Below are 51,309 nucleotides of genomic sequence, written 5' to 3'. Positions count from 1 at the left end.
GGGCATGACATGCATCCTCTCACCAGGCCCTCACGGACCTGAGATGTCAGTGTCAACCAAACCCGGGGCAGTCCCCTCGACCGTCACTGCCTGCGCAGCGCCCTGCTGATCGCCGCCGATCTGCGAGGCGCAACCTTCGACCGGACCGATCTGCTGGGCGCAGACCTGCGCGACGCCAACCGGTCGGGGGCCGACCTGCGTGGCGCGATCTTCCTCACTCAGCAACAGGTGGATGCGGCCCGCGGCAACGGCAGCACCCGCCTGCCCTCCGCCCTGCACACGCCCTCACACTGGAACTGACCGATAGCAGCGCCGGTCTGGACAAGATCGTGGTAGGCAACTGGGCCGGGCCCGGCGAGCGGCCCAACTCGGTCGTCAGCGCCGAGCAACCGGCAGATATTGGTGCCCGACGTTCAGGACGCCCGTTGCAACAGGCGGTCGACATCTGCCCGGTCCAGGCGCAGCATCCGTGGGCCAAGACGGTACGCCGGAAGTCTCCCGTCAGAGATCATCCGACGCACCGTCTTGGGACACACCCCCAGCCGCCGCGCAGCCGACTGCACAGTCTCGACCTCAATCTCTCGCCGTGGATGCTCCATGCCCGCCCAAGCCGTCACGCACTCTCACGTGATCGACACCTACTCGGCCGCGCCATCGCCACCGCGGGCCAGCTCGGCCAATCGCTCTGCTAGGAGTTGTTCGCGCTGCCGGCTGGCGTGCTGGTAGCGCATCGCCATCTGGGCCGTCGTGTGCCCCATGCGCGCCATCAACTCGGCGGTCGTGGCGCCATTCTGCGCGGCCATCGTGGCGGCAGTGTGCCGCAGGTCATGGAACGTAAGATCGTGCCGGTCCATCACGTCGCGTGCCTGGTCGAAGGCATACCGCAGCGCCTTCTCACTCATCGGCAGCTCACTGCGACCAGGGAAGAAGTACGCAGAGCGCGCCCTCCGCTCCCCCAGACCTGCACGCCACTCGCGAAGCGCCGGCAGCAGATGCGGCGGGATACCAACATCCCGGATCGCCGCAGGTGTCTTGGGCGGACCCACGATCACCTGCCCCTTGATCCGCGTCACGCCCTGACGAACGTGGATCCATCCGGTCGCGGTGTCGACGTCCCCCACCCGGAGCGCGCGCACCTCCCCAGAACGAAGCCCACACCACGCGGCCAACAGCACGGGAAGCGCCTGCCCCGGTGGCAACCGATCGGCCACACGGGTGAGCTCGGCCACCGTCGCCGGCTGCATCGCCCTGGTGGTCTTGCGCCGGCCCGCCGAACGGATACGGCAGGGATTGGCGACAATCAACTCCTCGTCCACACACACCGCCAGCAAGGACTTGAGCAGCGCGTAGGCGTGGCTTCGTTGCGTGGCCCGTTCCGGCCCCATCCGGTCGAACCACGCGCGAACCTGTTTCGGCGTGATCGACGCCACCGCCTGATCGCCAAACTCGGGAAGGATCAGCCGATCCAACAGACTCTCGTACAGAGCCCTCGTCCTCGGTGTCAGATCACGTCGGGCCACCTCGTCGCGGGCCAGGTCTCGGAACACCATCTCGACCGGAGCTTCCTCCTTCACCAGCTCGGGCTGGGGAGCCACGGGGGGCTGCCACTCGCCCCGACTGATCGAGCGCTCGATGTCGACGAGCCAACCTTCGGCGTCGATCTTGGCCACGAACGTGTGATCTGCCGAGTGCACCTGACCATCTGGGCCCAGATACCGGGCACGCCACTTCCCGGAGGGAAGCTTGTCCAAACGTCCAAAGCCCCGTTTGGAGCGCCCGCGGCGCTTGGAGCGTTCCCCTTGGGGAGAACGCAAGTCACTGGCGTTTCCCCCATTGCTGGTCGGTGATGAGGTTGTCCGCTTCGTCGTCATGTCGAGCCTCTCGTCGTGGGAGATACGTGGGAGATGAATGTCCCCACAAGTCCCTCGGAGGCCCCTTGGTGCTCATCGGACCGAAACATGGAACAAGGCGTTCCCCCTAGTCAACTAGGAGAAACGCCTTGTCAGATGAAGCTCTTCAATTGGTCGGGGCGACAGGACTCGAACCTGCGGTCTCCTGCTCCCAAAGATTGTCCAAAGGTTCGATTCACTACGCCTTATGCCCTACATGTAACACCGTGGATGTAACACATGGCCTCGGACAGTGTCAGAAATCCTCGTCGGGAACCAGTGACACATGCTCCTGTGCTGCCGCGAACCGTGACGCTGAATCGGGGTCGAGGATGGCGTCGAAGTCAAGCGCCACCTTCGCCAGTGCGCTGCCCACCGCCGCGTCCGTGACAGCCCCGTAGACAGCCGCCGTCACCGCTGTGCTGGCGTGACCAAGCGCGCGAGAGACGACGGGCAAGTTGCCGTGGGTGCGCTCCAGCATCGCAGCAGCAGCCGCGTGACGAAGTTGATGTGGGGAGATGCGCCGTCCAATCGCTCGCTCGCTCGCATCACGCACGATGACACCGATTTTTTCCCGGGTGAATGCAGTCCCAGTCGAGGTCTGGAAGAGCAGCTCATCCGGTCCTCGCTCCCCCACCAGTCCATGCAGCCGAGCCATGACTGACGCCGGAACAGTCAACCGGCGTCGAGATGTGGAGGTCTTGGTTCCGGGGACAAGGAGGGTGTTTTTCTCCACGTGGCGGCACCTCAGCGCGGCTGCCTCCGACACTCGCAGCCCGAGCACCCCCATCACGAGAATGAGTGCGTGGTAGGTGTCCGCGTTGGCCCGCTCCTGCTTGGGTCCGTGCTTGCTTGGTGTCGGCGTGCGCGAAGTTCGGGCAATGGCAGCGACATCCTGCAAACTCAACGGCTCGTGCAGCGGTGCAGGTGCTCGAACTGCGACGCCTACCGAAGGGTCCGGCATGCCCATGAGTCGAAAAGTCGCGCGCAGCAGGGTGAGCCTCTTTCCTGCCGAGCTGGGTGAGCAGGTCAGGTCCGATACCCACTCCTGCACCCGAGCGCGCGTCACCTCGTGCATCATCGCCGCACCCAGCGCATCAGTCACGTGTCCGGCGTGGACCTTGACGTTCTCCAGCCCACGTGCGCTCAGGTGCGATTTGCTGGCCACATAGACCGCCACGGCATCAGCAACGGTGAGTGAATGCAGGTCCCGAAGGCGATGGGCGGTCACAAGTCCCGCATCGAACCCACGCGCCAACGCCTCCTGCACAGTGGAAGCGCTGGCAGGCCTCCGGTGAGACGCGGCAAAGAAGGCTTCGGCAGCTGCATGGCCATCCATCCGCTTGCGATGCTGACGCCCATCCTCATCACGCCAGCGCACCTCCCAGCGCGCGCCACCCAGCTGCGCGCGCTGGGTCCTCGTGAGACCGGCCCATCTGTCCACCACCGCCATGGAGCGAGCCTACAAGCAGGAGACCGCAGGCAGGCCTAACCCAGTGGCGAGCAGGAGTACGCCGTCGTCGTCAATGTGCAGTTGGAGGACAGTGGCCCACTCAACACGTAGTAGCTCACCGTGTCGCTGCCCCACCCGCACACTCGATACAGGCGATAGGTGTCCCCGAACTCTTCACTGGCGGCGACCTCGGCGGCAGAGGCATAGAAGGGCGTGTGCTCATCCAGAACAGTCGTCTTGACCTCGATGAACAGTTCCTGACCGTCTGGAGTGAAGCCGTGAACGTCGTAGCCGAGACCGTCACGCTTGCCTCCAACCCGCTCCACCTTCTCAGCAAGGTCAGGTCGTCCGGCGTCCCGGAGTTCCTTCTGATGGATGCTCACGACTAGCTCCTCACCCGCAGCACCCACGTCACGCTGACGCTTGGCCTCACGAGCGAAGTCCCTCTGGAAACCTCGACGCCCAGTGGGAGTGGCAGGGATGCGCTCACCGGCGGACTTGGGCGGGTCGATGCGCTTCCATACGGAGGGCGGTGTCGGTGTTGGCTCCTCGACAGCCTCTTCCAGAGCCTTGTCCACAACCCCATCCGCAAGGGCCTTCTGGAGCAGTGGGATGAGCGACTTCTGGCCGTTGGGGAGCATTCCTGAGCCCGGCAGGACAGCCGAGCCCAGCTGTGTCAGGTAAGCGCTCACATTGGCCACCTTCAGTCCGATGGAATTGAAGCCCCGGTCTGGAAGCTCTGGCACCAGCTCACGCAGCATGTCCTGCACTGAGACCTCTTCGCCGCGCAGGTGTGCTTGCAACCTGCCCATGTAGCGGTCGATGAGGATGGCGTTCTCTTCAGGCGTCCAAGGTCCACTCATACACTGAGGCTATCCGTTCTATGGTGACCATCATGACGATTCCCGTGCTCGCCCTCATCCTCTCGGTCATCTCCCTGACATGGCAGGCGTTCACATGGGTGCAGGCGGGTGCACGACTGCACGTGAAGTACGGCTGGAGCATCCCCGTCTGGCTGGAGGAACCGGTGACGTACAGGAGCATCACCGTCACCAACAAGGGCCGGTCATCGACCATGGTCAGCAGCGTGACAACGGTGCTCCCGGACAAACACCACATCCCTCTACCCTCTGACGCCTTCGGACGCTATGCCTTGCCCTACGAGCTGAGACCGGGTGAGAGCATCTCCATCCACTATCAGCCGGATGCCATCGAGCGGGTACTGGCATCACAGGGCATCTCACCAAGTACCAAGATTCGACCCATGGCGTGCAGCGGCCACGGGGATGTCAGGGGCAAGTGGGTGCCTGCCGTCAGGGAGGCCTAATTTGCTACAGCGTCCACGTCCTTGGCGGAGATACCCAGACCCCGGTAGAGCCCCTTCAAGAACGGCTTGGCTTGTACGAGCGACTCGCCCTCGACGCCTTGAATAACGCTGGTGCTCACGAAATCATCGGCTGCGAACGCGGGCAGTCGAGTAAAGGTATCCATACTGTTGAACACTGCTCCTCTTGTGTTCGTGACTCGAACCCCGACCCGCCACAACCCGGTGTACCCCCATGCCATCGAGCGTTGGTTGACAAGCTGCAACACCTGCACCGTCAGAGTGGAGATGAGGCCAGCGAGCAGGTAGTCAGCGCTCTCGCCATTGGGAAGCTCCCACGTCGCTGTTCCTCCACCCGAGACAAGCTCAATGCTCGAATCGGAATCCTTGATGGAGAACCAGCAGAGTGACCGTTCATGATGGGCGTCCACCGGCTCACGCCGATTCATGAACGCTTGGCCGTAGGGGTCGTGCGCACGGTAGACACAATCTTGGATGGTCGCGGCCCAAGAGCTGCCCCTGATGCCTCGCCGTAGGTCGGACACATCCACATCCTCGTCGCCACGAACCACGGGGGCGCATGGTTGGGCAAGGAGGTAGACGTGCCCGTTGCCGGTTGGGTGTGCCTCAATGAAGTCGATGAGTGGGTCCCGACTCTCCATCTCCATCAGTCGCGTACGGAAGGCTTCCTCGCCTTGGTCGCGCTGAGTGAGAAGCCGTCGAACCTCTGCGTCGTCCAGTCTCCGCTTGCCGTTCGATGACCTACCCCAGTAACTGCCGTCCACCATGTGCGGAGCCAATGGTGAGGGAGGAACTTGCACGACCAAGACGTGCAAGGTCTCGTCCTCTGGGTGCTGGAGGACGTTGAGAATGTTGGGTGACAGTGGTGGGTGGATGCGAGATGCCGCGACCTGCGCAATTCGGTCATGCAGTCCGGTGATGTCGCAGCCAACAACCTCGTACGTCTTGTCTCGGACGCCATAGATGAGCAACCCACCGTCCACGCTCAGAGAGGCAAGGTCGCGCGCCATCTCCAGATTCGCGTCCTTCTTGGCTCCTCCGGGTGGGGTGGCCATCTCCTTCAGCTCGCACCACTGGCTCTCCTCCAGTAGCCCACCTCCAGCGGCCTCCACTGCCTCATCCCATGACGACAGGTTCACCACGCCACGAGTGGGACCAAGGTACTGCTGAACCATGGCTACCTCCATCGACGGTGTTGAGTTGAGCCTAGTCACTATGTCGAGCGGTAGACCGAAAAGGCTGCGGTCTTCATCGCACTTGAAGCAAAGTCACACGACTACGCTGGAGCCATGGCTCGACTGGAGAACGCCTTCTCAGAGGGTGCAGCACTTGGTGTCTTGATGTGCGGACGCGATTCCATCCCGCGTGACAAGGTTCGAGTGGAGATGGCCTTCCGACGAGCGTGGCGTGCGTGGCCATACTCCTCGCGCTTCCCCTTCGTCAGCTCCAACCGTCGAGCAGACGAGTTCTACCAGCTGACCCACGCTGACTACCGCAAGCACACTTTTGGCCTGTTCTGGGACGGATGCACCGTGGTTTCACGGAATGAGTATGACGACGAAGTGGACTTCGGCTTCATTGCGAACCTCGTGGACGAGGAGATTCCCGCAGAGGCTTGGCGGCAGTTGATGCAGGACTTCTTTGACAACTACGAGCGCTAGCCCCTCGTGTCACGAGCCGCGTCCATGAGTCGATTGAAGGTCGAGCGCGAGTTGACCACTCGCACACGCCTCTGACTAGGCATTATGCACCGTTGGGCATGCATTCGGTTCAGAAAGTCTTCAGGTTATACATTGTCGGCATGCACGAATTGTTCGGGGCGGGAATCCAGCTCCTCGGCTGCCCGGTCGAGCGTCTCGAAGAATTGCCACAAGGTGCTCGATTCTGGGCTGACATACGCGGCCTCAATCCAGACAAACCGGGGCTTCTCTGCATCCTCGAATGGTGCGGGCATGACGGCAATCATCGCTCCTCCTCGGTCAGGGCCCTGTGGACGGTGGATTTTCCGACAGACAGATGACCTGCGATGCGTCCGTAACTCCATCCGGATGCCCGCAATCCACGTGCCACGACGAGCTGTTCGCCATCGAGTGCACGTGGCCTTCCACCGACCCGCCCCTGTGCACGCGCGGCCTCCAGTCCGGAGAGGGTTCTGTCGCGCAGAGTGTCAACCTCGAACTGGGAGATTGCACTGAGCACTGTGATGAGCAGGCGTCCAGATGGGGTCGATGTGTTGATGCTCTCGCTCACGGAGACGAGGTGCACTCCCATGCTGTCGAGGCCGTCGAGCAACGTAAGCAGGTCTTTCGTGCTGCGGCTGATTCGGCTGAGTGAGTAGACGACGACCGTGTCACCATCCCTGACCCAGCTCAACATGGCCTGCAATCCGGGCCGGTCAATCCTGCGACCGGTGATGCCCTCATCCACGAACACCCTGTCGGCCTTCCATCCCACGCTCTCGATGGCATGACGCTGGGCATCGGTCGACTGGTCTCGGCTGGTGCTGACGCGGAGGTAGACCACGACCGAGCCGCGCGTCGTCCCAGAAACGTCTTCAGCTGGTTCCTGAACGCTCGGGGTTGTGGGACGACTTTCGGGACGGCTGCTCATGCGGGACCACAATGTCAGCATCTCCGTCCCGCAAACGGTCGTATGCGGGACAGGTATCAGGAGGGCAGATTGGAGATGAGGTCCTCCACTGTCGGTACAGCGACAGCATGAAGGACCTGCTGGAAGACGGGGTCGTCCGAAACCTCCCCAACCGCTCGCTTCTCCCTGTGCGAATCCCGACATTGTGCATCTCTGAGCGTGCTGTTCTGTGACGTTTCGTGCGTTTCCGGCTCACGACGCGCGCTTTTGTGACGTTGTGACGCAGGCCGGGGTAGACCGCTTGAATGGGCCTAGCGAAGAGGGAGTAGCCAGTGGATGAGCATGGACGGCCAGTAGCGGTGGAGCTGGGGGCGGGTGAGCGATATGTCCCGCTAGCCGAGGCAGCCGGGCTCATGGGTGCTCCATCAACGGCAGCTCTCAGAAACAGGGCGTACAGGGCTCAGCATCCAGAGGAGCAGGGGTTCAAGCGCATCGGCGGGCGATGGTATGTGCTCGTCCGCGACCCACAGGCGAATGGAGACACGACGGATGAACAGGCGTAAGACGATGGCAGGGCTGCTGGTCGCCGCTGCATTGATGACCACGGGCTGCGGCGGCGGTGATGAGAAGACGGCAGACCCGGCCTCCTCGACCTCGACGCAGTCCAGCAGCAGCAGCAGCACAGTGGCAACCACTGCGGTACCGGACACGGGCAGCAGCGAGGGCAGCCTGCGCGAGCGGTTCGATGCTGCGCCAGTAGGTGAGCTGAGCCCAGAACTGGTGGCCGACATCATCAAGGCGAACAAGGGCATCTCGTACTCCTCGATGATGACCCGTTTTGGAGGCAAGAAGGCGTCGAACCAGTTCCTTTACACCGACAAGGGCATGGCAGCGCGACAGACCGAGGTGACCTTCAGCAACGAGCCCGCCGCGTACGTGTACACCAACGACAGCAAGAAGTTCGTCAAGACGGATGTGAAGGGCAAGACGGCGACGATGACCGCCGATGAGGAGCAGGCCATCAAGGATTCGCTGGTGGACGCCTTCAGCTATGCGACCGAGGGGACGACGGCGACCAAGGCTGTCTCCGACTTCGACGGCAAGGGCTATGCAGAGTTCACGACGCCCTCCGGAGACAAGTTCACCGTCGACGAGTTCAATGACGAGATGAGGGCTGCGAAGGTCGCGGTCCGAGGCAAGAACCCGAACCTGTCCATGCCCGAGGAAACCCGGATTGCATGGGGCGACCAAGTCAAGGATGAGGCGTGTGCGTGGGACAAGACATCCCCGGTGAAGCGCGTCTGCTGAAGAAGGACGCACAAGACCCCGCAGTGGAGAAGGAGGCCACTGCGGGGTCTTGCTGTTTCCGACGCGCTCTTTGCACGGAGCCCCAAAGGATGAGGGTGCGCCGGGAAGTCTCGGTCAGACGCCAGTAGCAGGCAGCTCGGTTGGGCGCTTCTGCTCGACCGGCTTGCTCACGGTCGGGGTGGGCTTCGGTGTCTCGACGGGCTCGCTCACGCTCACGGTAGGTGTCGGAGCAGGTGTCTCGACCTGCTTACTCGGGGTCGGGGTGGGCTTCGGTGTCTCGACGGGCTTGCTCGGTGTCGGCTCAGGTGCCTTCTCGTTGACGATGCTGCCCGAGACGGCCTTCTCGATGGTGAACTCGCCCATGGTCGGCGCGAAGGTCTTCACTGTCTCGTCGAGTACGTAGCCCTGCGGAGCCTCGACCTCAGCGGCCTTGACAGTCATCAGAGCCGGAGTGCACTCGCCCGAGTTGTACATGGCCTCGGAGTCGACCATGGAGAAGGCCGAGAAGGAGCCGTCACTTCCGCTGGTCAGGGTGAGCGACGTGGGCAGGCCCTTGAACTGCTCAGCCAGCGCTACCTCGTCGGCAGTGGGCTCGGCCACCCCGGAGGCAGCACCCGCGCCGTTGTCCCACATGGCCACCGCGTTGACGGCGGTGCGCATGGATTGCAGCTGGGTCTCGGTCAGTCCCTGTGCGAAGCGGCTCGACGCAGAGCCGGTGAAGGTGACCGTGGCCCCGACGAGCGGGGTCTTGGCAGCGTCGGTCTTGATGATGGAGGCGTTGACGTAACAGGGAACGCCGCCACCCTCCTGTGCGTGTGCGGAAGGCGCAAGCCCGAGAGCGAGGCCGGTGGATGCGAGAGCAGCAGCGGTAAGGCCAGCTGCGATGCGCTTTGAAATGGTCATGATGGGATTTCTTTCTGGTGTGGGGCAGCTTCTTGCGGCCCTTCACCTCTGTCTGACCCCGACCGAGGCAGAAGCGGAAACGAAGAAGCCCCCGATGGAGACAACTTCTCCATCGGGGGCATCTCTCCTTGTCAGACACCAAATGGGTTCGATTCGCTGTCGTCCAGAGTGAAGCCGTCGTCCACCACGGGAGTGTCGAAACCGGCACTGGCGAATGGGTCGTAGTCGTCCACTACCCTGACGCCGCCCTTCGCTGCTGGGGCGGGCATCCACGGCAGTTCGATGCGGAGATGGGCGACGCTGTCCACGATGGCCGGAACATCCTCGTCGGGCACCCAGAAGGACTTCATCCGTCGGGGGTAGCGGGAACTCTCGTCCACGACGTACCCGACGCCCTTCATCGAGCGCGACGACGGGATTTCATGGCACAGTCCGCCATTCCTACTCATGCCACTACCCAGAACGGTGTCGGTCATCTCGGGTGTGGCCGTAGCGAACCCAACGCGGAGCTGAATCAAGTCACGCAGGGAGGTGGGGATGACATCCGAGCTGGGCTTCTGGGTGGCAAAGACGCAGCAGACTCCCGATGCGCGTCCAAGGGCAACGATGCGGCGCATGAGGGTGGCCCTTTCCTGCTCCGACGCCTTCTCCTCCTTGGTGGCCCCCACACTCACGAGGTCGGCCAGCTCGTCCACGTGCAGCAGGATGAGCGGCATGGCGGTTGTGAAGTCCGTGGGCCCGAACTTTTTCTTGCCCACCTCTTGCAGGTACTCATAGCGCCGGTCAACCTCCTGCATGACGGCCCTGAGAACCTCGGTGGCATCGTCAGGCGTGGTGGCGATGCGGGAGAAGCGGGCCTTCCACGGGGCCAGTTCGACGCGTTTTGGGTCGAGTCCAATCATGGCGATGGGCACACTGGTGATGCGGGAAACTCCACAGAGGTAGGACGTTGCGCCACCACTCTTGCCACTACCGGGCTGGCCACCCATGAGGATGTTGCTTTCGAGGAGACCGAGGTTGACAAGGCGTGACTGGTAGTCCAGCCCGAAGGGGATGCTGGTCACCGTGGGTGCACTCTCCCACAGGTACGGCAGGATTTGGCCGAGCGGGTCCTCAGCACGACGGGCAGTCAGACAGCTGTGCATCGAGTCCATCTCCAGCCACCAGTTCGTATTGGCGGGGGCCGGGAGAAGCTGCGTGATGACCTCCTGCCATGTACTCCTGCGCTTCTCCTCGTCCAGCACAGCGGGCATGCGGACAACTCGCACCACGGTGGGGGCCCAGCTACCGTCGGACTGCTCGCTCCATTCGATGGACAGCTCGATGTCCCATGGTGAGCACGACAGCATCGCCGCTGCTCGGTCACGCACGCTGGCAGTGAATGGGTCGAGGCGGGCAAGGACGGCGGCACGGCGACTGGCATCGAAACGGACGAGATTCATCCGCTCGGTCATCATCATGGTCGCGGCATAGCGGCGGTCATCGGCAGGCCGGACATCGCTGGTGAGACGACGGGTCTGTGCAAACGGCCTCATCTCAGGCTCGCCATCGCGCTGGAAGGCCACCCACACCTCAGCTCCGGTCTGCACGACGGTACATGCTCCGTACTGCTGACGGACTGCGGCGGCACCGGAGGCCGTGCTGGGGTCGCCATCCACCGAGTGCGGGACTGTATCGGGGCACAGCTCCTCGGCCAGTGTCCAGACCTCACCCTCGTCCACGCCGAGTCGAGCGAGGGTGTCGGTCAGCTCACGAGAGAGGGCAGAGTCACCGACGAAGTTGGCGCGCATGAGGTCTCGCAACAGGTTGGTGACATGCAACTGCCACTCCTCATTGGTGCGGTCGAATACGGGGGTTGCGGGGGTTGTCTTCGTCTTGAATGGGTTTCGCATGATGTCAATGCTTTCGTTGTAGATAAGGGAAGGCGGGGCGTCTAGGTGAGACGCCCCGCCATGGGTGTTAGAAGTCGTTCAAGTCGTCGATGGTCTCGCCACTGTCCAGACCCCCACTGCGTGCGAGGGCCTCACGACGTGTGATGGTCTCGTCACTGAGCGGGGTCAGGTGCAGGCCGTTTCTGGTGACAGATGCAGAAGATGCCAACTCCCACTCAGGGAGGGCGATACTCACGGCCTCGGCGAGCTTCTGAGGACTGCGGGCGAGCGTGGTGTTGGCCGATGCAGGTACCCAGATGCTGCCGTCGCTCAGAACCTTGCTTCTCCAGAGCCACTCCCTGCTCTCCCCGGTGACCGCAGACAAAGCCTCAATCAGCGGGGCGATGGTCTGCTGAGCCTCAGTTCCACGAGATGCGGTGTGGAAACTCAGGCCCCAAAAGACGATGCCTCCCAGTGCGACGAGCATGCCCAAATGCATGTACCCGAGTACGGCGGCGAGCAGGAGGAGCCCGGTGCAGATGAGGGGCTGCCACATCTCCAACCCCATCTTGGGCAGTCGTCCAAGACGGGTGATGCGCATGGGGGCAACGCTGACGCGGTAGAGCGAGCGCACTCCGAGGTAGGTCAGTGCAAGCGTGGTCATCCCTGCGACAGCACCGGGCTCACCGAATGTCAGCAACAGCCCAACCCCGCACGCGGCGGTGCAGGCCCATGAGGTCAAACGGTCGCCCACGGTCGCGGGTCTCTCAGTGCGGTAGTTCCCGTTGAGCGTCAGCGTGCTCCACCCGTACAGGAGGGCAGCGGGGGCGAGGGTGAGGGCAATTGTGCTCATCACGCCTCCCTCAGGATTTGCTGGGCCATGGATGAGCGCTCGTAGGTGACGGGCATGGCCTTGGCGTCTGCACGAAGGCCTTGCTCGATGCGCAGGACAGCGGCTTGGGCGGCGTGCTCGTCCGTGGGGCTCGCCGTGCGGTGGCCGAACTCGTCCTCAGCGGGCACCTCCACCAGCTCCATGACCGAGCGTGCGCGTTCGGGGTCGCGGTGGGCGAGGTACTGGAAGCACTCCGTGGCCTGCTCACGCGACCCGGCCACATCAGCCGAGGCGAGGTCGAGGGTGGTGCAGGAGACAGACGGGCTCGGTGCAGGGGCAGGTTCGCTACGCACGGAGGCACACCCCGTGAGTGCGATGGATGCTGCAACGACGGCAGCGGTATGAATGTGCTTCATCTCAGCGCACCTCCACGAGGGTGCGGACATCGGCTCCGTGAGTGACCACGAGCACGACGTTGGGGTTGCGCAGGGCAGCATGGAACGCGGGCGTGAGCGTAGCCTTGTGCATGAGATTGTCGAGGTCGTCAATGGCGAGCAGGACAGGCTCGGTGGCGGTGGCAGCATCTGTCAGGGCCTGCTCCACCGTCTCGCGGCTGGCGACGACGGCATTGAGATGCCGGATGACTGTGTCTCCGTTGGTCATGGCGTGAATGGTGGTCATGGGATTTCCCTTGGTATGGGCCCCTTCTGGGCCTTCACAAAGACCTGACCCCCGCGCGGGCAAATCCGGAAATGAGAGAGCCCCTTCTCTATGACTCGTAGAGAAGGGGCTCTTCGCGTCACGGGGCTGTAGTGACGGCCTTCACCGTGCACCGAGTAACCTCTCGCACCGTCGGCTCGCCCTCGCTCGCGTACAGTGAGAGCTTGTTCATACCCGCCTGCACCGGAACCTTGTGAACGCTCGACTGACTGCCCCAGTTCATCGTGATGCTCAGGGTGGCTGCCTCACTCACATCCACGACGAGTGCAGCTCCGGCGTAGGGCGACACCTCGGACAGGCGGCAGTCCTGCACTGTCACACGCGGAGGTGTGACAGCAGCGGGGGTGCTCGCTTCGCTCGTGTGCTCGCTCGTCTCAGGCTCGATTCCACCGTGACCGAGAGACGGAGAGGGTGACGCCTGCTGTTGGGCCTTAATCTCCTCCTCGGTCTCGGTGGTGCTCGCGGAGGATGACACGGAGGGAGTGAGTGGCTCGCTCGTGGCCTGCCCATCCACCATCCAGCCACCCAGCACAATGAGGCTGGACAGGGCTGCTGCGGACGACTTGACGATGAAGGGGTTGCGGGGGTTGATGTTCATGCTGCTGTCTTCCTCTGCTCACGGGCCAGCCTTGCCAGCTCCTGATTTTCCTCGGTGCTCACCAGACGCAGGCCGTTCAACTCAGTGACACGTGCGAGATGCCAAGCCGCGAACTGGGCTGGGTCGTACCACACCCTCTGTCCGCGTGCTTGGCAGTCCTGCTCCACGAGGGCCTTCCATTCCTGCAAGAGGTCGTGGAACGAGGCCGGGTAGTGGTCAACATCCGCCTCGTACCATGGCAATGTCTCTCCGCTGATTGCGGAGTAGTTCTGGCCCAGCTCGAAAATGGCGCTCTTGTACAACTTCATCTGTGGAGCAATCGCACGACGGCAAGCCCGGACAAGCCACTCGTCTCTGGACGCACGCTGGCGGATGCTGACGACCTGCCCACCGACGGTGTAGGCCCGGGTGAGTGGAACTCCGGGCGCAGGGTGGAAGCTGATGATTGAAATGTCACCCTTCATGCCACGGCTGCGCTTCAGGACGGCCTCACAGATGGTGGGGTCAATGACGGGCCCCAGCTCTGCCTCATGGAGGAACGAGGAGAGCATCTTCCTCTCCTCGTACTGCTCAGGTGTCTCGGGTGCTGGCATCATGACCACCCCAGTACGAGTAGCTCGATGTCGTGGTGCGAGGCATCCATCTCGGTCAGCTCGTCTGCCACGGCCTGCATCAGCTCGATGACGCTGTCGGAGGTGATGGCGGCATCCACGGCAACGGCATTCCCATCGTCGTGTGTACGTAGGTAAACGGTCTCGGTGTCTCGGTCAACGACGATGTAGCGAGAGGCTGAGACCGCTACATCGTCTGCGGGTAGGTGAATGGTGAACATCTGTTGTCCTTGTGTGTGGCCCCCAGTTCGGGGCTTCACAGAGACCTGACCCGGCGATGCTCAAATCCGGAAATAGAGCAAGTCCCCATCCAGCCGTATCTGGATGGGGACTGTTCATTGACTCAGAGCGCGTCGTCCTTGATGGATGCCGTCACGCCGAGTAGGTACTGACGATGAGCACGGGCCAGCTCTCGACCGGCCTCGAACGTTTGCAGCTCATCCCACAGCATGGTGAGGCTCTCGACTGCCGTCACGTACTGCTCTGGGGTTGCCTGCTCATGAGCGACCATGGAGAACCGCACTCGCGGGGCACTCCTCATCGTGGGAGTGCGGCCTCTCCATGACAGCAGCAGGTGACGGGCACGGACTGCGGCCATGACGACTGCGGGGTAGACGCCGGGGCCATCGAGATGCCGGTCGAGCATGGGGCTGATGGGGTCAAGCTGTGCGAGCAGGCCGGGCAGCTCACGCCATTCGCGGGTAGGTGCGGGGATGATGTTGCTCATGCTGAGATACCCCTCTCACGGAGCCAGTCGGTCATAGCGTGGCTGTACTCCTCCAGATGCTCGTAGGTCCACTCCGTCCACTGAGCATCCATCTCCCGGTCGGCCAGCACGGTGTGGATGTACTCGCTCCAGCGCAGAGAGCTGGCTGTGTCCAGAACGCTTCCCCAGTCTGGGCAGTCTGCGTACAGAGCCTCCCAGTCCTCAATCTGCCCCCAGTGCAGGACACCGATTTCCAGACCGAGGATGAGGTCGAGTGCGGAGCTGCGGCTGTCGGGGCGGTGGTGGGTGTAGCCGACGAGGTTGCATCGGTCATCCGCGTCGTTGATGTCGAAGGGCTCGTTCAGTCGGGGGTCGCTCTGGGCGATGGTGTACAACACGCTTGCGTTCATCTGGAGCAGTCGGTGGCCATCGGTAGAAATGTCGAACATGTCAGTCCTCTGTGTGTGGTTCCCCGTGGTGGGGCTCACACAGACCTGACCCTGTGATGGCTGAATGCGGAAATGAAGCTTGGTTGCTTGCCAATGTGCCTCTGACTAGGCCTGTAACGCTCCAATGGGGCTGTAACGCATGTGTAACGCTCCATTTTGCGTAGCGTTACAGGCAAAACCCCTAGCCAGCGGCATATTGAGAGCCATTTGTAACGCTGTAACGCTCCACAGGAAAACATAGAGCCCTGCACATGCGCAGACATGGCCTATCCCCCCGAGAGGGGGTTAAGAGAAAACTCTGCTGTGCAAGGTCATATGTTTTTTGGCGTTACAGCGTTACAGAAGACCTATTTTCTTCAAAAACATGCCTCTGACTAGGGGTTTTGCCTGTAACGCTTCACTTTTCTGTAGCGTTACACAGCGTTACACAGCGTTACAGGCCTAGTCAGAGGCACATTGGCAAGCAACGAAGCCCTCTCTGAGCTGCTCAGAGAGGGCTTCGTTGGACTTGTTTCGTTCGTCAGCCGACGTTTGCCCCTGCTTGATAGATGCCCACCAGCTCAGCAGGCAGCAGGTAACCCCGCATGGGCTGCGTCTTGCCCTGCCCATCCTTGAACATCGGCAGACGCTTCAACTTCGGTGCCTTACCCTGCTCAATGGCCGAGCGGTAGTGCTCGATAATGTCCTCGGGCAGGTCGTCGCGGTCGAGGGTGTGCTTGGCCATCAGGTCCGCCAGCGCTGTGGCGGTCTGCTCCTTGCCCATCACGCCACCGGACTCCTTGACGGCCTTGCGGGCGTCCTCCACCGTCAGCAGCACCCACTTGCCCTCGTCGTCACCACGGTTGCTCACGGTGCCGATGGGGTCGGTGACGTCCATCCAGTCACCGCTCGCGGAACGTCGCCAGCCCATCGCCGCAGTAATGCCATCATCAGCGCAGCTCATATGGGACAGGGTGGTCAGTCCAAAGCCACGGTTGCCAGTCACCGCGCGCACGGCGTTGAGGATGCGGGTGCCATGGTCACGCTCGGCACTCATCTCGCGGTTGATGTCGATGAGCCCAGCAAGGTCGCGGCGCATCTCCTCAGGGTCTTCGAGGAATGGTTCGCCGTAGACCTCATGCATGAAGCGCTGGCCCATCTCCAGACCTGCGGCGGCGTAGGACACGGACATCGCTGCACGGTCGGACGACGGCAAGGGGAAGATGTTGGCCACGAGGTCATTGAACTCCTCGCTCAGCATCTCCGTACCTCCGTCAGCCTGCACACGCGCACTCAGCCACGCGACATAGCTGGTGAAGACCTTGCCAGCCAGCCACCTCCAGCGCCGCATCCACGCCATGAGCGGGATGTCCATGACGGGCTCACCACTTGGCATGACCATGGGCTCGCCGTTGGAGTCCTTGCACTGCACCTTGGTCAGTGAGATGTCGCCTGCGCGAATCTCACGCGGGATGAGCCCGCGCTCAATGGTGGCCGGGTCTTCCACCGGAATTTCGGCAGTCACCAGTCCACTGATGTGCTGGGCTCCCACCGCAGTCTCACGCACCTCGCCACCAGCGCCACCCAGTGCCTTGCCCTTGCGGTTGTAGGCCATGCGGACGACCTCGGCAACGTAGGTGATGCGCTCCCGGTTGAGCTGTTCGGAGACGGACTGGTCGTACTTCAGGTCGTCAATCCACAGCCAGCCGTTCTGCATGGCCGTGGCCGTCTGCATGAAGGGTGCCAGCGAGGTCTGCTTGGTCACGTCCAGAGCGGCCACCAAATCCTCGCTCGGTGCGTAGGTGAAGCACGCGCCAGTCATGCCCAGCAGCGTCTTGCCCAGTCCGTGCTTGCCGTAGACGTAGGCGACGTGCTGGTGGGTCGCCGGAATGGGAGAGGCGAAGATGGTGCCGATGATGCCCAGCATGGTGGACAAGTCAGCGTTCTTCTGACCCCAGCAGTCGAAAAGCTCATCGAACATGATGAAAACCTGCTCAGCCTCCTCCTGCGTCATGAGGTCGCTAAAGCCTCCCGGGTGGGCATTGGAGCGGCGACGGACTTCCGGGTCTACCGCTGTCGGCGTGACCGAGCTGCGCTGACCCACGAAGCGCCAGCCATCATCAAGTTCCACCCATCCCGGGACGCCGACCGATACGTCGTTGCGCACTCCTGCCGAGCCTGCGAGCAGGATGGCATTGAGCATGTCGGTCTCATTCGCACGCGTCGGGACCCCGGCACCAACCATGGCCTTGCTCAGGAGGTACTTGATGTCCGTGGACTTGGTGAGCGGAACCTCGGAGCTGCGCCACACACCATTCGGGCCCACTACGACCACGGAGAAGACGCCATCCTCCTCGACGCCACCGATGGGCTGTACAACCTTACGGTAGGCCGTACGGACGATGACACCCGCGCTGAGCTGTTCCCACTTGTCGTAGCCGTCATCCGAGCTGGAGGTGTTGACGTAGGTGCCGCAGTTTGCCCCACCGACGACCAGCTTGTAGCGGTCGCCAATGATGAACTCCTGTCCCTGCGGCTTGGTCAGGGCCTCGTGGAGCCGCTCGCACTCCGACTGGGCGTCACTGGCCGCAACCTCCCGAAGGGCCTCGCTCAGCGCGTTGAAGTTGCGGGCCTGCCAGTCAACTCGGCGGGAGTCCAGCTTGCTCAGGTGACTGGTGGCGAAGTTCAACAACTCGTCCAGAGTGAAACCCTTCACCACCTCCAGCACCTTCCGGTAGAGCGCTCCAGACGGCTTGTCGCTCCAGTCGCCCAGAGCAAACCGGAGCAGTGTGGACGTGGTGAAGCAGCTCTCGGTCGACTTGCCGAGGTCATGGGCGGGGGTGTTGCCGTTGACGAACAGCAGCCACGCCTGCATGGTCTCGTCCCACACCTGCTCAGTGCTGGGAGGGGTTGTGGCACCCGTCCACTCGTGGCGGCAGGCGTCGTCAGCATTGCCAGCGAACAGCTGGAGGGGGAACAACACCTCCGCCAGACGCGCGACGGGCAGCCGGTCGATGTCCTTCTCCACGTAGGAGCGCCTGTCTTCACTCGGCGAGGCCTTCTTGCCCTTCTTGGTGGGGCGCAGGTCACGAGCACTGGCGATGCTGCTCAGTGCAGGCAGTACGGCGTCAAGTTGTTCGGCAGAGACACGCGAAGCGGGGTTGAGACGCAGCAACGTCGAGGTTTCAGGCTGCATGCGACCACCTGTGGCGCGCTTGACCTTGGCCCCGTCAGCGTCGAAGCCCGTCCAGTCTGGGTCGTGGGGGTAGCCATCCTTGACCCGGTTGTTGCCCGGGAAGCGCATGAGTGAGGCAGCATCACCACAGCGGGTCAAGTCGAGCTTCACGCCCATGTCTGTACCCACTTGCTCGCACAGGGCCTTGTAACGGATGAGGATGTCCGAGTCGGTAGGGACGATGCCTTCGGTCGCCCAGAACGACTGAAGCCCCTCGGAGGAGCTGCGCACTACTGCGGTGGGCTGGCCAAGGACTTCCGTGAGCTTCGCAATGGCCTTCCACGCCTGCGCCTCTGTGGGGAGTTCATCGAGGTTCTCGGCATGCCCCGTCAGCTGCCCGGGTTCGATGTCGTCGCGGCGGGTGTCGAGGTCGAGCACAAGCACGCCGATGTTGGCCACGTCAGCAGCCTTGCCCCGCCCCTTCTCCGGGCGGTGTGAGAACAGGTTCACCGTTGTCCATGAAGTGATGCTGGCTGGGTTGGGGTTGGCCATCACTGCATTGGTGAAGGCATCGAGTGCACCGGGCTGGCGCATGTCGATGAACTGAGCACGGGGGGCGTACTTGTCATCGAGGTTCTTCGTGCACACGGTTCCCCACAACTCGCCATCCACCGTGGCCAGCTGAGGGGCAATGATGGCATCAACCATGGCGCGGGCTTGCTGCGCGATGGGCATACCATCCACGACGACGGTGCTGGTCACGATGTTCTCGGCCTTCTTCGCAGTCATCGTGCATCACCCTCGAACGGAGCGTCGGGGTTCAGGACGACACAGGAGCCGGTGTTGATGGTCTGGATACGACCAAACTGGGCGTAGGTGCGGACTGTTTGGGTGACGAGACCATGCTCAGCCGCGTACTCAGCGACGGGCTGGGTCAGGGTGGAAAGCTCTGCGAGGAGCTGGGCAACGCGTTCGGCGTTGGTGAGGGTGTTTTCCATGGTGCGAGGTGCACCGTCATGGACAGGGAGCGAACATCGTCGTAAGGAATGGCGTCTGACGGTGCTAGACCTTTCGGAGTAGGAATGCCGTGAAATTACGAGAGTTCTTCCCTCGCAATCTCCAACGACACCCCACGCATACGCTGCCAGCCGCTCCCGCGCGCCCGCGTATTCACCACGCCCTGAACAAGGTTGGGGTCCTACTCCTTCATCCCTTGTCGCGCTCGCAACTCGGGACATAGATGAGAGGTTCCGGAGTATCTACACGCGAGGGCCTCACCCATCTACCTCACGTGTCCTCAGTGCAATCGCTAATCGGCCTGCACCCTGCCGTGCGGGTCTCCGAGTTGCCTCGTTGTTCGTTCCCGCCGTTCGCGCCCTGTTGAGTTCTTATACCTCTAATATAGGCCCTTAGCATGGACATTGCAAACACGCAAGTCGAAATCCCGCCTCAGTCTTCAGGAAAGTCAGGCGGCAACACGGAGGCGACGATTGGAGCGAGCCCAGTCGAGCACAGCATCCTGAGCAGCCACGACCTCATTGCGCACGGTCCTGTCAGTCACGTCAGCCATGCGTGCGACCTGCACTTGTGTGTAACCGAGCCCCAACAGCGTGAGGATGACCACGCGCTGCTGCCTACGCTGCTCAACGCGGCGTCCTGTGATGGATTCGCACGCACGGTCGATGAGGAAGCCCTCATCGACGGCTTCTTCGTACTCCCGTGACGCCTCGCATGTGCTGGCGTCATGTACCTCTGCATCAAACTCGGTGCCGACGAGGGTGAGCGACGTGCGGTAGCTGCGGTTGTCCTCGCCACCCTCGGTCACGGACGGGACATCGGTCAGGCCGTCGAGGGAGGAATGGCGCTGGTAGACGAGCTTCTGCGCCCATCCTGACGCGCGCTTGCTGATGTGCTCCCAGTCATGCCCTGCTGCGATGCCCACGAGGGCGTGCTCTACGAGTACCTCATAGAGGTATATGAGACGAGCCGTGTCGAGACATCCATGCTTGTAGACCGCGTTGACCACATGCGGAGCGACGAGGTGACAGATGAGACGAGAGCTGTCCTCGCCTGCACGCACCCTCTCCAGCTCGCGTGCGGCTTCGGCGTCTGAGGAGATGGTTCGGCCCAGTTCTCGCATGGCCGGTGGGACGATGCTGTCAATAACTTCTGCTGGGTTGTTGCCCATGATGGCTTCCCGCGCATCCCACCCTGACTACACGTTCCATCAGGATTTTCAGCGGGAGATGCCATGGCTTATCGGGATGCGCGTTGGAGGTTCAAAAAAATGACTGCCTCTGTTGCATCGCCCGACGCCGCAAGCCTTTTTTCACATCATGTGAAGTGGCTCTGTTGCCATCACCTCCGCCGCACCCTGAGCTATCAGGAGGGAGCGGGCTGCCGGAGGATTTCGTTCCCTGTTGCTCTACTACTAATTTACCGCCTCGCGCCGCCCCCTGCATAGACCCCAGTCATGCGCAAGCACCTCCGCAGCATCAAAACGCTCTGACTAGGGGAAACGCAATCTGCGGTTCAGAAACCCTTCAGCAACGGCATTTCATCTTCAGAATTCGCTCGTCAGATGAGGTCGAAAAGCCCACCGAACAGCTCGTCCAAGAGGCTGGCCTGCTGTGCATGCTGGGGCTCAGGATGCTGCTCAATCCACTGCACGGCCTTCTCACGTGCCGCCGTGCGTAGGTCGTCATCAGCATCGTCATGGAACAGGGCAATGCACGCTGCTTCACCCCCGGCTTCTCCAAAGAGCAGCGCTTCGCGTACTGACCTGTCCTCATCACCCGCCAGATGAAGAACAGCCTCCCGATTGCGCTCCATGCTTACCCTGCTGGCCACCTCACGACGGACTCGTGGAGCCCTGTCCGATGCCATGATGTTGTGTGTCTCGGGGATGAGCTTGGCTACCTCAATACGCTCCCTGACTGACCCGGACTGTGCGACTTCCTCGACCGAACGGATGCCTTTTTTGAGCATCGTATTCAACGCCGTCGCCCTGACCGCTGGCGTGCCATTCATCTCTGCCTGTCTGAGCACCTCGATTGACGCGCGTGGGTTTCCTGCGACGTGCATGAGTGTCAGATGGTCGCCCCTGTCTCGACAGACCTGCGCGAGAACCGAGAGTTCATAACGGTCGGCAGTTTGTGCACGTCGGCGCAGCTCCTGCGTTGTCATGCGATGCCACTCCGGTTCCCGTCCGGCGATGCGCTCGGCCTCGATGCGTACGTCCATGTCTGGGTCGGTGAGTGCGTTCTCCGGCGGTTCCTCACCGGACTGAAGCATGGCCACGCGCTGCTCTGCTGTCGCCCCTCGATAGGCCCGGCTGGCATGAGGCATGACCGCACTCATGCGTGCAGCACGTCGCCTCTCAGAGCGGGCTGCACTACTGCAACATGTGCACGTGCAGGCACTGTGACTACCGCACATCAGGCTGCCCTCGCACCTTCAGCAGGGCGGACACTTTCTTGCTTGCGTGTACCCCATCCGATTTGCTCGCGCACCCACATCGCACCCGCGTCAATGGCTGCGAGTGCTTGCGGGTTGTCCGTTGTCGGGGCCGTACCCATGAGCACACGCGCCACGTCACCGGCGATGGACAGACGGGCCTTCTTGACCTGCTCACTGGGGCGCGTTCCATCGGGCATCGGAGCGAAGCGCGTCCACTGCCCGGCCATGAACATCCACCAGCGCGCAGAGGCGTTTGAGTGCTTCTTCTCGATGCGCTTAATGATGGTCTTCGCTGCGTCACGTTGCAGTGCTGCATCCCCGCGATGACTGAGCACGACACGCAGCATGGCCTGCATCCACTCCTGCAATTCGTCGGGGTTCTTCGGTGCGGGAGTGATGTCATTCCGCGTGCTCTTGACTGCTGCGAGTGAGGCCACGCGCTCGGCCTTCTTGGTGTCGTAGGAGGCCTGCAACTCGCAGCGCTTCTCGACTGCTCCATGACGCTGCGCCACATCATCGAGCCATGTCGTGAGCCACTGTGCATCCCATGCCATCCATGCGTCGAAACCCTCGGCCTTCAGGAGCGAGCGAGCCTTCGAGTGCGCTTGCCTCCCCATGGTCTCGGGCAGCTCATCGAACCCGAGGTCGCACTGTCGAACGGCCTCCACGAATGCTGCGCCCCCAAGTGCGTCCCACCCCTCATGGGAGGCTGACAGGATGACGCGGGCAAGCGGGCTCTTGACTGCGAGGCATGTGGGGTCAGCGAGCACGTCGATGGCGTCCATGCAGGTGGCGTTGGCGAGCACGGACGGACGGCGTGCTCGGGTGACCTTCCAGACGCTCGCATGCCCGGCGCGCTTGCGATGCTCGGTAATCCATCCCTGCTGCACGGCATGGCGCAGTTGCGGGGCGGCGCTCTGCAAACCAAGGCGCAGACCAAGCGTCAGGGCGGAGGTCTGCACACAGGATTGAAGAGCGACGCCATCTGCATCGCGTGAGGAGAGGAGTTGTGTCCCAAGGACGGCCATGGCGCGGCGTGTCAATGGGGTGCCCTTTGAGCGTTGGTCAGATGGGGCCACTACGGAATAGAGAACCCGGCGTGCGTTGGAAATTGCGCGACGGTCGGAAGAGGAAGCCCGCGAATCGCGGCATGCCGTCCAGACCGAGGGCATGCGGTACGCAAATGGCTTCATGTCCGGGCGAGCCTTGCACAGGGTGCGCAGCGTCTTGGTTCTTGACCAGTTCTGCGATTGGGCCCATGTGGATACTGACCACAGACAGGGCATGGGGTCTCCTGTAAGGAGATGCTTCGGAATTATGTCGTTCATACTTAAACCATACATTGCGTCGAGACGAAGTCGTAGACGCAAGTGTGTTGGTTGTGATATGGGCGGCATTGATTACGAGCTTTCACGCTTACGGAGGCACAATTTGTCGTGGTGTGGTACAGGAAACCTTCAGGGAACGTCATTCGAGGTACTGACAAGGACAGCAAGAAGCACGCTCTCCGTGGCAACGCGTCGCATCGTCATGAATGGATTTGATTACAGCAGCACTACGGAATGACGCTGGGGATGTCTAGTGATGAGCGTGGCTGACGATGGTTACTTATTCTCCTCCTTCTCCCTCTCACCCTCGATGAAACGCGAGATGTAACCGTCCATGTCCTGCATCTCTCCCGTCGCGTCGCCCACCGTGACCGAGAGGCACGCCAGATGCATACGCGGTGAAAGCCGACGCCTCTCCCGAGCCATCCAGCACACCACACGCAGTGCAATTTCCCAGTGCTCAGGTGCATCGTCTTCAAGGTCGAGCAGTGCGGAGAAGACTGGCCCCAACGCGACGCACGACGCATGCACAAGCACGGCCACACGTGGGTCAAGATAAGCGGGAAGACATGACTGGAAAAGCGTCAGGTCGGCGTCATCACCGGCGGCGGAACACCCGAGGTCTTCGCGTGTCATGAGCGCAGTTCCATCGGCTGTCCAGACACCCCACGAACCGATGGCATCCTCGGGCACATTGTCGGTGCGATGTGACGGCGTGAGCATGGCCCAACCCGGTGCAAGCTCGATGTTTGCGACGCATCCATACGCGCGCAACAGCATGGCCATGGACGCGCACGCATCGACGCGAGCCTGCATCACCTCGCGCCCCAAAATGCACCGAGCACGATGCGCAGTGGAGGGGTGTGTGAGTGGGTCAGCCAGCGAGAAAACAGTGGCCGCAAGTGCGTCACTGAGCGTCCATGGATTGGAGACGCTGAGTGTTCCAGAGCGGGTGGAAAGTGGCGTCGTCATGCAGCATCACAATGTCAGCCTCGACCCGTCTTCCTACGGCAGGGTGAGGGGTGCTCTGGGTAGTACGGGATTGGTCGGACCACATGTCTGGAAGCGCGCCCCGGCCCAACCCCCTCCTGACTGCATACCGAAAATTGAGAGACGTGCAGGGTGGAAGGGTGTCGGGACCGGATAGCGCAACCCGGCCAACACGCTGCTGCACAGGGCTCTCTCGACATCTGCGCACTCGACTGCCTCGGTGTGTGGATGGCTGCGCAGGCAGGGTCGCTACGCGGGAGCTGCGCAGGCCATTGAAGAGTTGCGCAGATGCTCAGCGTCATGAGGGCGAAAGGGGTGCTGCGCAGGCAGGGGGGGTGCTGCGCGTCATGAGTGGGTGAGTAGATGCTGCGCAGGGGTGCGGGGAGCAGGGCAGAGACGGGCGGAGATGTACTCGCTGCGTTCGTGCTGACGAGGTCGCACATGAGCGCGGCAAGAGCACGCGATGAGAGCCCGAGAGCAGTGCAAGAAGGCGAAGAGCGACGGGCACCAGAGCGCCAAGACGAGCACCGAAGGAGAGTGGAACGGCGACAAGACGAGTAGTGATGGGGGGTGAGCAGACGCAATGAGAGAAGAGCAATCGAGTTGCGTCATGGCGAGGCGAGCGATGAGCCATCAGGACGCCGCGCGAGCGCCAGCGAGCGCCTCATCATTGACTCATCGCCGCCGCCAGCGCATCTTCATCACGTACGTCACCGCCACCACACGGCTATCGCCGGAACCGTGCTCGCGTACGCTCGCAGCCATGGACGGACTCGACCTGCTGCTGGTCAGTGATGCTCTGAGAGAGTGGTGCATCCGTCATGGTCTCGATGCACCGAGGGTGGCCGGACTACTTGCATCAGGGCGCACTCTGATGCCCGGGATGCCTGCCGAAATCTACGCCGTGCCACGTCAGGAGATGACGGCATCAGACCTCGCTCGCCTGTCCCGTGAAGCCTCCGAAGTGCTCGGGTGGGAGTGCCTGCTGTGGTGCGCCATGCCCGGCGAGGAGAACCTGCTGCCGGGCGAGCGCGTGACCTACCTGTGAGACGTTGTCGAGCGCTGGATGTACAGGTTCATCGCCGTGAGTTGCATCAGTGCAGAGGCGTAGCAAGCGGTCACGAACGCGTCGTCGTTGAGGGAGACAACCGCCGTTGACCCACCCGGGATGTCCAGCCGGTAGGCCTTGTCCGTGAGTCCCAGCGTTGCACCCATGTCACCGTGCATCACACCCGAGAGTTCACGCCAGCGCAGCAGGTGAAAGGTCGCCTCATCGGGGAAGCGGTCGAACACGCTGGTGAGTTTTGGCAACTCGTTGGTGACCACAATCTTCTGACCCATCTGGTCCTTCGTCATGCCCAACGAGGTGGCTTCCTCGATGTACCGCTGTCGTATCTGGCCATCACGCGCCCGCGCCTTGGCTACCTCCTCGTGGTCATCAGCCTTGGCCAGCTTCACCTTCAGGTCAAAGCGCGCCGTGTGTGACTTCTGCTCTGACCACGCGACACGAAGAGCCCTTCGCAGCCGTTCCTCCCGGGTGTCCGGCGAGAGCATCCAGACGGGGTAGAAGGCCGCTTCAAAGGCTGGCCTGATGAGGTTCCATGGGGCATGCGGACGGATGGGTGAGCCGCTCTGCAACATCTCCTCCAGCGCCTTCTGGTTGTCCCGTGCCACACCGATGAAAGTGCTGGCGTGGATGTACGCACGTTGGCCAGTCTTGTCTCGCTCGTCAAAGGCGCGGTCGGTCAAAGGCATCTGCGTCATGGCATAGGTGTCTGCCCGCCCGACTTCCTCATCACGCTGGTCAAGTGCCTGCCAGACGCGGGGTAAATCACCCAGTTGCAACGGCTCGCCAGTGACGAACCCTCTACTGCTCATACGGGCCGAGGAAGCGCGAGCCGTTGAAGTGCATCATGTGGTCCGGCGAGTCTGCACACCATGCCTCGCTTTCCCACGCGATGGACGCCAGATACTTGCGCATGATGGCGCGGGTGGGGAAGCACGAGACGAAAACAAGGCCAGCTGAGCAGTCCTTGAACAGCGCGCTCAACTCCCGGTGGCGCTTGGCATCGACGGGACCGTGTGAGGAACAAGCCTCCATGAGGAAGAGCCAGTTCCTGTCCCGCAGGTAGACCACGAGGTCGGGCATCTTGCCATGTGCGTCAACGGTGACACCCAGCTCGGCGAAGACATCTGCGTCGTGATGGGCCCACTTGTCTGAAGCATCCCCGATGTAGAGCACCTCTCCACCGGGAGTGAAGCGAGGGCAGAAGTCTTCAACCATGTCCCGCACGAGCACGTTCTGACCACCCGGGGACAGGGCGACCTGCTCACCACCCGGCATGGTCACTGGGATGAGGTCGAGTTCCCGTGCCTTGGCGTAGGCAGCGACGAGCCCCGGCTGGTCTTCTAGGTACTGGTCCCGGGCAGACTCCCAGACATCAGTGCCATAGGTCTGGATGGCAGCAAGCGCGGCGTCAGTGATGCGGTAGTTCCACTTTGGGCTGTTCACTGGGCGGTCGGGCTTGTCCGCGTTCTCCTCCACCATGCCTGCCTCGACGAACTGGTGCAGAGTGAAGCGCCTGACGGTCTCGCGCGTGTTGGCCGCATACTCGACGCCGTACTCGTCACGAATCCAGTCCATGATGGCCCGAGTGCCCAGCATGGGATTGGACGAACCAGCCCACCCCGAGCCTTGCTTCAACTTCAGCAGTGCGAGGAAGACGTGGGCTGAGCGTTCATTGGACCTCTCAGCGTCGAATCCCAGCTCGGACAGCAGTTCTCGGGCTTCCTCGGTGCGGGTCATAGCAACTCCTCAACAGCGCTGTCGATGGCTTCCTGTGAGGGCATTCTGACACCTCGACCCGAACCGAGCTGCCGCAACACGTCGAGGGATGGGTACGGCATTCCTCGCAGGTCGGTCGCGTTCACCTGCGTGTGCCCGGAGAATGACCGGAAGTAGGTATCCACTGCCGTCGAGTTCAGCCACAGCGCCAGCCCCACTGCCGTGTCTTGGTCAGGGCATGCGACGACGTTGGTCTTGTTGTCGTAGGCAACCGGGGTCTCGCTCACATGCACCCCAGCAACCACGCGACGCTTCTCCTCCTTGGCCGAGAAGCGTTTCACAATGACATACACGCCTGCGGGAACGAGGTACTTACGCTCCTCTTCGGGTGAGCAGACGAACCCCTGTGGCTTGCCAACCTCTCGCGGCCACTCCACCATCCCGCCATGGACGTTGCCTTGGTAGACCATGGGAAATGTGTTCTCCCCCGGCTCCACAAGGTGGTCGCGGCTACGGAAGTCCACCACCTTGCCAGTCGAGACTGTCAATCCCACAGCCGAAAGAGGAACACCGGGCAGCTCTCGTTCGGCACCAGTAGGGATGCGCACGAAACGCTCAGGGTCAGTGGGCACCACCACACGGCACACTGACACCGACTGGGGCTCGCCATCATCAAAGACCAACTCAATGTCTCCCTGTGGTGCTCCTCGGGTACCGGTGAGGATGACATTCTCTTGAAGCACCTTGGCGTCCGAGAACAGCGATGAGCGAGAGGCAAAACTCTGCAAACGGTCGATGCTGATGTGGTCGAGCATGTGGTGACGGAAGCGCTTGAAGTACGGCCCGTTTGCCCATGAGCGGGGAACAATCGCTGCCATCTGCCCACACTCACGCAGATGCAGGTAACCCACGGCCATGAAAGCCGCATAGAAGTTCGGCGTCTCGACCCCCAGATGAGCCATGGCCCGACGCTCGGCAGATGCGGCAGCGAGCTTGCCGTAGGGAGGATTCATCACCACCACGTCGTAGTCTTCACCCAGCTCGCCCGTAACAGCCAGCTCCAGCACATCACCATGGATGACACGGGCATTGAGAGCGTCAACAGTCTGGTGTAGGTAGGGAACGACATCGCCGTCCAGCTCCACACACGTGATGTCCAGCGACAGGCCCGGGATGTCGCATGCACGGTCTGCCAGTGCAGCAGTCAGTGCCCCCGCTCCCGCACCGATGTCGAGAACTCGCAGCGTGCCTTGTTCAGGGAGTCGAAGCCCCTTCACCACCTGCTCGGCAAGGCGTGCAGGTGTGAAGAACTGCCCGTGCTCGGACTTCATGGTTGGCAGAACTTCGACGCGGATGGCCTCGGCAACGCTCAATGACATGCTCGCCAGACTAGTGCCGTGGACCGACAGACCAACTGACCTCACCCTGCGGCCCTCGCGGATGTAACACCCAGGTGTAACACTTGGCCTCAGAATCGGCTGTTTCGTGTCATTGGCAGGCCCACAACACAACACTCGCCCGAGAGCCAAGGAAGCTCTCGGGCGAGTGTTTCACCTAGTCACCGCGTATGGAGTGGTGACCTTCTTGTTGTCGGGGCGACAGGACTCGAACCTGCGGTCTCCTGCTCCCAAAGCAGGCGCGCTAGCCACTACGCTACGCCCCGGTGTCCGGCCCCCGAGGGGACTGCGAACTCCACGAGTCTAGACCACGCGGCGGCGCGGAGCACCCAGGCCGATCCCCCGCGCGGCAGCGACCAGCGGCCCTGGCACCCGGACATGCCCTCCCCAGCGCCCAGACGCAACGAAGGGCGGGCTGGAAATCCAGCCCGCCCCTCGTCGTGCGTCCAAGCCCTCGAGGCTCAGAAGCGGAAGGGAATCGGGATCGGGCCGCAGCAGCAGACGCCCTCCACCCGGGTGTCCATGCCGCCGGCGCGCAGGCCACGCGCGGAGCTGGCGCAGCGGGCGAACTGGGCGGCGGCCGGAACGGCAGCACCCAGGGCGCCACGGTTGGCCACGGCCTCGCGGATCACGGTGGAGCAGGTGCCCTTGCCGGCCACGCCGGAGGCGCAGCGCCAGCCCTTGCGGGCCGACAGGTGCGTGCGGTAGCCGTCCACCAGCTTGAGGGCAGCGGTGTCGATGAATCCCATGTCAGTTCCTCACTTCTTCTTGAGCAGCTTGACGACGGCCTCGCCGACGCCAGTGGCACTCATCGGGTTCTGTCCGGTGACGAGCTTGCCGTCCACCACGACCTTCTCCGCCATCGGGCGCAGCGCCTTGGTGTACTTCGCACCGCGCTCCTTGAGCCGGTCCTGCAGGCTGAAGGGCACCACGTCGTCGCGCCCGGCCAGCTTCTCCTCGGTCCAGGAGAAGCCGGTCACCTTGCGACCCTTGACCAGCGGCACGCCGTCGACGTCCACCTCCACCAGGCCGCACGGGCCGTGGCAGACGGCGGAGACCACCTTGTCCTGGCGGGCGAAGTCGGCCACCAGCTCCTGCAGCGCCGGGTCGGCGAAGTCGAACATGGTGCCGTGGCCACCGGTCAGGTAGATGGCGTCGTAGTCCTCGGCGCGCACCTGGCGCACGCTGCGGGTACGGTCCAGCAGGTCCATGAAGGAACGGTCCTGGTAGTGCTTCTTGGTGCCGCCCATCGCCAGCACCGGCGCGCTCAGGCTCTCCGGGTCCAGCGGCACGTCGCCACCGGCGATGCTCACCACGTCCACCGGGTGCCCGGCCTTGGTCAGCACGTCCCAGAAGTGGGTCAGCTCCCCCAGCCACAGGCCGGTGCGGTAGCCGGCGTCACGGTACTCCGAAGCGCTCGTCACGACGGCGAGCACCTTCTTGGTCTTGGCCATGATCGTCCTTTCGTCGGCCATCCATGCTGACCGAATCCTGCCCGCACCACGGCACCCCCACGGGTGGGAGCGGCCCCGGTTCGTCATGGGCGAACAGTCACCGCAGCCCCTTGACGGCCCGGGCGATGGCATCGGGGCGGTCCAGCATCATCAGGTGCTTGGAGCCGTCCACCACCACCTGCCCCCCGCCCAGCAGCCGGGCCAGCCGCAGCTGGTCGGGGATCTCACGTCCCCCGTCGGAGTCGGCCGCGCTCAGCACCACCACGGGCACGGCGGGCCAGGGCCGCTGGGTGCGCAGCTGCTGCAGGTCCCAGCCCTGGTGCTCGTAGGCGAAACTCTCCGCGGTGGCCATCAGCAGGCTCTGCCGATCGGCGTAGATCGCGGGCAACCTCCCGTAGCCGAGCCGGGAGAACTGCCAGGTGCTCTGCAGCGCCGTCCCCAGCCGCCACACCAGCCCTGCCAGCCGGTTCAGGTTGAGGGTGTCCACCAGCTCGACTCCCCGGGTCGCCAGACCCGCCGTGGGCGTCGACGGCGCCCGGGAGTACCACTCCACCGAACCGTCCACCATCACGATCCCCGACACCAGGTCGGGCCGGATCCGGGCCAGGGCCTCGGCGTGGAAGGAGGCCATCGAGTGCGCCACCAGCACTGCCCCGCGCACTCCCCGCGAGTCCAGCAGCGCCGCCAAGGAGTCGACCTCCTCCAGCAGCGTCGGCATCCGGCCGGGCCAGCGGGTACCACCCATGCCCGGCCGGTCGTAGGCCAGCACGTGGCGGCCCTCCAGCAGCCGGTTCAGCTCACGCCAGTACTCCATCGCCAGACCGCAGCCGCTCATCAGCACGACGGCAGGCCCGTCTCCGCGACGCTCGCGCCAGTGCATCCATCGTCCGGCGAAACGCCCCACCTGTCCCCGGGGATCGATCATCGTGCCTCTCCAGTCTCAGCGGCGCGGCCGCACCAGCGGGAAGGCGATCACCTCGCGGATCGAGCCCCCCGCCACCAGCATGGCGAGCCGGTCAAGCCCGATGCCCAGGCCACCGGTGGGCGGCATGCCGTACTCCAGCGCCTCCAGGAAGTCCTCGTCCACCTCCATCGCCTCCGGGTCCCCACCTGCGGCCAGCAGCGACTGCTCGGTGAGCCGCTGGCGCTGCACCACCGGGTCCACCAGCTCGGAATAGGCGGTGCCCAGCTCGGAGCCGAAGACCACCAGGTCCCAGCGCTCAGCCAGCCGGGCGTCGTCGCGGTGGGGCCGGGTCAGCGGCGAGACCTCGGCCGGGAAGTCGCAGTAGAAGGTGGGCTCCACGGTCACCTTCTCGCACAGCCGCTCGTAGAGCTCGTCGAGCACGGCACCACGGCTGGCTCGCGGGTCCACCTCGATGCCCAGTCGGGAGCAGTGGCGCACCAGCTCGGACCTGGGGGTGTCGGCGCTCACCTGCTCCCCCAGCCCGGCCGAGATGCCCTCGTGCACCGGCACCCAGCGCCACGGAGCGGCCAGATCCACCTCGTGCACCTGCCCGTCGGGTCCGGTGCCGCGCACCAGGGTGCTGCCGGTGGCCTCCAGCGCGGCGCGACGCACGAACTCCTGCGTCAGGTCGCGCATCGTGTGGTAGTCGCCGTGGGCCTGGTAGGCCTCGATGACGCTGAACTCCGGGTTGTGCGTGGCGTCGGCGCCCTCGTTGCGAAAGTTGCGCCCGATCTCGAAGACCCGGTCGAAGCCGCCCACCATCAGCCGCTTCAGGAAGAGCTCGGGCGCGATGCGCAGGTAGAGGTCCAGGTCGTAGGCATTGATGTGGGTGCGGAAGGGCCGCGCATTCGCGCCGCCGTGCACGGTCTGCAGGATCGGGGTCTCCACCTCCAGGAAGTCGTGATCCAGCATGGTGGCGCGGACCGCCTGGATGGCGCGGCTGCGGGCGGTGATCCGGTCACGGCTGGAGGCATTGACGATGAAGTCCAGGTAGCGACGGCGCACCAGCTGCTCCGGGTCGCTGATGCCGGCGTGCTTGTCGGGCAGCGGTCGCAGGCACTTGCTGGTGAGCTGCCAGCCGTCCACCAGCAGGCTCGGGGTGCCGGTGCGCGAGGCGCCGACGACACCAGTGAGCGCCACCTGGTCGCCCAGGCTGGTGGTGCGGTTGAAGCGGGCCAGCTCCTGGCGGCCCAGCGTGGCGGCGTCCAGCAGGGCCTGCCCGGCGCCGCTGGAGTCCTGCAGTCGCACGAAGACCACCCCGCCGTGGTTGCTCACCCCGACGATCCGTCCGCCGACGTGCAGCGGGCTTCCTGCCGGCTCCCCGATCCGCACCAGGTGGTCGACCACACCGGTGGTCACCGGGTAGGGCTGGACGTCCTCGGCCAGCAGGCGGCGACGGGTCTCCATCCGCACCCTCATCTGCTCGGGCAGCCGAGGCGCCGGCAGTTCCAGGGCCGGGCGCTCCAGGAAGGAGACCACCCGCGGGTCCTCGGGGCTGACGGGGCGCTGCTCCAGCGGGGGCAGCGGGTTCATCCAGCGCGGCAGCTCGATCTGGCCCTCGGCCACGCCCATCGCGGTGCCCACCTGGGCCAGGTCGGCGGGGTCCTCGTAGACCAGGTAGCGCGGTTGCCAGGTGGGGGCGTACTTCACGTTGGAGCGGTAGAGCTGCTCGATCTGGAACCAGCGCGACAGGCCCACCACGGCCCGTCGTTGGGCCCGCTGCAGGGCCGTGGCACCCACCCGCTCGCCCTCCTCGAGCGTGCTGCGCAGCACGGCGAAGTTCATCGACACCCGACGCAGGCCCATCTCGCGACCGGCGGCCATCAGCCCGCAGACCATCAGCTCGGTGATGCCGTTGTCAGCTTCCGGGTTGCGACGCATCACGTCCAGCGACAACCCGTCGCGCCCCCACGGCACGAAGGAGAGCAGCCCCGCGGTCCGCTCCCCCTCATGGCCCTCGGGGAAGATGGCCTGCACCATCAGGCAGCGCCCGTCGAGCGGGTCGCCCAGCCGGTTCAGCGCCATGGAGAAACCACGGTCCTCCCCCTCTCGCCAGGCATCGGCCAGGTCGATCAGGTGCTCCAGCTCGGCGGCGGGGATGTTCTCGTGGCGCCGCACCTGCACGGTGTAGCCGGCGCGCTGCAGGCGACGCACGGCGGTGCGCACGGCATGCAGCTCGCGAGCCTCCAGGTCGAAGCTGGCGGGCTTCAGGATCGCCTCGTCGCCCACCCGCACGGCCCGCAGGCCGGCCTGGACGTAGGCGGCGGCACCGGTCTCGGAGGCGCCCACCACGCCGGGCGTCCAGCCGTAGTGACGGCTCAGCTCTAGCCAGGCCTCGATCGCCTCGGGCCAGTCCTCGCGTCGTCCCAGTGGGTCACCGGCCGCCAGGCAGGTGCCCATCTCGACCCGGTAGGCCACCGCAGAGCTGTGACGCGCGCCGAAGACGGCCTGCTTGTCGCGTCGCAGCGCGAAGTAGCCCAGCGAGTCCTCCGGGTTCTCCTCCAGCAGACGACGCAGCTCCAGCTCGTCGTCCAGCTGCAGGTGCGCCCGGGAGCGCTGGGAGCGCAGCAGCACCAGCAGCGAGACCAACAGGCTCGCGGCCGCCAGCAGGCCCACCAGCAGCTGCACCCAGCCGGGCACCATCCGGGGCCCCTGGGCGGCGCTGCCGTTGACCATGTGCTCGATGATGCTGAGCAGGCGCGAGCGTGGGCGGCCCTCGTGCCCGGTCACCGATCCCAGCAGGTAGCCGACGGTCAGCGTCGCGGACATGGTGACCAGCAGGGTGAGCAGCGCCTTGCGGATGTTGCCGGGGGTCAACCGGGCCGAGAACTGGCGACGCGAGAGCAGCAGGGCCAGCAGCAGGATCCCGACGCTGACGGTGTTGAACAGGTAGGGGACCAGGGCGGTGTCCAGCTCGCCCATCGCCTCGCCCCGCAGCCGGCGCCAGCCGAACAGCCCCCACAGGCTCACCGAGGTCAGCCAGGCCAGGCCCAGCCAGATGGTGGCCATCCACCAGGCGGCGCGCTTGCGGCGCATCAGGGAGGCGCCGACGATGGCGAAGAGCGCCGCCAGGCCGAGCCCGCCCTCGTCGACCGGGAAGACCACCGTGCTGAAGACATCCACCAGCAGGTGCACCCAGCGGGTCCCCCGGAAGACCTCGCGCAGCACGATCAGCATCGCGGCGACGTAGAAGAGGCGGGAGACCAGGTGCGGCGCGAGCCGGCGGAGCTTGTCGGTCATGCGCCCAGTCTTCCACCGCGCGGGCTCGCCACCGGGCCTGCGCCACGCCCCGGGGAGCGACCCTCGGACCGCGGTCCCACTACTGAGGACGGGAGTCGTACCTGTGCCGGCGCCGGGGTCCGACGGCACTCACCACTGCAGCCAGGCCAGCGCCTCGTCCTCGCAGTGCTCGGCGAGCAGCCGGCCCTTGGCCAGGTCGCGGGCGCTGCCCAGGGCGACGGGCCAGCGGTCCTGTCCCCCGGGCACGCACCAGTTCTCGGCCAGGGCGCCGGTGACCGCCCAGACCAGGGCCCGGGTGACCTGGTCGACGGTGCGACCCGGCAGTCCGGCTCCGAGCAGGGCTGCCAGGCGCAGTGCCTCGTCGGGCAGCTCCCCGCCAGGCCGCATCGCCAGCAGCTCCGTGCGCCGGATGGCGTCGGCCACCTGGGCCAGCCCCACCGGCTGGCGCACACCGTCGCCGGGGGTCCGCTCCGGGACGGCCGGCGGCTGTCCGGCGAGCTGCAGGGCGAGGTTGGCGTGCAGCATCGCCAGGGTGGCACCGGGCACCGGCGCGAGCCGGCGCACCAGGGGGGCCAGCGCATCCACCATGTCGGGCTCTGCGGTGCGCATCACCTGGTCGGCCAGGGCTGCGACGGCCAGCGGTTCCGCGGCGCCGGGTCGGGCCACCAGCTCCTCGACGGACTGGCTCAGCAGCTCTGCGGCCTCCTGGCCGCTGGCCTCGGCCGCCAGCGCACGCCCCAGCAGGAAGACCTGCGGTGCGCTCAGGGTGCGCGGGTCGGCCGCCAGCAGCCGCTCGCCGGCCCGGGCCACCACCTCCCGCTCCGGTGGCACCCAGGCCAGCTCCATGTCGGTGGTGCCGCGCCCGGCATGCACCTGGGCGATGTGGACGCCCGGCTGCGCCGTGAGCACGGTGGCCTCGTCGTCCTCCAGGATGCCGATCCCGGCGGCCTCGACGGCGGCATCGGGCAGGTGCAGCTCCACCACGTCGTCGGCGGCCAGCACGGTGCGCTCGGGCCACCAGGCGGGCAGGGCTGCCGCCTGCATCCGCTCGTCGCGCAGCCAGTCGGCCCGCCAGCCCACCTGGTAGACCGCCCCCGGGCTGCCCTTCGGGGCGAGGCGCACGGGAAGGTCGGTGAGCCAGATGCAGTCCTCGCTGAAGCGGCTGCGGCCGCGCAGCTGGGTGAAGGTGAGCAGCCGTCCGTCGGGGTCGCCCATGTCGATGCTGATGCTGCCCTCCGCCCCGGCGAGCCAGGTGCGCGCGGGCCAGGCGGTGTCCAGCTCCAGCCAGCAGGCGGGCACGGTGATCTGGTTCGCGGTCTGGTTGCTGATCTGCACCCGCAGGGTCCAGGTGTCGTCCAGCACCTGGCGCACCACGGCGGTGGCGCCCTCGCAGCTGAAGCGCTGCTCGATCTCGTCGGCCAGCAGCTCGCAGCCCACCTGCCGCCAGCCGGGGGCGAAGCGCACCACCAGTCGCGCGATGGCGTCGGTCTCTGAACCCGCCAGACGCACGTGCGTGAGCGCGCCGTCGTCGGTGACCTGGAGCTCCAGGCCCTGCCAGGCGATCATCGGCCGCGCTGGCAGGTCGGGCACCAGTACAGGTTGCGTCCCTCCAGGTCCTGGGTGCGCACCTCGGTGCCGCAGACCCAGCAGGGCAGGCCGGCACGCCGGTAGACGTAGACCTCTCCCCCGTGCCGGTCGACGCGCGGCTCGCGGCCCATCTGCTCCGGGGTGTGCTCCAGCTCCACGGTGTCGATCCGTCCCACCTCGACCCCGGCACGCATCAGCACCACCAGGTCGGCCCAGATGGCTTCCCAGGTGGAGCGCTTCAGTCGGTTGCCGGGCGTGGTGGGACGCACCCGGTGCCGGAAGAGCACCTCTGCGCGGTAGATGTTGCCCACGCCCGCGGTGACCTTCTGGTCCATCAGCAGCGAGGCGATCGAGCGATTGGAGCGGTGGATCCGCTGCCAGGCCACCTCCGGGTCGGCGTCCAGCCGGATCGGGTCGGGGCCCAGCTTCGCGATCTGCTCCTGCTGCTCGACGGCGCCGATCAGCCGGCACATCTGGGGGCCGTGCAGGTCCGCCGCGGTGGAGCCGTCGGTGATCCGCAGCCGCACCGCGCCGCGCGGCTCGGCCAGCGGAGCGAAGAAGAACTTGCCGATCAGGCCCAGGTGGATGTGCACCACGTGCTCGGGTGCATCGGCGTCGAAGTCGATGAACAGGTGCTTGCCGCAGGCGCTGGCGCCCTGCACCCGGCTGCCGTCCAGCAGGGCGGCGGCCTCGGCGAAGCGGCCCTGCGGCGAGCTCACGCGCACCGGCTGGTCGCCGAAGTGCTGCATGGTGGCCTGCGCGAGGCGGTGGATGACGTGGCCCTCTGGCATGGTTTCCCTCCTGCTCGGACTAGCATTCCACCATGGCAGACGAGCGCAGCTTCATCCGGGGACGCGGCGACGGTCAGCGCCGCGAGTTCGGACGCGACGGGATCTCCGGGCTGGTGGACGCCGACCGGGCGGTGCGGGCGCGCGAGGTCAGCCGTCCGCGCGAGCAGGACCGGGTGCAGGCCTCCCTCGTGCTCGACTCCCTGCTGCGCCGGGCCACCGGACGTCGCCGCTGAACCGGCGTCGCCGACGGCCCGACGGCCAGCGCGCTCAGCCGCGGTGGGCGTCCTCGTAGCTGCTCATCTTGGCCACGCGACGGGCGTGGCGCTCCTCCTGGGTGAAGGGCTGCTCCAGGAAGGCCTGGACAATCTCCCAGCCCTCCTCGTTGCCGGTGAAGCGCGCGCCCAGCGAGACCACGTTGGCATTGTTGTGCTCGCGGCCCAGGCGGGCGATCTCCACGCTGTAGGCCAGGATCGCGCGGCAGCCCTTGACCCGGTTGGCGGCCAGCTGCTCGCCGTTGCCGGAGCCGCCCAGCACGATGCCGAGGCTCTCGGGGTCGGCCACCACGGCCTCGGCGCAGGGGATGCAGGTGTCGGGGTAGTCGTCCTCGGCGTCGTAGGCGGCCGCACCGTGGTCGACGACCTCGTGACCGGCGCCGCGCAGCTGCTCGACGAGGTACTCCTTCAGCTCGAAGGCTGCATGGTCGGTGGCAATGTGTACGCGCATGCCGCAACTATTCCAGATGCGCCCGCCTCTGGGCAGCCGCTAGCCTCCCCGCCATGGAGATGCAGCACGACATCCACACCCGCACCGCCACCGGTGAGCTCGACCCGAGCGACCGCGCCCTGCTGGGCGCCATCCGGACCGGCTTCAACCAGGGCGCCTCGAGCGAGGAGAACGACCAGCGCTGGTGGGCCACCTCGGTGCAGGACGCGCACCGCTTCCGCTATGCCACCCGCCGACCGCTGGTCACCGGTCTGGGGCTCGACGAGCGCCCGGTGGCCACCTTCGGCTCCTTCACCCACACCGTGAACGTGGGCGGCGGCCGGCTGCTGGAGGCCGACTTCATCACCGACGTGACCGTGCGCACCACCGACCGCCGGCAGGGACTGCTGCGGCGGATGATGACCGACGAGCTCACCTGTGCACGCGACCAGGGCCTGGCCCTGGCCACGCTGACCGCCAGCGAGGGCAGCATCTACGGGCGTTTCGGCTTCGGTGTCGCCACCCGCGCCCAGCGCGTCGAGGTGGAGGCCAGCGAACGATTCCAGCTGCGACGACAGCCGGCGGCCGTGGTGGAGCAGGCCGATCCCCCCGCCATCGCGGACCTGCTGGAGCGGCTCCACGCCGAGGCGCATGCCCGCTACCGGGGCAGCCACCAGCCTCCGGCCTTCCGGCGCGCCTGGCTGAGCGGGGAATGGGACTGGGACACCATGGCGGCCTCCACCAAGCTGCGCGCCGCCGTCGCCGTGCGCGACGGGCAGGTGGTGGGGGCACTCACCCACGAGCTCACCGACGAGGCGGAGCACACCACCGTGCTGGACCTGGTGGGCGACGACGACGCGGCGCTGGCGCTGTGGCAGCACCTGGCCCGGCTCGACCTGGTCAGCACGATCCGCTACGGCTGCCTGCAGGACGGCAGCCCGCTGCGCGCCGCCCTGGTCGACCAGCGCGTGGTCACCACCAAGGCCGACCGCGACCAGTGCTGGCTGCGGCTGCTCGACGTGCCGCGGGCGCTGGCCGAACGTGGCTGGGACGGCGACGGCGAGGTGGTGCTCAAGGTCGGCGACCCGATGGGCCTGGCCGACGGCTGCTCGCGGCTGCACGTGAGCCAGGGCCGGGCCACCGTGGAGGCCGCCGCGGCCGACCAGGCGGAGGTGGACTGCCCGGTGGACGCCCTGGCCGAGGCCTACCTCGGGCTCACCTCGATCGCGGTGCTGGCCGCGGCCGGGCGCGTGACGGGCGAACCGGAGGCGATGCGGCGACTGGGCCGGATGCTCGCCGTGGACCGGCCGCCGCGCAACAGCATCGTCTTCTGAGCCCTACCTCCGCAGGGGGTGGGAGCGTCGTCGGGATCAGGCCCGGGCTGCTGCAAGCGGCGGCTGGCTAGCCTTCTGCCATGGACTTCAGCCGCACCCTGCTCAGCGACGACGACCGCGCCCGGGCGCTCGACGCCCTCACCGAGCACTACGTCGACCGGCGGCTCGGCCTGGACGAGCACGACCGGCGCTCCACCGCCGTCCTGCAGGCCCGCACCGTGGCCGACCTGGACGAGCCCTTCGACGGGCTGCCCGGCGGCGCCCCCTTCGAGGCGGGCCCCAGCGGGCAGCCGGTGCTGCGCCCGGCGGTGGTGGCCAGCAGCAGCCAGCAGGCCGAGGCCGAGCGCGCCGAACTGGCCGAGCTGGTCCGCAAGGGCAAGGTGATGGACAAGGTGGACGCCGTGGTGGGCACCCTGTGCTTCGGCACCTTCGTGGTGCTGCAGTTCTTCACCGAGGTGGACCACGCCTGGCTCGCCATCGTGGTGGGCCTGGTGCTCAGCCTCACGGCCCGCGCCGTCGTCGGTTTCGACGATGACGACGAGGAGGACTACGAGCAGATCAAGGAGCAGCAGGCCGAGGAACGCGCCGAGCGGCGCCGGCTGGCGATGCAGCACCGCGCCGAGCTGGAGCGCTGAGCCCGCAGCCGGCCACCACAGCCCCAGCTGACCGCGCCCTGTGGGCTGACCGCACCGTCCTCAGCTGACCGCCTGCGGCCCGCCCTCCAGCAGCCGCACGAAGCCCGCCTCGTCCAGGATCGGACGGCCCAGCTCCTCAGCCTTGGCCGCCTTGGAGCCGGCATTCTCCCCCACCACGACGAAGTCGGTCTTCTTGCTGACGCTGCCCGAGGCCTTGCCGCCGCGCTGGATGATCGCCTCCTTGGCCCCGTCGCGGGTGAAGCCCTCCAGCCCGCCGGTGACCACGACGGTGAGCCCCTCCAGGGTGCGCTCGATGGACTCGTCGCGCTCGTCAGCCATCCGCACCCCCGCCTGACGCCAGCGCTCGACGATGTCGAGGTGCCAGTCGACGGTGAACCACTCCACCACCGCCTCGGCGATCACCCGCCCGACGCCCTCGGTGTCGGCCAGCTGGTCCACGTCGGCCTCGCGGATGGCGTCCAGCGAGGCGAAACGGGTGGCCAGCGCGCGCGCCGCAGTGGGCCCCACATGGCGGATGGACAGCGCCACCAGCACCCGCCACAGCGGCTGGTCCTTGGCCCTGGCCAGGTTGTCGAGCAGCTTGGTGCCGTTGGCCGAGAGCACGCGTCCCGCCACGATGCCGGGAGCGGGCACCTTCTCCGGGGCCTTCAGCTCGGCCGGCTTGGCCGCCCGGGTGTAGGCCTCGACGCGCACCAGGTCGGTGGCGGTCAGGTCGAACAGGGTGGACTCGTCGGTCAGCACGCCGGAGGCCAGCAGGGCGTCGGCGCCCTGGAAGCCGAGCGCCTCGATGTCGAAGCCGGAACGTGAGGCCAGCGCGAACAGCCGCTCACGCAGCTGGCTGGGGCAGGTGCGCGAGTTCGGACAGCGGATGTCCTTGTCGCCCTCTTTCTCCGGGCGCAGCTCGGCGCCGCAGGAGGGGCAGTGGGTGGGCATCACGAACTCGCGCTCGCTGCCGTCGCGCAGCTCGGTGACCGGGCCCAGGATCTCCGGGATCACATCACCGGCCTTGCGCAGCACGACGGTGTCGCCGATCAGCACCCCTTTGCGCTTCACGTCGTAGCCGTTGTGCAGGGTGGCCATGGAGACCGTCGAGCCGGCCACCTTCACCGGCTGCATCACGCCGAAGGGCGTCACCCGGCCGGTGCGACCCACGTTCACCTGGATGTCCAGCAGCGTGGTGTTCACCTCCTCCGGCGGGTACTTGTAGGCGATCGCCCAGCGCGGCGCGCGGCTGGTGGTGCCCAGCCGGCCCTGGTGGGCCAGCTCGTCCACCTTGACGACGATGCCGTCGATCTCATGGCTCACGTCGTGGCGGTGCTCGCCGTAGTGGGCGACGAAGTCCTGCACCTGGGCGGGCTCGTCCAGCACCTTGTAGTAGGGCGAGGTGGGCAGGCCCCAGCTCTTGAGCAGCTCGTAGGCCTCGGACTGGCGGGTGATCTCCAGGCCGGTGCGCGCCCCGATGCCGTGCACCAGCATGTCCAGCGGGCGGGTGGCGGTCACGGACGGGTCCTTCTGGCGCAGCGAGCCGGCCGCCGCATTGCGCGGGTTCGCGAAGGGCGCCTTGCCGGCCTCCACCAGCGAGGCGTTCAGGTCCGCGAAGGCTTCCACCGGGAAGAAGACCTCACCGCGCACCTCCAGCAGCTCGGGCAGGTCGGTGCCGTGCAGCTCGTGCGGGATCGAGGCCACCGTCATGATGTTCGGGGTCACGTCCTCCCCCACCCGGCCGTCACCGCGGGTGGCCGCCCGCACCAGGCGGCCCTTCTCGTAGGTGAGGTTGATGGCCAGGCCGTCGATCTTGAGCTCGCACAGGTAGTGCGCACCGGCGCCGACGGTGCGCTCGGTGCGGGCCAGCCACTCGTCCAGCTCGTCGGCGCTGAAGACATTGTCCAGGCTGAGCATCCGCTCGGCGTGGGTGACGGGCGCGAAGTCGGTCATCCGCTGCGCCGCGCCCACCTTCTGGGTGGGCGAGTCGGGCGTGCGCAGCTCCGGGAAGTCGTCCTCCAGGCGCTGCAGCTCGCGCATCAACTGGTCGTACTCCGCATCGGAGATGGTGGGCGCGTCGGCGGCGTAGTAGGCCTCCTGCGCGTCGGTGATCCGCTCGGCCAGCTCGTGCCAACGGTGCCGCTCGTCACTGCCCGCCTCCGGCGCGGCCTGGGTCTGCTCGGCCGCCTGCTGCAGGGCCTCGGCGGAGATCTCGGCGCCCTCGTCGGTGGGCTGCAGCTCGACGGGCTGGGTGGTGGAAGGCTCGGTCACGGCGTCCATGATGCCGCAGGCCACCGACAATTCCGCCACCCCGCGGCCGGTGGTCCCAGGGCTGCTGGACCCGGACAGCCGCCCGCTTGGTCACGAAGCGGTCACGAAGCCCGTCGCCCGGCCCGATCATCCTTGCCAAGCGGTGCCCGAGACGCTTGGCTCTGACGAAATTCGTCCACTTCCCCGGCCTGCACACATCCACCCGTCTGGAGTTCGCCCATGAACGACTTCCTCGTCGCCGTCGACGACGTCCTGTGGGGACCCTTCGTCCTCATCCCGCTGCTGCTCGGCACCGGCATCTGGCTCACCGCCAGGCTGCGCGGCGTCCAGTTCACCAAGCTCGTCCCCGCCCTGGCGCTCGCCTTCGTGCGCCGCCACGACGGCCATGAGGAGGAGGGCGACGTCTCGCACTACCAGGCGCTCGCCACCGCCCTGGCTGCCACCGTGGGCGTCGGCAACATCGCCGGCGTCGCCACCGCCATCCACCTGGGCGGCCCCGGCGCCCTGTTCTGGATGTGGATCAGCGCCATCTTCGGCATGGCTGCCAAGTACTCCGAGGCCTTCATGGGCGTGCGCTTCCGCACCATGGACGCCAAGGGCGAGGTCTCCGGCGGCCCGCAGTACTACCTGCAGCGCGCCATCCCCGGCCCGCTGGGCAAGTTCCTGGCCCTCTTCTTCGCGATCGCCGCCGTGGTGGCCAGCTTCGGCATCGGCAACATGACCCAGTCCAACTCGGTGGCCTCGGCCATGCATGACACCTTCGGCATCTCCCCCATGGTGGTGGGCCTGGTGCTGGCCGTCCTGACAGCGCTCGTGCTGCTCGGCGGCATCAAGTCGATCTCCCGGGTGACCAGCGCCTTCGTCCCCTTCATGATCGTCTTCTACGTGGTGGCCGGCGCCGTCGTGCTCGCCATCAACTTCCGCGGCATCATCCCCGCCCTGGGCCTGGTCTTCACCGACGCCTTCACCGGCACCGCCGCGGTTGGTGGCTTCGCCGGTGCCGCCATGGCCCAGGCCATCCAGTTCGGCATCGCCCGCGGCATCTTCTCCAACGAGTCCGGCATGGGCTCGGCGGCCATCGTCGCGGCCGCCGCCAAGACCAAGCACCCGGTGCGGCAGGGCCTGGTGTCCATGACCCAGACCTTCATCGACACCATCATCGTCGTCTCGATGACCGGTCTGGTGATCCTCACCACCGGCGTCTGGCGTGAGGGCAAGACCGGCGCGGCGCTCACCGCCCAGGGCTTCTCCACCGGCCTGCCCGGCACCTGGGGCGGCATCATCGTCGCCCTCTCGCTGATCTTCTTCGCCTACTCCACCGTGCTCGGCTGGGCCTACTACGGCGAGCGCAACGTGGAGCGGCTGGTGGGCGTCAAGGGCGTGCTGCCCTACCGGCTGATCTTCTCCGCCATCGTCTTCGTGGGCGCGACCATGGAGCTGTCGACGGTGTGGACCTTCTCCGACATCGCCAACGGGTTGATGGCCATCCCGAACCTGATCGGCCTGCTGATCTGCTCCGGCCTGATCGCCCGCGAGACCAAGGCCTACCTGTCGGTGGACCCCACCCTGCACCACGAGCCGGCGGTCTCCACCCTGGAGGGCACCGAGCACCTGGAGGCCGGGCGCCGGGAGCGCTGAGCCCCGAAGCTGGCGCCGCCCGGGGCCCCGGGACCGCCCGGACATGATTGTGGGGATGATTTGAGTGCGTAGTCGACTCAAATCATCCCCACAATCCGTCAGGGGGCTCCTACCAGGGCCTCAGTCGAGGATCGGACCCACGGTGCGGGTGCGCTTCAGCTCGTAGAAGCCGTCGTACTCGGTGACCAGGGCGAAGCCGTCGAACAGGCGGCCGGCCTGCTCACCCTTGGGGGCGGGGCTGATCACGGGGCCGAACAGGGCCTTGCCGTTGATGTGGATCACGGGGGTGCCCACCTCGTCGCCCACCGGGTCCATGCCCTCATGGTGGCTCTTGCGCAGCGCAGCATCGAGCTCGTCGGGCTCGTCACCGGGCTTCCAGGCGTCGGCCCGGTCGGCGATGGAGGCGTCCAGGCCGCACTCGGCCAGCGCGGCGCGCACCGTCTCCACCGTCTTGGGCTCCTTGCCCAGGTGGTAGCGAGTCCCCAGGGCGGTGTAGAACTCGCGCAGCTTCTCGCTGCCCGCCTCCTGCTCCACCAGGATGCAGGCTCGCACGCCGATCCAGCCCTCGAGCATGTGCTGGACATACTCCTCCGGCAGGTCACGCCCGTCGTTGAGGACCGACAGGCTCATCACGTGGAAGGTGGTGCGCACGTCGCGGACCTTCTCCACCTCGAGCATCCAGCGCGAGGTCATCCAGGCCCACGGGCACAGCGGGTCGAACCAGAAGTCAACAGCAGTCGTCATGCAGCCAGCCTAGTCGCCGGGGCCCGTGCCATCGGCCGGCCCGGATTGAACACTTGACCATGAGGGCTGCCGCGCTAGGCTCAACCGGTTCAGGTTCGCAGCTCCCGCTCCGGGAGATCCGCCATCCACCGCGACGAGCCGTCGCCAGAAAGGTTTGCGATGAAGCCGGCAAACATCACCCGCGCGACCGCACGGGAACGCTCCCAGGTCATCACCGCGGAGTCCTACGAGGTCACCGTGGACCTGTCAGGCCTGGGCATGGACGGCGAGCCGCTCGCGGATGCCGAGACCTTCCTGTCCACCAGCAGCATCGTCTTCCACTCCACCGGGGGCGCCAGCCACGTCGATGTGATCGCCGACCAGGTGGTCGAGGCCTGGCTGGACGACGAGCACGCCGTGGACGTGAGCGGTTACGCCGACGGCAAGCTGCCCTTCACCACCGAGCCGGGCGACCACCGGCTCACCGTGGTGGCGCTGTGCCGCTACTCCCACACCGGCGAGGGGCTGCACCGCTTCGTCGACCCGGCCGACGGGCGCACCTACCTCTACACCCAGTTCGAGACCGCCGACGCGCGTCGGATGTATGCCAACGTCGAGCAGCCCGACCAGAAGGCCACCTTCCAGCTGACCGTCGTGGCGCCCGCCCACTGGACCGTGGTGAGCAACCAGCTGGCCGTCGAGCCGGAGGAGGGCGCGAACGGCTGCGGCATCTGGGAGTTCGAGCCCACCCTGCGGATGTCCAGCTACATCACCGCCCTCGTGGCCGGCGAGTACCACCGCGTGGAGCACACCATCGCCTCGAAGGCCGGTGACATCCCCGCCTCGGTGATGTGCCGTCAGTCGATGGTGGAGCACCTGGACGACGAGCGGATCATGCGCACCACCCAGCGCGGCTTCGAGGTCTTCGAGGAGGCCTTCGGCCATCCCTACCCCTTCGGCAGCTATGACCAGGTCTTCGTGCCGGAGTTCAATGCCGGCGCCATGGAGAATGCCGGCTGCGTCACCTTCCGCGACGAGTACCTGTTCCGCTCCCGGGTCTCCGCGGACCGCTACGAGGCCCGCGACAACACGATCCTGCACGAGCTGGCCCACATGTGGTTCGGCGACCTGGTCACCATGACCTGGTGGGACGACCTGTGGCTGAACGAGAGCTTCGCCGAGTGGGCCAGCCACTTCGCGATGCACCGGATCAACGCGGCCGACGGGGGCTCCGACCCATGGGTGGGCTTCTGCAATGCCCGCAAGACCTGGGCCTACCGCCAGGACCAGCTGCCCACCACCCACCCGATCGCCGCGGACATGGTGGACCTGGAGGCCGTCGAGCAGAACTTCGACGGCATCACCTACGCCAAGGGCGCCTCCACGCTGAAGCAGCTGGTGGCGCAGGTGGGCGAGGAGAACTTCCTGCAGGGCGTGCGCGCCTACTTCGCCGAGCACGCCTTCGGCAACACCGAGCTTGCCGACCTGCTGGGCGCGCTGGAGCAGGCCTCCGGCCGTGACCTGTCGAACTTCGCCGGCGAATGGCTCGAGACCACCGGTGTGAACACCCTGCGCGCCGACTTCGACCTCGACGAGCAGGGCCGCTTCACCCGCTTCGATGTGGTGCAGTCCGCCGCCCCCGAGCACCCGACGCTGCGCAGTCACCGGCTGGCCATCGGCATCTTCACGCTCCAGGGCGAGGGCGAGCAGCGGGTGCTGAGCCGCACCGACGAGATCGAGGTGGACATCTCGGGCGAGCGCACCGCCGTGCCCGCGCTGGTGGGTTCCCACCGCGGCGACCTGGTGCTGCTCAACGACCGTGACCTGACCTATGCCAAGGTGCGCCTCGACGAGGCCTCGCTGGCCACGCTGGTGGACCACATCCACCAGCTCGACGACCCGCTGGCCCGCGCGGTCTGCTGGTCGGCGGCCTGGGACATGTGCCGCGACGCGGAGATGCGCTCCGACGACTACCTGGCCCTGGTGCTTCGCGGCATCGCCACCGAGACCGACCCGAATGCTCTCTCGGCGCTGCGGATGCAGGCCCAGACCGCCGCCGTGGCCTACACCCCCGCCGAGCGCCGCTCCGAGACCCGGGCGCGTCTGGTGGCCGGTCTGGCCGGGTTGCTGAAGCAGGCCGAGCCGGGAACCGACCACCAGCTCGCCTTCGCCAGTCAGCTGATCACCGCCGTGGACAGCGAGGCGGGGGCGGCGCTGCTGAAGGCCTGGCTGGTGGGCGAGGAGGTGCCCGAGGGCCTCGAGGTGGATGCCGACCTGCGGTGGCGGATCGTGTGCACCCTGGCCCGGATGGGCCAGATCGACGCCGCCGGGATCGACGCCGAGGCGCAGCGTGACCAGACCATCGCCGGTGCCCAGTGGGCCGCCGGTGCCCGTTCCGCGCTGCGCGACGAGCAGACCAAGGCCGAGGCCTGGCGCCTGGCCACCGAGGATGAGAGCGTCCCGAACGGTACCCACGGCGCCATCTGCAGCTGGTTCTGGAGCTACAACCAGGCCGAGATGCTGCGCGGCTACGAGGAGCGCTACCTCGACGTGGTGCGCCGGATCAGCGCCGCCGAGGGCCTCTGGGCCACCCGCGGCCATTCCGCCAGCCAGAACGTGCTGGTGCTGCTCTTCCCCACTCCGCTGGCCGACGAGGCCTTCCTGGGCAAGGTGGACGAGCTGCTGGCCGAGCCCGGCCTGTCGGACCAGGTGCGCCGGGTGCTGCTGGAGCAGCAGGACAATGCCCGCCGCACCCTGCGCTGCCAGGCCGCCAGCCGCTGACAGCCTGCAGACGAGCACCGACGAGGGGCCGACCGGAGATCCGGTCGGCCCCTCGTCGTGTGCTGATGCCGCACCTGAGGCAGCCCGACAAGTTGACACCACCAACCCCTTCACATGACACCATGATGGTGTCATGCTGATGTCATGCAACTGGACGCACACCTCGCCTCGTTGGCTCGCGAGCTGGCCCACGCCACCGCCCTGGCCGACCAGGAGACCCGCTCCGTCGTGGAGCGGCTGGCCCCCACCCTGGACGCCTCGTTGCGCCTGATGCTGCTGGAGGTGCTCGTCGAGGCCGCCGCGGAGGTCAGCGCCCAGCTCGGCGACGAGCAGGTCAGTGTCCGGATGGTCGGCCGCGAACCCGAGCTGGTGCTGGACCGCAGCATCGTGGCCCCACCCGCACCGGCCGGCCCCGTCGAGGAGGACGAGACCACCAGCCGGATCACCCTGCGCCTGCCCGAGGGGGTCAAGAGTCGCGCCGAGGCGGCCGCCCAGGCGCAGGGCACCTCCCTGAACAGCTGGATCACCGAGGCCTGCCGCCAGGCCCTCGAACCGCAGAAGAACAGCCACCGAGGCCAGCGCCGGATCACCGGCTGGGCCTGATTGGAGACCATCATGACCACGCAGACCGAACCCACCACCACCGCCACCACCCATCCGTTCACCCCGGGCATGCGCCTCGACCTGGTGGCCTCCGAGGCCGACGTCGAGCTCTTCTTCGACCGCACGACGCCCGAGGCCGAGGTGGTCATCACGGCCAGCGAACCGGCCTATCTGGAGCACTCGTTGAAGACCAGCCGCAGCGACGACCGCCTGGAGGTGGTCGTGCCTCCCCTGCTGACCGCCGGTCCGGAGAAGGGCTTCGCCCTGCAGATCGGACGCTTCAGCCTCTCGCTGGGCCACACCGCGGGCGTCACGGTGGAGGTCCACCTGCCCGCCGGGAGTGCGGTGCGCGTCGACGGCGGCTCCGGCGACCTGCGGCTGGAGGGCCGCCCGGGCACCGTGCAGCTGGACACCAGGTCCGGCGACATCACCCTCGACGTGCTGGAGGCCGGACAGCTGCGCTCCGCCTCCGGTGACATCACGGTGGACGAGATCGCGGCAGAGCGCCCGGTCACCCTCGCCTCCAGCTCCGGAGACCTGGCGGTGGAGCGCTGCACGGGCCCGGTGGAGCTGGGAACCTCCTCGGGTGACATCACACTGAGCAGCATGGGGGCGGGTGAGCTGACCGCCCGCACCAGCTCCGGCGACATCACCGTCGGCGTCGTGGCGGGGCTGCCGGTCTGGCAGGAGCTCTCCACCGCCAGCGGAGACCTGGACAACCGGCTCAGCTCGCGCGGCGAGCCGGTGGGCGGGGCCCCGCGGCTGCAGGCCCGGATCCGTACCGCCTCGGGAGACCTGTCCCTGCACGACGCCTGACAACCGCCAGGTCTCCACGGCACCCATGGCCGTTCGGTCAGAGCAGGCGGCATTGTCCTTTCGGTGCTGGCAGTGCCCGCGAGGACCGTGATTGGCTGCAGGCATGGGAACCGTGGAGATGCTCGCCGCCGTGATGGGAAGCTTCCTGGCCCCCGTGCTGGGTGCGGCCGTGCTCTACGTGCTGGTCCGCCTGGGCGTCCGTCATGGCATGCGCGACGCCTTCCTGGAGCGTGACGCCCAGCTGCAGGAGCCGGTCCGCGAGCGTCGCTGATCGCCCCGGCCGGACCGGGCGGAATCCGCTCAGGCCGTGCGCAGCGCCAAGGGGGCCCGCACCCGCTCGCAGAGCAGGTCCACCAGGCAGGGGTGTGCCCCGATCGGCGCGGAGCAGCCGTCGGCACCGCCGTCGGCCAGCTTGTCGGCGAAGAAGCCCGGGGCCAGCAGGTAGCTGGCCACCCCGACCCGTTCGAACCCTTCCGCCCGTCCGGCGGCGACGGCCTGCGGCAGTTCGGCGGGAGTGACCACCCGAACCGTGACGCCCCAGCGGGAGGCCAGCAGCGCCGCAGCGGTGCCGGCCTCCGCGCGGCTCTCCGGATCGGAGGAGCCGGCCCACCCCAGCAGGGTCAGCGGCCAAGGCCCGCCCGCCTCCACGACGCGCTGGTGCACCGCATCCAGCACCAGCTCGTGGGGGCCCAGGTGGGCGGTCAGGACGGCGCCATCCGCGCGCGCCACCGACCGGGGCAGGTCGTGCTTGACGTGGTAGCCCGCGCCCAGGAAGGCCGGGACCACCAGATCACCGGGTGCGATCAGCTCGTCGACGTGCGGTTCGGCCACATCCACCCAGCCCAGCCGCACCGGCTCGGACAGGCGCTGCTCCAACTGGCTGCGCAGCTGCTCCACCACCGCCCGTCCCTGCGCCGAACGGGTGCCGTGGGCGGCCAGCAGGATCCCCGACGGCCACATCAGACACCCACCAGGTGGTCATCGGGCACCGAGGTCTCCGCCTGTTCGGCCCGGTCGCGACGCAGCCGTCGCAGTCCCACGCCCACTGCGACGGCCCAGGCCAGCAGCACCAGCAGGGTGATCGGCAACCGCGCGGAACCCGGCACGTCGAAGGCCCGGAACAGGGTGGCCAGGTTGGTGAGGACCACGAAACCGCCCACCAGCGAGCCCATCACCTGGGCGGGGATCCGGCTCACCAGCCAGGCCGCCACGGGGGCGGCCACCAAGCCACCGGCCAGCAGGGCGAGCACCAGGTCGAGCCGGACGCCGGTGCTGCCCAGGCTGAGCAGGAAGCCGAGCGAGGCGGCCAGCGAGACCAGGAACTCGCTGGTGTCCACCGACCCGATCACGGTGCGCGGGCTGGTGCGTCCCGCGCTGACCAGGGCGGTGGTGGAGATCGGGCCCCAGCCCCCACCACCGGTGGCGTCGACGAAGCCACCCAGCAGGCCGAGCGGCGCCAGGAAGCGACGCCCGTGCGGCGAGGTGGTGGCCGTCGCCACCTGCGGCGGGCGCCAGGTGAAGCGGCTCAGGATGAAGACACCCAGCGAGACCAGGATCAGCGCCATCACCGGCTGCGCGGCCTCGGTGGAGATCCGGGAGAGCACCGTGGCGCCCAGGAAGGAGCCGACGGCACCGGGCACGCCGAGGCGCGCCACCAGCCACCAGTCCACATTCTTGAGCCGCCAGTGCGAGACCCCGGAGGCCACATTGGTGCCCAGCTCGGCCAGGTGCACCGAGGCCGAGGCCACCGCCGGCGTCATCCCGGCGGCCAGCAGCACCGAGGTGGAGGTGACGCCGTAGCCCATGCCCAACGAGCCGTCGATCAGCTGCGCCACCAGGCCGGCCAGCGCGAAGGTGAGCAGCCGCCTCATCGTTGCCCGCCCCGCTGGTCCAGCACCGGGCGCTGGTCGAGACCGACGGACTCCATCACCATGCCCGGCATGGCGCACGGCTCGTCGCGGCGGGGGCGAAGGCTCACCGCGACGGCGGCGACCCAGAGCACGAGCAGGGCCAGGCTGATGATCGAGTTCATGGTCTCGTTCCTTTCAGGGGGTGGGCTAGATGGACCAGTTGATGGCGGAGGCGGCGTGCACGATGCCCGGCGCGCCCGGGTCGGTGACCATGCCGGCGGCCAGGGTGAGGCCCTGCTGGGCGTCGATGAGCAGGAAGGCACCGGTGACGCGAGAGGTGCGGTAGTCCTCGGCCATGACGGGTTGGGCGAGCTTGATCCGCACCCGGCCGATGTCATTGAGCGACAGCTGCTCGGTGGGCTGTGGGGTCATGGTGTCGAGGTCGAGTCGACCCTCGATGTCGCGCACGATGGCCTGCACGGTGCGGGTGGTCTGCTTCAGCAGCACCCGCTGGCCGATCCGCAGCGGGGCGTCGCCCAGCCAGGCCACCATGGCGTCCACCTCGGTGACCGGCTGCGGGGCGTCGCCGGCGGCGGCGATCAGCTCGCCGCGGGTGATGTCGATCTCGTCGGCCAGCCGCAGGCTCACCGACTCCCCCGCCGCGGCCTGCTCCAGGCTGCCGGTGGCGGTGTCGATGCCCACGACCCTGGTGGTGCGACCGCCGGGCAGCACCACCACCTCGTCGCCCACGCGCACCGTGCCCTGCCCCACCTGGCCGGCATAGCCGCGGTACTCGACGTGCTCGGGGCTGATGGCGGCCTGCTGCGGACGCAGCACGTACTGCACACCGAAGCGCAGCGGCAGCTCCTCGCGGCCCTGCTCGGGGCTGATGGTGACCAGCAGCTCCAGCAGGCTGGGGCCGGTGTACCAGCCCATCCGCTCGGAGCGCTCCACCACGTTGTCGCCCTGCAGCGCCGAGACCGGGATGGTGGTCAGCGCCTCGACGGCCAGCTCACGGCCCACCTGCTGGATCTCGGCGGCCACCTGCTCGTAGCGCTGCTGGTCGAAGTCCACCAGGTCGAGCTTGTTCACCGCCACCACCACGTGCGGCACGCGCAGCAGGGCCGCGACGGCCAGGTGGCGCCGGGTCTGCTCCAGCACGCCGCGACGCACGTCCACCAGCAGCACCAGCACGTCGGCGGTGGAGGCGCCGGTGACGGTGTTGCGGGTGTACTGCACGTGCCCGGGGCAGTCGGCCAGGATGAAGGTGCGTTCCGGGGTGGCGAAGTAGCGGTAGGCCACGTCGATGGTGATGCCCTGCTCGCGTTCGGCGCGCAGGCCGTCGGTGAGCAGCGCCAGGTCGGCGCCGGTCAGGCCGCGCTCGCGGCTGACCCGCTCCACGGCGTCGAGCTGGTCGGCCAGGATGTTCTTGCTGTCGAAGAGCAGCCGGCCCACCAGGGTGGACTTGCCGTCGTCGACGCTGCCGGCCGTGGCCAGCCGCAGCAGGGTGGACTCCCCCAGCGTGGTGTC

General features: G+C 66.4%; 52 protein-coding genes and 1 tRNA gene (1 of these 53 cut by a window edge). 13 read left to right on the top strand and 40 right to left on the bottom strand.

From position 1 onward, the window contains the following. The first annotated feature begins 90 nt into the window (after window positions 1-90). Window positions 91-300 (top strand): pentapeptide repeat-containing protein, encoded by a 210-nt coding sequence (locus ABD073_RS07290; RefSeq protein WP_343873343.1) that lies wholly within the window; start codon window positions 91-93, stop codon window positions 298-300. Window positions 301-413: 113 nt separating this feature from the next. On the opposite strand, the gene ABD073_RS15535 is transcribed toward ABD073_RS07290, so the two are convergent. The 4 genes from ABD073_RS15535 to ABD073_RS07275 form a co-directional block, all read right to left on the bottom strand. Continuing rightward, a complete protein-coding gene (locus ABD073_RS15535) occupies window positions 414-599 on the bottom strand; it encodes a helix-turn-helix domain-containing protein (protein ID WP_386751630.1) in 186 nt (61 codons plus the stop codon). Window positions 600-638: 39 nt separating this feature from the next. Then, window positions 639-1,871, bottom strand: coding sequence for a tyrosine-type recombinase/integrase (locus ABD073_RS07285; RefSeq protein WP_465262324.1), 1,233 nt, complete (start codon window positions 1,869-1,871; stop codon window positions 639-641). A 274-nt stretch (window positions 1,872-2,145) separates the two neighbouring features. Then, window positions 2,146-3,342 (bottom strand): tyrosine-type recombinase/integrase, encoded by a 1,197-nt coding sequence (locus ABD073_RS07280; protein WP_343873337.1) that lies wholly within the window; start codon window positions 3,340-3,342, stop codon window positions 2,146-2,148. Between the two features lie 35 nt (window positions 3,343-3,377). Further along, a complete protein-coding gene (locus tag ABD073_RS07275) occupies window positions 3,378-4,205 on the bottom strand; it encodes a protein NO VEIN domain-containing protein (protein ID WP_343873336.1) in 828 nt (275 codons plus the stop codon). A gap of 32 nt (window positions 4,206-4,237) precedes the next feature. On the opposite strand from ABD073_RS07275, the gene ABD073_RS07270 reads away from it, so the two are divergent. Beyond that, entirely contained in the window at window positions 4,238-4,669 is a 432-nt protein-coding gene (locus ABD073_RS07270; RefSeq protein ID WP_343873335.1) for a hypothetical protein, read from the top strand. On the opposite strand, the gene ABD073_RS07265 is transcribed toward ABD073_RS07270, so the two are convergent. Further along, on the bottom strand, window positions 4,666-5,862 hold the full coding sequence (locus tag ABD073_RS07265; protein ID WP_343873334.1) for an AlbA family DNA-binding domain-containing protein: 1,197 nt from the start codon (window positions 5,860-5,862) through the stop codon (window positions 4,666-4,668). The two genes, ABD073_RS07270 and ABD073_RS07265, sit on opposite strands and share 4 nt — an antisense overlap. 114 nt (window positions 5,863-5,976) lie before the next feature. Here ABD073_RS07265 and ABD073_RS07260 point away from each other — a divergent pair, with 114 nt between their 5' ends. Next, on the top strand, window positions 5,977-6,348 hold the full coding sequence (locus ABD073_RS07260; protein WP_343873333.1) for a hypothetical protein: 372 nt from the start codon (window positions 5,977-5,979) through the stop codon (window positions 6,346-6,348). 125 nt (window positions 6,349-6,473) lie between these two features. Here the strand turns inward: ABD073_RS07260 and ABD073_RS07255 are convergent, their stop codons facing one another. After that, window positions 6,474-6,653 (bottom strand): hypothetical protein, encoded by a 180-nt coding sequence (locus ABD073_RS07255; RefSeq protein WP_343873332.1) that lies wholly within the window; start codon window positions 6,651-6,653, stop codon window positions 6,474-6,476. Further along, complete coding sequence (locus ABD073_RS07250; RefSeq protein ID WP_343873331.1) at window positions 6,650-7,297, bottom strand: recombinase family protein; 648 nt, start codon at window positions 7,295-7,297, stop codon at window positions 6,650-6,652. The genes ABD073_RS07255 and ABD073_RS07250 overlap by 4 nt, the downstream gene beginning before the upstream one ends. A 546-nt stretch (window positions 7,298-7,843) precedes the next feature. Here ABD073_RS07250 and ABD073_RS07245 point away from each other — a divergent pair. Continuing rightward, window positions 7,844-8,584, top strand: coding sequence for a hypothetical protein (locus tag ABD073_RS07245; RefSeq protein WP_343873330.1), 741 nt, complete (start codon window positions 7,844-7,846; stop codon window positions 8,582-8,584). 114 nt (window positions 8,585-8,698) lie between these two features. Here the strand turns inward: ABD073_RS07245 and ABD073_RS07240 are convergent, their stop codons facing one another. The 16 genes from ABD073_RS07240 to ABD073_RS07165 form a co-directional block, all read right to left on the bottom strand. Continuing rightward, on the bottom strand, window positions 8,699-9,487 hold the full coding sequence (locus ABD073_RS07240) for a superantigen-like protein SSL4 (RefSeq protein ID WP_343873329.1): 789 nt from the start codon (window positions 9,485-9,487) through the stop codon (window positions 8,699-8,701). A gap of 131 nt (window positions 9,488-9,618) precedes the next feature. Continuing rightward, window positions 9,619-11,379, bottom strand: coding sequence for an FtsK/SpoIIIE domain-containing protein (locus tag ABD073_RS07235; RefSeq protein ID WP_343873328.1), 1,761 nt, complete (start codon window positions 11,377-11,379; stop codon window positions 9,619-9,621). Between the two features lie 67 nt (window positions 11,380-11,446). Further along, complete coding sequence (locus ABD073_RS07230) at window positions 11,447-12,211, bottom strand: hypothetical protein (RefSeq protein ID WP_343873327.1); 765 nt, start codon at window positions 12,209-12,211, stop codon at window positions 11,447-11,449. Beyond that, entirely contained in the window at window positions 12,211-12,606 is a 396-nt protein-coding gene (locus ABD073_RS07225) for a YajG family lipoprotein (protein ID WP_343873326.1), read from the bottom strand. The genes ABD073_RS07230 and ABD073_RS07225 overlap by 1 nt, the downstream gene beginning before the upstream one ends. A gap of 1 nt (window position 12,607) precedes the next feature. Then, window positions 12,608-12,871, bottom strand: a complete 264-nt coding sequence (locus tag ABD073_RS07220) for a hypothetical protein (protein WP_343873325.1) — start codon at window positions 12,869-12,871, stop codon at window positions 12,608-12,610. A gap of 118 nt (window positions 12,872-12,989) precedes the next feature. After that, the gene (locus tag ABD073_RS07215) at window positions 12,990-13,508 is read right to left on the bottom strand and encodes a hypothetical protein (protein ID WP_343873324.1); all 519 of its coding nucleotides are present in this window, start codon (window positions 13,506-13,508) and stop codon (window positions 12,990-12,992) included. Continuing rightward, entirely contained in the window at window positions 13,505-14,059 is a 555-nt protein-coding gene (locus tag ABD073_RS07210) for a hypothetical protein (protein WP_343873323.1), read from the bottom strand. Before ABD073_RS07210 ends, ABD073_RS07215 begins: the two co-directional genes overlap by 4 nt. Before the next feature lie 41 nt (window positions 14,060-14,100). Further along, window positions 14,101-14,340 carry a hypothetical protein gene (locus ABD073_RS07205; RefSeq protein WP_343873322.1) on the bottom strand — a complete coding sequence of 80 codons (240 nt, stop codon included), beginning with the start codon at window positions 14,338-14,340 and terminating at the stop codon, window positions 14,101-14,103. Window positions 14,341-14,462: 122 nt separating this feature from the next. After that, on the bottom strand, window positions 14,463-14,846 hold the full coding sequence (locus ABD073_RS07200) for a hypothetical protein (RefSeq protein WP_343873321.1): 384 nt from the start codon (window positions 14,844-14,846) through the stop codon (window positions 14,463-14,465). Then, window positions 14,843-15,274: a hypothetical protein gene (locus ABD073_RS07195; protein ID WP_343873320.1), complete on the bottom strand. Its 432-nt coding sequence runs from the start codon at window positions 15,272-15,274 to the stop codon at window positions 14,843-14,845. Before ABD073_RS07195 ends, ABD073_RS07200 begins: the two co-directional genes overlap by 4 nt. Before the next feature lie 520 nt (window positions 15,275-15,794). Further along, window positions 15,795-19,217 carry a hypothetical protein gene (locus tag ABD073_RS07190; RefSeq protein ID WP_343873319.1) on the bottom strand — a complete coding sequence of 1,141 codons (3,423 nt, stop codon included), beginning with the start codon at window positions 19,215-19,217 and terminating at the stop codon, window positions 15,795-15,797. Next, on the bottom strand, window positions 19,214-19,426 hold the full coding sequence (locus tag ABD073_RS07185) for a hypothetical protein (RefSeq protein ID WP_343873318.1): 213 nt from the start codon (window positions 19,424-19,426) through the stop codon (window positions 19,214-19,216). Before ABD073_RS07185 ends, ABD073_RS07190 begins: the two co-directional genes overlap by 4 nt. Window positions 19,427-19,893: 467 nt before the next feature. Continuing rightward, window positions 19,894-20,616 (bottom strand): hypothetical protein, encoded by a 723-nt coding sequence (locus ABD073_RS07180; protein ID WP_343873317.1) that lies wholly within the window; start codon window positions 20,614-20,616, stop codon window positions 19,894-19,896. Between the two features lie 389 nt (window positions 20,617-21,005). Next, window positions 21,006-21,788 (bottom strand): hypothetical protein, encoded by a 783-nt coding sequence (locus tag ABD073_RS07175; RefSeq protein ID WP_343873316.1) that lies wholly within the window; start codon window positions 21,786-21,788, stop codon window positions 21,006-21,008. Between the two features lie 77 nt (window positions 21,789-21,865). Then, window positions 21,866-22,849: a hypothetical protein gene (locus ABD073_RS07170; RefSeq protein ID WP_343873315.1), complete on the bottom strand. Its 984-nt coding sequence runs from the start codon at window positions 22,847-22,849 to the stop codon at window positions 21,866-21,868. A 642-nt stretch (window positions 22,850-23,491) separates the two neighbouring features. Then, on the bottom strand, window positions 23,492-24,034 hold the full coding sequence (locus ABD073_RS07165) for a hypothetical protein (RefSeq protein ID WP_343873313.1): 543 nt from the start codon (window positions 24,032-24,034) through the stop codon (window positions 23,492-23,494). Window positions 24,035-24,830: 796 nt separating this feature from the next. Here ABD073_RS07165 and ABD073_RS07160 point away from each other — a divergent pair. Next, entirely contained in the window at window positions 24,831-25,253 is a 423-nt protein-coding gene (locus ABD073_RS07160; protein WP_343873312.1) for a hypothetical protein, read from the top strand. On the opposite strand, the gene ABD073_RS07155 is transcribed toward ABD073_RS07160, so the two are convergent. The 10 genes from ABD073_RS07155 to ABD073_RS07110 form a co-directional block, all read right to left on the bottom strand. After that, window positions 25,244-25,969 carry a hypothetical protein gene (locus ABD073_RS07155; RefSeq protein WP_343873311.1) on the bottom strand — a complete coding sequence of 242 codons (726 nt, stop codon included), beginning with the start codon at window positions 25,967-25,969 and terminating at the stop codon, window positions 25,244-25,246. The two genes, ABD073_RS07160 and ABD073_RS07155, sit on opposite strands and share 10 nt — an antisense overlap. A 103-nt stretch (window positions 25,970-26,072) precedes the next feature. Beyond that, window positions 26,073-27,011, bottom strand: coding sequence for a BsuBI/PstI family type II restriction endonuclease (locus tag ABD073_RS07150; protein WP_343873310.1), 939 nt, complete (start codon window positions 27,009-27,011; stop codon window positions 26,073-26,075). Continuing rightward, on the bottom strand, window positions 27,008-28,369 hold the full coding sequence (locus ABD073_RS07145) for an Eco57I restriction-modification methylase domain-containing protein (protein ID WP_343873309.1): 1,362 nt from the start codon (window positions 28,367-28,369) through the stop codon (window positions 27,008-27,010). The genes ABD073_RS07150 and ABD073_RS07145 overlap by 4 nt, the downstream gene beginning before the upstream one ends. Window positions 28,370-28,580: 211 nt before the next feature. Further along, window positions 28,581-28,653 (bottom strand) — tRNA-Pro (locus tag ABD073_RS07140). A gap of 195 nt (window positions 28,654-28,848) precedes the next feature. After that, a complete protein-coding gene (gene yidD / locus ABD073_RS07135) occupies window positions 28,849-29,136 on the bottom strand; it encodes a membrane protein insertion efficiency factor YidD (protein ID WP_343873308.1) in 288 nt (95 codons plus the stop codon). A gap of 9 nt (window positions 29,137-29,145) precedes the next feature. Continuing rightward, window positions 29,146-29,841: a type 1 glutamine amidotransferase domain-containing protein gene (locus ABD073_RS07130; protein WP_343873306.1), complete on the bottom strand. Its 696-nt coding sequence runs from the start codon at window positions 29,839-29,841 to the stop codon at window positions 29,146-29,148. Window positions 29,842-29,938: 97 nt separating this feature from the next. Further along, complete coding sequence (locus tag ABD073_RS07125; protein WP_343873305.1) at window positions 29,939-30,766, bottom strand: alpha/beta fold hydrolase; 828 nt, start codon at window positions 30,764-30,766, stop codon at window positions 29,939-29,941. Window positions 30,767-30,781: 15 nt separating this feature from the next. Next, window positions 30,782-34,045 carry a bifunctional lysylphosphatidylglycerol synthetase/lysine--tRNA ligase LysX gene (lysX, locus tag ABD073_RS07120; RefSeq protein ID WP_343873304.1) on the bottom strand — a complete coding sequence of 1,088 codons (3,264 nt, stop codon included), beginning with the start codon at window positions 34,043-34,045 and terminating at the stop codon, window positions 30,782-30,784. 129 nt (window positions 34,046-34,174) lie between these two features. After that, window positions 34,175-35,635, bottom strand: coding sequence for a hypothetical protein (locus ABD073_RS07115; RefSeq protein WP_343873303.1), 1,461 nt, complete (start codon window positions 35,633-35,635; stop codon window positions 34,175-34,177). Continuing rightward, window positions 35,608-36,423 carry an Fpg/Nei family DNA glycosylase gene (locus tag ABD073_RS07110; protein WP_343873302.1) on the bottom strand — a complete coding sequence of 272 codons (816 nt, stop codon included), beginning with the start codon at window positions 36,421-36,423 and terminating at the stop codon, window positions 35,608-35,610. Before ABD073_RS07110 ends, ABD073_RS07115 begins: the two co-directional genes overlap by 28 nt. 32 nt (window positions 36,424-36,455) lie before the next feature. Between ABD073_RS07110 and ABD073_RS07105 the strand changes: the two genes are divergently transcribed. Next, entirely contained in the window at window positions 36,456-36,656 is a 201-nt protein-coding gene (locus tag ABD073_RS07105; RefSeq protein ID WP_343873301.1) for a hypothetical protein, read from the top strand. 34 nt (window positions 36,657-36,690) lie between these two features. Here ABD073_RS07105 and ABD073_RS07100 read toward each other — a convergent pair whose 3' ends face one another. Further along, on the bottom strand, window positions 36,691-37,146 hold the full coding sequence (locus ABD073_RS07100; protein ID WP_343873300.1) for a ribose-5-phosphate isomerase: 456 nt from the start codon (window positions 37,144-37,146) through the stop codon (window positions 36,691-36,693). Between the two features lie 53 nt (window positions 37,147-37,199). On the opposite strand from ABD073_RS07100, the gene ABD073_RS07095 reads away from it, so the two are divergent. Together ABD073_RS07095 and ABD073_RS07090 are read left to right on the top strand one after the other, a co-directional pair. Next, window positions 37,200-38,459, top strand: coding sequence for a GNAT family N-acetyltransferase (locus ABD073_RS07095; RefSeq protein WP_343873299.1), 1,260 nt, complete (start codon window positions 37,200-37,202; stop codon window positions 38,457-38,459). A gap of 80 nt (window positions 38,460-38,539) precedes the next feature. After that, window positions 38,540-39,094, top strand: coding sequence for a DUF1707 SHOCT-like domain-containing protein (locus ABD073_RS07090; protein ID WP_343873298.1), 555 nt, complete (start codon window positions 38,540-38,542; stop codon window positions 39,092-39,094). Between the two features lie 60 nt (window positions 39,095-39,154). Here ABD073_RS07090 and ligA read toward each other — a convergent pair whose 3' ends face one another. Next, window positions 39,155-41,293: an NAD-dependent DNA ligase LigA gene (gene ligA / locus ABD073_RS07085; protein WP_343873342.1), complete on the bottom strand. Its 2,139-nt coding sequence runs from the start codon at window positions 41,291-41,293 to the stop codon at window positions 39,155-39,157. A 294-nt stretch (window positions 41,294-41,587) separates the two neighbouring features. Here ligA and ABD073_RS07080 point away from each other — a divergent pair, with 294 nt between their 5' ends. After that, entirely contained in the window at window positions 41,588-43,006 is a 1,419-nt protein-coding gene (locus ABD073_RS07080; RefSeq protein ID WP_343873297.1) for an alanine/glycine:cation symporter family protein, read from the top strand. A gap of 120 nt (window positions 43,007-43,126) precedes the next feature. Here the strand turns inward: ABD073_RS07080 and ABD073_RS07075 are convergent, their stop codons facing one another. Then, on the bottom strand, window positions 43,127-43,750 hold the full coding sequence (locus ABD073_RS07075; RefSeq protein WP_343873296.1) for a mycothiol-dependent nitroreductase Rv2466c family protein: 624 nt from the start codon (window positions 43,748-43,750) through the stop codon (window positions 43,127-43,129). Between the two features lie 159 nt (window positions 43,751-43,909). On the opposite strand from ABD073_RS07075, the gene pepN reads away from it, so the two are divergent. The 4 genes from pepN to ABD073_RS07055 all read left to right on the top strand — a co-directional run bounded on the left by pepN (window position 43,910) and on the right by ABD073_RS07055 (window position 48,200). Next, window positions 43,910-46,510, top strand: coding sequence for an aminopeptidase N (pepN, locus tag ABD073_RS07070; protein WP_343873295.1), 2,601 nt, complete (start codon window positions 43,910-43,912; stop codon window positions 46,508-46,510). 144 nt (window positions 46,511-46,654) lie between these two features. Further along, window positions 46,655-47,113 carry a toxin-antitoxin system HicB family antitoxin gene (locus ABD073_RS07065; protein ID WP_343873294.1) on the top strand — a complete coding sequence of 153 codons (459 nt, stop codon included), beginning with the start codon at window positions 46,655-46,657 and terminating at the stop codon, window positions 47,111-47,113. A gap of 12 nt (window positions 47,114-47,125) precedes the next feature. Continuing rightward, entirely contained in the window at window positions 47,126-47,929 is an 804-nt protein-coding gene (locus ABD073_RS07060; protein ID WP_343873293.1) for a DUF4097 family beta strand repeat-containing protein, read from the top strand. Between the two features lie 103 nt (window positions 47,930-48,032). Then, window positions 48,033-48,200 (top strand): hypothetical protein, encoded by a 168-nt coding sequence (locus ABD073_RS07055; protein WP_343873292.1) that lies wholly within the window; start codon window positions 48,033-48,035, stop codon window positions 48,198-48,200. A 29-nt stretch (window positions 48,201-48,229) separates the two neighbouring features. On the opposite strand, the gene ABD073_RS07050 is transcribed toward ABD073_RS07055, so the two are convergent. The 4 genes in view from ABD073_RS07050 to ABD073_RS07035 are tightly spaced (at most 25 nt apart) and all read right to left on the bottom strand, a layout consistent with a single transcriptional unit that may run on beyond the window. Continuing rightward, on the bottom strand, window positions 48,230-48,889 hold the full coding sequence (locus ABD073_RS07050; RefSeq protein WP_343873291.1) for a sirohydrochlorin chelatase: 660 nt from the start codon (window positions 48,887-48,889) through the stop codon (window positions 48,230-48,232). Next, the gene (locus tag ABD073_RS07045; RefSeq protein ID WP_343873290.1) at window positions 48,889-49,800 is read right to left on the bottom strand and encodes a sulfite exporter TauE/SafE family protein; all 912 of its coding nucleotides are present in this window, start codon (window positions 49,798-49,800) and stop codon (window positions 48,889-48,891) included. Before ABD073_RS07045 ends, ABD073_RS07050 begins: the two co-directional genes overlap by 1 nt. Beyond that, on the bottom strand, window positions 49,797-49,961 hold the full coding sequence (locus tag ABD073_RS07040) for a hypothetical protein (RefSeq protein ID WP_343873289.1): 165 nt from the start codon (window positions 49,959-49,961) through the stop codon (window positions 49,797-49,799). The genes ABD073_RS07045 and ABD073_RS07040 overlap by 4 nt, the downstream gene beginning before the upstream one ends. 25 nt (window positions 49,962-49,986) lie before the next feature. Further along, window positions 49,987-51,309: the 3' portion of a sulfate adenylyltransferase subunit 1 gene (locus ABD073_RS07035; protein ID WP_343873288.1), read on the bottom strand. It continues 18 nt past the right edge of the window; the window shows 1,323 of its 1,341 coding nt (coding positions 19-1,341); the start codon falls outside the window, past its right edge; its stop codon occupies window positions 49,987-49,989.

The sequence above is a fragment of the Luteococcus peritonei genome (genome assembly GCF_039526385.1).
Taxonomy (GTDB): Bacteria; Actinomycetota; Actinomycetes; order Propionibacteriales; family Propionibacteriaceae; genus Luteococcus; species Luteococcus peritonei.
The sequence above is the reverse complement of the archived record's forward strand: the minus strand, read 5'-3'. Positions and strand labels throughout refer to the sequence as shown.

Excerpts from the sequence above, each read along its gene's own strand:
- ABD073_RS07275 (WP_343873336.1), bottom strand. The coding sequence starts at position 4,205 with ATGAGTGGACCTTGGACGCCTGAAGAGAACGCCATCCTCATCGACCGC.
- ABD073_RS07195 (WP_343873320.1), bottom strand. The coding sequence starts at position 15,274 with ATGTTCGACATTTCTACCGATGGCCACCGACTGCTCCAGATGAACGCA.
- ABD073_RS07130 (WP_343873306.1), bottom strand. The coding sequence starts at position 29,841 with ATGGCCAAGACCAAGAAGGTGCTCGCCGTCGTGACGAGCGCTTCGGAG.
- ABD073_RS07210 (WP_343873323.1), bottom strand. The coding sequence starts at position 14,059 with ATGCTCTCCTCGTTCCTCCATGAGGCAGAGCTGGGGCCCGTCATTGAC.
- ABD073_RS07230 (WP_343873327.1), bottom strand. The coding sequence starts at position 12,211 with ATGAGCACAATTGCCCTCACCCTCGCCCCCGCTGCCCTCCTGTACGGG.
- ABD073_RS07200 (WP_343873321.1), bottom strand. The coding sequence starts at position 14,846 with ATGAGCAACATCATCCCCGCACCTACCCGCGAATGGCGTGAGCTGCCC.
- lysX (WP_343873304.1), bottom strand. The coding sequence starts at position 34,045 with ATGACCGACAAGCTCCGCCGGCTCGCGCCGCACCTGGTCTCCCGCCTC.
- ABD073_RS07240 (WP_343873329.1), bottom strand. The coding sequence starts at position 9,487 with ATGACCATTTCAAAGCGCATCGCAGCTGGCCTTACCGCTGCTGCTCTC.
- ABD073_RS07160 (WP_343873312.1), top strand. The coding sequence starts at position 24,831 with ATGAGCCATCAGGACGCCGCGCGAGCGCCAGCGAGCGCCTCATCATTG.
- ABD073_RS07100 (WP_343873300.1), bottom strand. The coding sequence starts at position 37,146 with ATGCGCGTACACATTGCCACCGACCATGCAGCCTTCGAGCTGAAGGAG.
- ABD073_RS07255 (WP_343873332.1), bottom strand. The coding sequence starts at position 6,653 with ATGATTGCCGTCATGCCCGCACCATTCGAGGATGCAGAGAAGCCCCGG.
- ABD073_RS07155 (WP_343873311.1), bottom strand. The coding sequence starts at position 25,969 with ATGACGCAGATGCCTTTGACCGACCGCGCCTTTGACGAGCGAGACAAG.
- ABD073_RS07225 (WP_343873326.1), bottom strand. The coding sequence starts at position 12,606 with ATGAAGCACATTCATACCGCTGCCGTCGTTGCAGCATCCATCGCACTC.
- ABD073_RS07250 (WP_343873331.1), bottom strand. The coding sequence starts at position 7,297 with ATGAGCAGCCGTCCCGAAAGTCGTCCCACAACCCCGAGCGTTCAGGAA.
- ABD073_RS07055 (WP_343873292.1), top strand. The coding sequence starts at position 48,033 with ATGGGAACCGTGGAGATGCTCGCCGCCGTGATGGGAAGCTTCCTGGCC.
- ABD073_RS07040 (WP_343873289.1), bottom strand. The coding sequence starts at position 49,961 with ATGAACTCGATCATCAGCCTGGCCCTGCTCGTGCTCTGGGTCGCCGCC.
- ABD073_RS07205 (WP_343873322.1), bottom strand. The coding sequence starts at position 14,340 with ATGTTCACCATTCACCTACCCGCAGACGATGTAGCGGTCTCAGCCTCT.
- ABD073_RS07180 (WP_343873317.1), bottom strand. The coding sequence starts at position 20,616 with ATGGGCAACAACCCAGCAGAAGTTATTGACAGCATCGTCCCACCGGCC.
- ABD073_RS15535 (WP_386751630.1), bottom strand. The coding sequence starts at position 599 with ATGGAGCATCCACGGCGAGAGATTGAGGTCGAGACTGTGCAGTCGGCT.
- ABD073_RS07105 (WP_343873301.1), top strand. The coding sequence starts at position 36,456 with ATGGCAGACGAGCGCAGCTTCATCCGGGGACGCGGCGACGGTCAGCGC.
- pepN (WP_343873295.1), top strand. The coding sequence starts at position 43,910 with ATGAAGCCGGCAAACATCACCCGCGCGACCGCACGGGAACGCTCCCAG.
- ABD073_RS07270 (WP_343873335.1), top strand. The coding sequence starts at position 4,238 with ATGACGATTCCCGTGCTCGCCCTCATCCTCTCGGTCATCTCCCTGACA.
- ABD073_RS07150 (WP_343873310.1), bottom strand. The coding sequence starts at position 27,011 with ATGACCCGCACCGAGGAAGCCCGAGAACTGCTGTCCGAGCTGGGATTC.
- ABD073_RS07125 (WP_343873305.1), bottom strand. The coding sequence starts at position 30,766 with ATGATCGATCCCCGGGGACAGGTGGGGCGTTTCGCCGGACGATGGATG.
- ABD073_RS07260 (WP_343873333.1), top strand. The coding sequence starts at position 5,977 with ATGGCTCGACTGGAGAACGCCTTCTCAGAGGGTGCAGCACTTGGTGTC.
- ABD073_RS07220 (WP_343873325.1), bottom strand. The coding sequence starts at position 12,871 with ATGACCACCATTCACGCCATGACCAACGGAGACACAGTCATCCGGCAT.
- ABD073_RS07045 (WP_343873290.1), bottom strand. The coding sequence starts at position 49,800 with ATGAGGCGGCTGCTCACCTTCGCGCTGGCCGGCCTGGTGGCGCAGCTG.
- ABD073_RS07235 (WP_343873328.1), bottom strand. The coding sequence starts at position 11,379 with ATGCGAAACCCATTCAAGACGAAGACAACCCCCGCAACCCCCGTATTC.
- ABD073_RS07060 (WP_343873293.1), top strand. The coding sequence starts at position 47,126 with ATGACCACGCAGACCGAACCCACCACCACCGCCACCACCCATCCGTTC.
- ABD073_RS07090 (WP_343873298.1), top strand. The coding sequence starts at position 38,540 with ATGGACTTCAGCCGCACCCTGCTCAGCGACGACGACCGCGCCCGGGCG.
- yidD (WP_343873308.1), bottom strand. The coding sequence starts at position 29,136 with ATGGGATTCATCGACACCGCTGCCCTCAAGCTGGTGGACGGCTACCGC.
- ABD073_RS07080 (WP_343873297.1), top strand. The coding sequence starts at position 41,588 with ATGAACGACTTCCTCGTCGCCGTCGACGACGTCCTGTGGGGACCCTTC.
- ABD073_RS07190 (WP_343873319.1), bottom strand. The coding sequence starts at position 19,217 with ATGACTGCGAAGAAGGCCGAGAACATCGTGACCAGCACCGTCGTCGTG.
- ABD073_RS07280 (WP_343873337.1), bottom strand. The coding sequence starts at position 3,342 with ATGGCGGTGGTGGACAGATGGGCCGGTCTCACGAGGACCCAGCGCGCG.
- ABD073_RS07110 (WP_343873302.1), bottom strand. The coding sequence starts at position 36,423 with ATGCCAGAGGGCCACGTCATCCACCGCCTCGCGCAGGCCACCATGCAG.
- ABD073_RS07145 (WP_343873309.1), bottom strand. The coding sequence starts at position 28,369 with ATGTCATTGAGCGTTGCCGAGGCCATCCGCGTCGAAGTTCTGCCAACC.
- ABD073_RS07285 (WP_465262324.1), bottom strand. The coding sequence starts at position 1,871 with ATGACGACGAAGCGGACAACCTCATCACCGACCAGCAATGGGGGAAAC.
- ABD073_RS07050 (WP_343873291.1), bottom strand. The coding sequence starts at position 48,889 with ATGTGGCCGTCGGGGATCCTGCTGGCCGCCCACGGCACCCGTTCGGCG.
- ABD073_RS07095 (WP_343873299.1), top strand. The coding sequence starts at position 37,200 with ATGGAGATGCAGCACGACATCCACACCCGCACCGCCACCGGTGAGCTC.
- ABD073_RS07065 (WP_343873294.1), top strand. The coding sequence starts at position 46,655 with ATGCAACTGGACGCACACCTCGCCTCGTTGGCTCGCGAGCTGGCCCAC.
- ABD073_RS07175 (WP_343873316.1), bottom strand. The coding sequence starts at position 21,788 with ATGAGTGCGGTCATGCCTCATGCCAGCCGGGCCTATCGAGGGGCGACA.
- ABD073_RS07215 (WP_343873324.1), bottom strand. The coding sequence starts at position 13,508 with ATGAACATCAACCCCCGCAACCCCTTCATCGTCAAGTCGTCCGCAGCA.
- ABD073_RS07265 (WP_343873334.1), bottom strand. The coding sequence starts at position 5,862 with ATGGTTCAGCAGTACCTTGGTCCCACTCGTGGCGTGGTGAACCTGTCG.
- ABD073_RS07185 (WP_343873318.1), bottom strand. The coding sequence starts at position 19,426 with ATGGAAAACACCCTCACCAACGCCGAACGCGTTGCCCAGCTCCTCGCA.
- ABD073_RS07245 (WP_343873330.1), top strand. The coding sequence starts at position 7,844 with ATGGCAGGGCTGCTGGTCGCCGCTGCATTGATGACCACGGGCTGCGGC.
- ABD073_RS07075 (WP_343873296.1), bottom strand. The coding sequence starts at position 43,750 with ATGACGACTGCTGTTGACTTCTGGTTCGACCCGCTGTGCCCGTGGGCC.